Origin of the sequence: Dethiosulfovibrio peptidovorans (genome assembly GCA_002748665.1) — a bacterium.
Taxonomy (GTDB): Bacteria; Synergistota; Synergistia; order Synergistales; family Dethiosulfovibrionaceae; genus Dethiosulfovibrio; species Dethiosulfovibrio peptidovorans_A.
In genome coordinates, this window is the sequence record PDTB01000021.1 from 1 (window position 1) to 57,671 (window position 57,671).

Sequence of the window (57,671 nt, forward strand, 5' to 3'; positions counted from 1 at the left end):
TGCCATCATGATCACCATTCTGGCGCTGAATTTTCTGGGAGACGGCCTTCGGGACGCCCTGGATCCCAAACTGAAAAACTAGCGGACGGGGAGGATCGAGATGAACGACAATATACTTTTGGATATTCGCGACCTCACCGTTCACTATACGACAGAGGAGGGCATCGTTCGGGCAGTGGAGGGGCTTAACCTTCGACTGGAGCCCGGCGACTCCCTGGGGTTCGTGGGCGAAACTGGCGCAGGGAAGACGACCACGGCCCTATCTGTGATGGGTCTCATCCCCAGTCCTCCGGGGCGAATCGTCGGCGGCGAGATAGAATTTCAGGGCCGGAATCTGCTGGAAGCCTCCGAGGACGAGATGCGCTCTGTCCGGGGTGGAAAAATCTCCATGATCTTTCAGGATCCCATGACGTCGCTCAACCCCGTGATCACGGTTGACGAACAGATCGCCGAGATGATTCTGCTTCACAACGACGTGGACAAAAAGAAGGCTCTGGAGATGGCTGTCGACATGCTGGAGGTCGTGGGTATCCGGGCCGAGCGGGCTCACGAATACCCACATCAGTTTTCCGGCGGAATGAAGCAGCGGGTCGTCATTGCCATCGCACTGGCCTGCAATCCGGCGTTGCTCATCGCCGATGAGCCCACGACGGCTTTGGACGTCACGATTCAGGCTCAGGTTCTGGAGCTCATGAAAGACCTCAAGAGAAAATTCAACACGGCGCTTATCATGATCACTCACGACCTGGGGGTTGTGGCCGATATCTGCGAGAAGGTCGCCATCATGTACGCCGGCTCCGTGGTGGAATACGCTCACAAACGCCCCCTGTACACGACGCCCCTGCATCCGTATACAGTGGGTCTCTTCAACTCCATACCGGACGTTGACGACGACGAAGAATACCTCAAGGTCATACCGGGGCTCACGCCGGATCCCACGTCCCTGCCGTCGGGCTGTCCCTTTCATCCACGTTGCGAAAAAGTCATGGATCGATGCCGAAGCGAACGTCCCCGGTGGACGGAAGCCGAATCAGGGCACTTTGTGGCCTGTTTCCTGCATCAGAAAGACTAGGAGGATCCCGTCATGGCTGAAACCGGAACCAAACTCATCGAAGTGACGAACCTCAAAAAATACTTTAAAACCAAAAAAGGCATGCTCCACGCCGTCGACAACCTCAGCTTCTACATCGACAAGGGCGAAACCCTTGGCCTTGTGGGTGAATCCGGTTGTGGCAAATCCACAACCGGTCGGGTTCTCATCCGTCTGCTGGAGGCTACGGGAGGACAGGTGATCATGGATGGTCAGGATGTCCTCGCGGCGTCTCCCCGTGAGATGGCCGAATTGCGGACGAGAATGCAGATGGTCTTTCAGGATCCGTATTCGTGTCTTAACCCCAGAATGTCCGTCTCGGAACTGATTGCTGAGCCTCTGGAAGTGAACCATCGTTACACCGGCCGAAGCGAACGTCAGGCCCGGATCAGGGAACTTATGGATATCGTCGGCCTTGCCGTCAGACTCACCAACGCCTACCCTCACGAGCTGGACGGCGGGCGACGTCAGAGAGTTGGTATCGCCCGTGCTCTGGCATTGAATCCCGACTTCATCGTCCAGGACGAACCGGTATCGGCGTTGGACGTCTGCATTCAGGCTCAGATACTTAACCTCATGAAGCAACTGCAAAAAGACCTGGGGCTCACCTACCTGTTTATCTCCCACGACCTCTCGGTGGTCAAACACGTCTCCGACAGAATCGCCGTCATGTACCTGGGTGCCATGGTCGAACTTTCGGACTATCGGTCCATCTTTAAAGATCCGCTTCATCCGTACACTCAGGCGCTTCTCTCCGCGATCCCCATCGCAAAGGTTGACGTGGACCGGACACGAATCCTTCTGGAAGGCGATGTCCCCAGCCCCATAGAGCCGCCACCCGGCTGCCGATTTGCCGGTCGATGTCGCTTCAGGCAGGAGCGATGTTCAACTGAAACGCCTGTTCTCAACGAACTCGAGGCTGGCCGATGGGTTGCCTGCCACTACGCACGAAAACTCGAACCACACAGTGCATAAAAAGGCCCCCGAGCCTTACAAGCTCGGGGGCCTTTTTCGTTCGTATATGTGGCATGAAGTAAGGTAGCAGCCTACAGTATCTTTTGAACGTTTGTGTCAGCTGAAAGCAGAGAATAGACTTTCACGGGGGGTATGTTTGAGGCGACGAAGCCACAAACATTGATTTTGAGGGAGGCATACCACAGAATACAATTTGCAACAAATATTTAATAAATATTGCTGAATAAATATTGAAAGGGTGAATGAGAATCTCGATAATGTTAATAACTTAAAATTAGTTATGATTTTTAAAAATACAAGCAGTTTTCTCTTCCTCTCTGGATACTGAAAAAAGTTTCGAATCAACAACCTCGTGGATTGATTCAATTGAGGAAGCCAACGTAAAGCTTGAATTATCGATCATTCTCTTGATAGCGAATCGGTCGTGAGGCACTTATCGCGGCTGCTGGCCTTTACTGAGAGTTTCCTGTATACCCCAGATCGAGGGAGAAGCGGTGGGCGACGTCCCGTAAACAACGAACGACGGTATCGATTTTCTTCTGCTTTCCTGCACTTCGAAACGCCAAGAGAGCTACACTGACAGCCGCGACGGCTGCGCCATTATAGCCCCGTATAGGCACGGCGAAACAGAGAAGTCCATCGACGAATTCACCTCTGTCCACAGCGTAGCCACGCTCTCTGGTTTCCCTCAAATCAGCCAGGAGGGATTCCATATCGGAAATTGTGTTCTCCGTGTGTTGCACAAAAGGGTCTTGGGCCAGAAGATCGACGACGGCAGAATCATCCATACAGGCGAGCAAGGCCTTTCCCAGTCCGGTGCAGTAGGCGGGCATCTTTCTCCCTATGGTCAGGTCAATCTTGAAGGTGGAGACACTGTCGATCTTGTCTATGTAGACCACGTGCTTCCCGTCCATGATGGCCAGGTTAATGGCTTCCCCTGTCTTTTCCGAGAGTTCTCTCATAAAGGGCTGTGCCTGTTTCCGAAGCCCCAGCCGCTTGACCACGTTGTTCCCGATCTCAAACAGCTTAAAGCTGTTGGCATAGGTATGGCTTGATCTGTTCTGAGTGACGTATCCCAGGTGTTTCAGCGTGTAGACCAGACGATACGCTGTGCTGCGCTCCAGACGGAGAGCCCGGGCGATGTCGTTGATCGCCAACTCGCCTCTTCCGTCTAAAAGCTCCAAGATCGCTAAAGCTCGTTCAACAGACTGGACAGTACCGGAAACGTTCTTTCCCACACCAATCATCAGTCCTCTCATGGCATCAAAGCCCTGGATTGAGGCATCGACTAGTTTGCCTCTCTTATTCGGATGCATAGGTATAGACGATACTTGGAGCTCGTGTTGAATTCGACCGATCGATCCGATTCAAGGTCGTTCATAGCAGCGGCAGACGGTTGTCAATACAGACCAGCCAGATGGGGAAGAAGAGTAGACAGAGCCGGGATATAGGTGAGGATGAGAATATCCAGGATCATGATCAGTATGAAAGGCCAGATGGCCCGTGTAATCTCCTCCAAGGTAACCCCGGAGATACTGCACCCTACAAACAGGCAGACACCCAGGGGAGGAGTTACCATACCTACAGCTAGGTTCACCACCATGACGATGCCAAAATGAAGAGGATCCACGCCAATCTGTCCTAAGACGGGGAGGAGTACGGGAACAAGGATGATGATGGCTGCGACAGTCTCCATAAAGGTCCCGACGATCAGAAGAAGGACGTTGATCAAGGTGAAAATAATCACGGGGTTTGATGATACAGACAAAAGACTTTTGGCAACCGCAAGGGGAATTTCCTCAGCCGTTAATATCCAGCTGAAGACCGAGCAGGTTGATATGATGAACATGACAATGGAGGTCCCGACCACGGATGTGATGAGGATCTCCCGAATGACCACAAACTTCAAGGCTTTGTAGACCCAGGTTCCCACGACGAAGCCATAGACGACAGCTATGACGGCTGCCTCGGTAGGGGTGAAGATACCGCCGTAAATACCCCCCAGGATGATAATGGGCATGAGCAGGGCCGGCATGGCGTCCTTGAAGGCCTCCCGCCTCTCTTCTCTGGACATTTTCTCGTCGCCTCTATAGCCTTTTCGGCGTGAGATTTTCCAGGCGACGAACATAAGAGACAGTCCCACTAAAATGCCGGGGATAATACCACCCATGAAGAGAGCTCCGATAGAGACCCCAGTGAGGGTCCCGTACAGAATCATGGGTATACTGGGGGGGATCATCACGCCTAAGGTTCCGGCGCTGGCCTCCACAGCAGCGGCGAAGGGGCTAGCGTACCCCTTTCGGACCATCGCGGGGATGAGAAGCGATCCGATCGCGGCAACCGTCGGAACAGCGGCTCCAGAGATAGCTCCAAAAAACAGACTGGCAACGATGGCCACAAATGCCAACCCTCCGGAGAATTGACCGACGAAGGCGTTAGCGAGGTCGACGAGCCTTTTTGAGATCCCCCCGTACTCCATGAGAGATCCTGCAAGAAGAAAAAAGGGCACGGCCATAAGCGGGAAGGAGTCTGTGGCGGTGATCATCTTCTGGACGACCAGGACGGGCGGCACTGAGCCGGAGACGAGGACGGCCACCAAGGACGATAGACCGATAGCCACGGCGATGGGGACGTTGATCCCGAAGAGGATAACCAAAGATGAAAAAAGAACCGCCGCCGTCATAGGGTATCACCGCCTCGATCAAACAGTACACTTAACAGGTCGAAGGTGGTATAGATGGTCATCAAGATCGCTCCTCCGAAGAGAGCTGAGTACGGAATGGCCATGGATATTTCCATCGCGGGGGAACTCTGGTAGAAGACCATGCCTAGAATCTTAAAGCCGTAGACTGCCAGAAATCCGAAGAATAGCAGGGCCATGAAAAGAGCCACCATGGAGACCATACGCCGAGGGGTTGCCCCGAGCAGCTTGACCAGCGCCTCGACACCCACGTGTCCGTGCCTCCGAACGGCGATGCTGGCCCCAAGAAACGAGAGCCAGACCAGAATATATCTGGCTGCCTCCTCAGACCAGGGTAGGGACGACCTGATGACAAATCGAAAGAGAACCTGCAAAAAGACGATAACCACCATAGCGACCAAAAGAGCGCTGGCACACCCCTCAACAAATCGGTTGAGGGCTCGGACGACAATCTCAAAATACTTCATTGGGAGCCTCCAATAAACGGTAAACGAGGGCCGACGAGGAATCTATCAGTCCCTCGCCGGCCTCATCGGATGGGGTTACTCCGACAGGATCTGGTCTAAGAGCTTCCCGTCATCGCCGAGTTGCTCCCTGAACTGGTCGTAGACTACCTTAGTCTTCTTCAGGAAAGGCTCCTTATCGGGGTACGTAACGGTCATACCTAACTCCTTCAGTTTAGCCACCTGCTCGTCCTCCATCCTGGTGATCTCTGATCGCTCGAAAACAGCTGACTCCTGGGCGGCTTGCAGAAGGACATCCCGATATTCCTCGGGCATCTTGTCCCATACTCGCTTGCTGATCAGGAGCATGGATGGTGAAAACACGTGTCCGGTTAGAGCAAAATGACCTTGTACCTCGTATAGTTTGGATGTGTAGACGACAGGAACAGGGTTTTCCTGACCATCGACCACGCCCTGTTGAAGGGCGGTGAAAAGCTCCCCCCATGCCATGGGAGTGGGGTCGGCACCCAAGGCCTTCCATATGGCCATATGGACCTTGTTCTCCATCGTCCGAAGCTTCAGTCCCTCAGCATCCTCGGGGGTTTTGACGGCCCGTTTGGAGTTGGTGAGGTGGCGGAAGCCATTCTCGTACCAGGCCAGGCCTTTGATGCCTTTTTTCTCTAAAAGGCCCATCACGTACTGACCGATAGGACCGTCCAAGGTCTTGTATGCGTGATTTTTGTCTCGGAAGAGGAAGGGGAAATCGAAAAGCATGAACTTCTTCTCGAAACCACTCATCGGCCCTGTGGATGATACGACGAGGTCGACCGTCCCCAGCTGCATCCCCTCGAGTAGGTCCCGTTCGCCTGAACCCAGTTGGTTATTGGGAAAGATCCGAATTGAGACGGCTCCGTTTGTTTCCTTCTCAACCATTTCCTTGAACTTCTCAGCTCCCAGATGATACGGGTGAGTCATCGGTACGGAATGACCAAGCTTTAGAGAGAAGCTCTTATCAGCAGCGAGGGCAGAACAACAGAAGATAAGCGTAAGCGACAGAACGGCTAGAATGACAACTTGCAAGAAAGATTTTTTCATAATGTATAACCTCCTCGTTTTAATCGAATGGCACAATCAATTAGAACCATATCTCATCTCTTTGACTTTGATGAGGTTATAGAGAACTCGGTTCACCGGCGTGATGACGCCCAGCCCCTCACCCTCTCGAACGATGGCTCCGTTAATGACGTCGATCTCGGTTTTCCTGCTGTTACCCACGTCCTGAAGCATGGACGACAGGTTCGCTGAGGTTTTCCTGCACACCTCTTTCACGTGTTCTGCCGGGTCGGACGATATGAAACGCACCCCCTTGGCCTTTCCCACGTCTAAGGCCTCCGCAACGGCCTTCTCGAGCAGCTCTTCTGTTTCCTTATATTCCAAAAGAGCCCCGTTGGTCAGACCAGTCAAAGCCGTGAGGGCGTTGATGCCTACATTGACGACCAACTTGTCCCAAAGGACCCCTTGGATGTTAGAGGATAGCTGAGTAGCAAAGCCAGCCTGTTCAAGGCAGGAGGCCAATTCGTCCAGAGAATCTCGATTGCTTCCATTCAGGGTACCGATAATGGTATCGCCTTGACCGGCGTGTCGAATTCGCCCGGGGCCGAGAAGGGTAGCTCCGTGGGCAGTCGTTCCGGCAATAATCCGATCCTGACCAACCAATGAGCTTAAAACATCCACGTTCCCCAAGCCGTTTTGAAGTGTCAGGATCTTCGTCTTCTGCCCCATAAGACATCGGGCGCTTTCCATGGCTTCGGCAGTATACGAAGATTTTACGAAGACGAAAACGATGTCTGCCTCTCCAGCAAGAAGAGGGTCCGTGCAGGCTCTGATCCCGTCTATAACCCGATTGCCTCCGATACCTTCTATCTTCAGCCCGTTGTCGTTTATGGCTTCGACGTGATCCTTCCAGACATCGAGGAGAACCACATCGTATCCAGCCTCAGATAGCTTACCTCCGTACAGACATCCCATGGCGCCTGCACCAAGGATGACAAACTTCATCAAAAGCCCTCCTCTCGCCTGTTGCAGACGAACAGATCACAACTATCAAGTTTTTTACCCCTATCCTCTGTGCTTCCCAAGTGCTCTATTGTGGTTTTTCTCATTAGGCACCCCTTTTTTGCTCCGTCTCCAGCACTACGAAGAACGTATCAAGAGAATTCGAGCCTCCAGGCCTGCTTTCACATAGGAACTCCTCGCAGTTTAGCAGAGAATCTCACAATATGAACAAGGAGTCTCATGTAAAGTAATTATCACTATACACCCTTTAGAGAATCAACGCAATAGGACAAGGGGCCTTACTTTTTGCTGATCGGTTAATTTAAAAGCCTATCGTATTTCGGCGTCTCGTCGCCTCTGGAGGAATATGATATAAAAGATTTAAAGGGCACCTCTAAAAATGCCTACGCAGGATATTCAGGAGGAAGATCATGAGCGGAGAGCAGAATCGATTTGTCAGAAGAGGTGTTGTTGTGATGCTTCTGGCTGGTTTGGCCTGGGGAACAACTGGAACTATTCAGAGTCAGGCTCCGTCAGGAACAGTTCCCCTGGCCCTGGGGTGGGCCCGATTGGCCTTCGGTGGGGGATTTCTTCTCTTGACCCTCATCGTTCGTGGTAAGGCTCGCCTTGAATGCTGCCTTATTCCGTGGGCTATCCTTCCAGGTCTTGCCATGGCTGGATTTCACGTATTTTTCTTTCTCACCCTTGCTCGATGTGGTGTGGCGATGGGAACCATGCTGGGTATAGGATCCTCTTTGATTGCAGCCGGACTTTTTGGATGGATTATCGGGGAACGACCGTCAGGCCTTTGGTGGGGTGCCGTTTGTCTGGCTCTTGCAGGGCTCTTCTTTTTAGTCTCTCTAGGAGAGGGAATGAGTCTCGATTTTATGGGCCTTGCACTGGGTTTCGCCAGTGGAGGATTCTACGCTATGATAGGTGTTGAGTTAAAGGCTCTTGCCCGTCGAGGCCTTTCTGCGCTTGAGCGACCTGCTGTGGCCCTCATTTCTGGGGCGCTTTGTCTGCTTCCCGCAACGTTCTTCGTCGATCTCTCGTGGCTCGTAACCCCTAGAGGATTAGCGGTTGCCTTGGGCTTGGGTGGACTCTCAGCAGCTCTCCCTTACGGCCTGTTTTCCGTGGCTTTGGCCTACATCACTGTGGGACAGGCCTATACCCTGGGCCTTATGGAGCCGCTAACGGCAACCTGCTTAGGTATTTTTCTTCTGGGAGAGCGCCCTCCTCTCCCGGCTTACCTGGGTATGGTTTTGATACTTCTCTCCCTGGCGCTCTCTGGCTGGGATGCTGGGCGACGGGATGCGAAAGACAATTCCTCCATGAGACAAGTCCGACAAGCATGAGGCGCCATGCTAAGAGATTTTCTAACAAAAAGACCTCTGCTATATGCCAGAGATCTTTTTGTTACAGCAACTTAAAACAGGTAAGGCTGGAAGGCTTTGCCTCCTAAATTCCCTGCATTACAATCCCCAGAAGAGGCGGATGACCTTCTCTGAGGGTTTTTTAGTGCATTTAGCAACGGTGATGAAGGCCAATAGGGAAAGCAAGAGTGATGGCACGATAGGATGGAGTCCGAGAGGCCTCGAGATAAAATTGTTGAAGTACAGGTAGGTTCCGATACCGGTCACCATACTGGCTATCGCTCCCGGCGCGTTAGCCCCCTTCCAGTAGAGCCCGAGAATGGTGGGCCAGAGGAAGGTCGAAAGCTGTCCTGCCGTAGCGAAGAGGTTCAACCATACCATGAGCTCAGGTGGGTTAAAAGCCAAAGCTACGATGATCAACCCGACGATGCCACAGGTGCCCATGGTAATGATGCGAAGCGTTTTAAACTTACCCTTCAGATCTGGATTAATATAGTTCACCAACAAGTCGTTGATGATGGCAGCGACAACCACCAAAAGTTGCGAATCCACTGTGGACATCACTGCTGCCAAGGGACCAGCGAGGATAAGCCCGGCAATCACAGGATGGAATAGAGTGCTTATAAGCGTTGGGACGACCAGGTCTCCGGAGGCAATACCGGATACCTGAGTCATTCCGAAGGCACCGACGAGATGCATGCCCATCAACAGCAAAAGGGATGTTATGGTTCCGTAGACGATCCCCGAGTGGAGACTCTTCGAGTCCTTATAGCTCATTGCCCGCTGTGCGATTGCAGGTAGCCCTATGACAGCAAAACCGACGAGAACCCAGAAGCTTGAGACCCATGGGACTGTCATGAACCCTTCTTTCGCCCCATAAGGGGAGATCATGCCAGGGTTAATGGCTTTCATTTCCTGCACGATGTTGGGGATGCCTCCCCCTTTCACCACGATAGCGATGAAGAGGCTTATTGTGGATATAGTCATCACAACTCCCTGGAGGGTATCGTTGAAAACGACGCCACGAAAACCACCGATGGCCGTATGGACCACCATTGTCACCGCAAAAAAGATGAGTGCCGTTTTGTATTCGAGCCCTGTAGAGCCTTGGAGCAGTCGAGATGCGCCTATAAGTTGGGCGGCCATGGCAGCGGTGAGGAAGAAGATGATGGACATAGATACGATGATCAGGACTGCGTTACTTTCGTAGCGGGCACGCAGGAAATCACTGATGGAGTTAGCCCCTGTCTTTCGCGAGATAATAGCGAACTTTTTGCCTAGGGCCATCAAGGTGTAGTACCCGGTTGGGATTTGAGACATGGCCAGGAAAACCCAGGCGAGTCCGTGGGTATAGGCTGCTCCTGGGCCCCCTGTGAAGCTCCCAGCGCTCAGGTAAGTGGCGACGAGGGTCATAGCAAGAACGAAGCCTCCAGTGTTGCGTCCCCCGGTCATATACTCTTCCATGTACGCTGAGCCGCTCGCTCCCTTGCACAGGCTGGCCCTGTTCACGAGCTTGAGAGCGTAGACGCCGATGAGGTAGATGAGCCCGAAATAGCAAATGATTGGCAGAAGTGTGGCCCACTGTATCGTATTCATACCCGTTCCCCTCCGTCTCGTATGAAAGCTTCTGCCTCTCCCTCTGTCATGGGATCGAGGGGCATCTCCCGCATTTTCTTTTTGACGATATATATCGTCATCACGATAGCAAATACAGAGTTAGCGATGCAGCTGATGAAGAACCATGCTGGAAAACCCAGGATGTAGGAGTAGTTCTCCACAGGCCCGCCCCCGAGGCCATATCCCCCCACGATCCATATCACGAGGTTAACTATGCCGAGGATGACCCCATACAGGGCCTCTCTTTCACATATTTTATAGCGGGGATCTTCGATAAACCCGTACTCGTTTTTCTTAAGAACTTGGGGTTGTCTCTCTTCTGTCATGATCTCCCGATCCTCCCTTCAGACTAATAAAGCTTGTCGAGCTCTACCTCTTTGTTGAAGGAATATTCGTCAGTCGGAAATTCTCCACTTAATGCCTCTTTGTGGAACTGGTTCAGCCCATTTACCATGACCTCACGAACATTGGCGAAGAGTTTCACAAATTTCGGTTTGAAGTCGCCGTACATGCCCAAAAGATCTTGGGTTACTAGTACCTGGCAGTCTACGAAGGGACCGGCTCCGATGCCAAGAATGGGGACGCTCACGGCTTCGCTAATGGCTTTGCCCACTGTTTTTGGAACGCACTCCAAAACTATGGAAAAGGCTCCTGCCTGCTCAAGTTCTTGTGCATCTTTGATAAGCTGGCGAGCGCTCTCTGGCGTTCCTCCTTGGACCTTGAAACCGCCGAGCTGCGTGGCATTCTGGGGTGTGAGGCCAATGTGCCCCATAACCGGGATCCCGCCATTCACGATGGCCTCTACCAAGTCAGCGTATTTGGCTCCCCCCTCCAGCTTAACGCAGTCGCATCCAGTTTCTTTGATCATTCTCGTAGCATTGTGTATCCCCTGCTGGATGCTCTCGTTATAGGCCCCAAAGGGCATATCTCCGACGATGAACGTATCCGGTGCGCCTTTTACTACAGGACGGATATGGTGGATCATGTCTTCCATGGTCACAGATACGGTATCTTTGTATCCGAGCATGATCATACCGAGGGAGTCCCCTACGAGGATGACTTCTACCTCACTATCGTTAACTATTGATGCCGTGGTGTAGTCGTAGGCTGTTACGTAGGCGAACTTTCTGCCCTCCTCTTTGTACCTCTTAAAATCAAGGATCGACATTTTCTTCTTCATCTTTTTCTGGCTCCTTCCTTTTATCCTATGTCACGTTCTCTTAAAGAAACTTCAGATCCTCTTCCTGTTTATCGAAGTATCCTCGAGCCTTGCTGTTTCCTGCATTTCGTTGTCGCATAAAGAAGATGTTTTATGTCTTGGGAGTTCATCTGAATCCGTTATATCAGCCCCCTATCGATGTCGGAGCTTTCGATCATACTCCACGACACCATCGATGACGGTACAGTCCACCCGAAGTGTGTGAATGTCCATGGAGTTCACAGACAAAATGTCCCCCGAGAGAACGATCATATCCGCTAACTTTCCTACCTCAAGACTTCCTTTGATGTTCTCCTCAAAGGAAGAGTAAGCTCCGTTGTATGTGGCTATCCGAATAGCCTCCGTGACCGATATCCTCTGAGTTGCATCGCACTGGACGTTTTGGCTTCGATCATAACGGTTAACCGCCCCATCTATAGTGTGAATGCCCTTGGGCCCCGATGGCCCATCGCTTGACAGAGAACACATGATTCCTGCATCAAGCATGCTGCGCAAGGCAATCAGGCAGGAATTACGATCTCCATAGAACTTCATGTAGTTGGCACCGATCATTTGGATCATTCCTGCATTAACGGAGGGACAGATATTCATGGAGGCCATGCAGTCAATCAAATCCTGGTCTGCCAGGGTACAGTGCTCGATGCGGTGGCGCATATTTTTGAATTTTTCGGGGTTTTCCTGAAAGCAGTCTTTGTATCCTTCCACCATAAACTCCACTGCAAGGTCGCCGATAGCATGGGCAGTACACTGGCACTCTGCGTCAACGATTTGCTTGATATACTTTCGAACCTCATCTTGCTCCCAACCTCGCTCTCGTACCAACGAAGGGTCATGAGAATAGGGGGCGCGAGTCGCACAGGAAGGGCCTCCCGATCCTCCATCGATCATAAACTTGCAGGGGCCAACCCGGAAACGCTCGTCTCCAAGGCCTGACATGAAACCCAGAGCCAGCCAATGTCCGTTCTGCTCCAGGGAATACTCTTTGCCGAAAATGCTGTGGAGAGCCATATTGACCCGAATCTTGAAGATGTTGTCTCGACAAAGTTTGTGCATAATATGATACGACGTGGGGCCGCATTCTCCCATGTCACCAATAGACGTAATGCCTGCCTCTAAGGCTTGCTGATGGGATTTCATGGCTGCTCGAACCTGCTGTTCCTCCGTATACTCTACCATTCCCCACAGCTTAAAGTGGGTGTGACCGCGCACCATGCCGGTGAGCCGCGCGTTTATCACTTCAACTTCGTTCTCTGGGTACTTTGCAGCATCCTGTGGGGTATACACATTGAGGTAAGTCAGGGCCTGCGTATTGTACATACATATGTGTCCGCCGCCGTGCATGCAATGTACAGGGTTGTCCGGGGCAATGGCATCCAGCTCATCTATAGTGGGATGGCGCTGTTCGTCGGAGAAGAGCTCCGGTTCGTATCCCATCATGGAGATCCACTCGCCTTGCTTTTTTCGTGTGACGGCTTTCCGAAGATTGTTAAGCATTTCTTCCAGGGAGTCACAGTTTTTCTTGGTAGTGTCGATAATCCCGGAGTCGAGATCTGAGTCCAGAAGGCCATTCAGAATGGGGTGGAAGTGGGTATCGTTGATGCCTGGCATAAGGGTGCGTCCTTGAATATCCCAAACTGTTGTCTCCTTCGATAGATATGGGGTTATGCCTTGGGAACTCCCTACGTAAGCGATACGGTTTCCCTTAATACCGACTGCTTCGACAATCTCATCCCTTGCGTTTACAGTGATAACCCTACCGTTTACGAAAGCCATGTCAAGCTTATTGCTCAGCATGGGGTCCTCCTTCACAAGAGTGCCTCCTTTCTTTCCCTTTTATACTTTTGAAATGTCCCAACGCAGCCTTGATACGAACTATATTATGGCTAGCGTAATCTCATAATACGAACAAGGGTCTCATTTAAATCCATTAATAGCATACTCCCTTTAGTCAGCCAATGCAACATTATAGAGACACCTCTTGGCGTTGAACTGTCACCCCATAACTGAATCAGAGAAAAAGTCACCCCTCCGACAGGAGTTTCCTGGATACTACATGGGTATGAGACAGGAGCGAGTGACAGTGTCATACAGGGAAATCAAGCGGATCAAGGTCATGGAGCTGCTGGTCAACGGGGGGATGAGCAATCATGAGGCAGCGGAGTCCCTGAGCCTCTGTCGGAGGCGGATTATCAGCCTCAGGAAGAAGTACAAAGCTCACGGTGAAATGGCCCTCATTCACGGCAACAGGGGCAAACATCCCAGGCAGAGGAAGGGCTGTACTGCTCTTCACGCTTATATCGACGACGCTACGGGTATCGTCGTCGGTGCGTACTTGACTGAGAATGAGAGTACCGCAGGCTATGTGTCCGCATTGGCTCTGGGGAAGGAACGACGTTTGAGCACGTTTGGACAGGGGGTGAAGGGCCTCGGTACAGGCAAGATCTTCGCCCTCTCTCCTGAGGCAAAGGGACGTGTTGAATGTTTGTGGAATGTTCTGCAGGACAGACTGCCTGGAAAGCTAAGGCTCCCTGATGTTTCTGATATTGAGGGATTTCCTGTTTGCACGCAGAGAGATGCGCAAGTTAGTCCATCAATTTATGACGGGAGCCGATGCGTACAAATGCTGATCCCCTGAATGCTCTATACCAAAATGTTAAGGAGCGCTCATCATGCCCCGAGTATCCTTCTGTGAGGAATTGCCTGCCGAGTCAACGAACGAAGGCTCATGATTACTCCAAAACAGTTTTATTATCTTCTGATCGCTAAGAGGTTCTTGGGAACCTCTAGGAATCCCATATATAACATTTTGCCTGAATAACTCGGCTTTTGTCGTGATTTGGGTACAACAAATATCGCCCCTGACTTCATCATCAGGAGCGAGTATCGAGTAATGAATGGTATAGGCCAAGTTCCTCAGTTCTATGACGGTTGAGGTTCTGGCTTTCCCAATAGTTCGAATGATCAGGGTACCAGCCTTCATGACCTGAGCTCCGAATATGTGCTCCACCCGGCTTCGGACTTTGGACCTTGTTCTGTTGCCCTGTCTTTCCCACAATGTGATGGGTTCGCCTCTGTATCCTTTGCGTTGGGTCTTCGGTCTGTATCCTCGTTCCTCAAGCCAGGAGAGGCTCTCTCGACTTCGACAGGCTGAATCGGCATAGATGTCCTTACTGGTTTTGCTGGTATCTATGAGGGTCTCGAAATAACAACACCATGAAGGAGATGATGGTGTCAAACTACGGCCAATTGAGAGATCAGGCACGACATGTTCCCTATGATAGGAGCTCTCTTTGGGTAACCTTCAAAAAGGTTTCAAATTCAAGTGTTTTGTTAATATAGAATCTAGCAAGATACCCTCATCCTGGGGTGAAGGGCGATCATTGCGTAGCGTTGTTTTTTAATAATATCAAGCAATGCGCCGAAGAGTTAAGGCTTGTCTTGGGCAAACCTCTAGACAGAGTCCACATCCCCAGCATTGAGAAGAGTCAAAAACCATGAAATTTTTTCTCTTCATTGTATTTATATTAAAGACATTCATGTGGCATCGTCGCATACAGGCCCCGCAACGAATACAGACCTCCTCGTTCCATTCGACTCGATATGGTGTCCCGGGCCAGATACCCTTACTCATGAGTTTCGTTGAACTTCGCATTGGGTAGCAGCAGCAGCTGTCACAGTTACAGATGGCTTCCTCGCCGACAGTATGCATAAGCCCAGTTTTATGGGCAGATACCATGACTTCCTGTGCTTCGATGATAGAAATTTTTCGACCCCATCCTCGATGGATTGGGGAGTTGATTCGGTCGGGAGGGGAATATTGGATACATGTTTCTACTGGAAAATCACAGTTCATAGCAATAGAGCGACAGTTACAGGGTAACACATAGAGATTTTTTTCTGGCACTGTCTGTAAGAAGCGGAGTGCTTCATCGTGGGGTAGAACCATGTCATTGCCTAAAGAAGACGCTGGGATTGTCTTAATTCCATAATTTTTTCTAGCTCGATTCTCAAATTTAGCGACAATTCCATGAATACATCGTTTGCCATATTCATCGAGATACCATTGATCTAAGTTTTTTCGGATTGTTACTGGAAGCTTAGCCCATCGTTCATGTTCAAACTGAGCGAACAGGTCCAAGCGAGAGTAGAGATTTCCGGCGATATATCGGTTTTCTCCGTTTAATGAAACGATCCCTCGGTGATAGAATTCGTCAATGGAAAGGCGGGCCTCATGTTCGGATATCTCCATAATGGAGGCCAGTTCTGAAAGGGTCAGTGGTTTTCTTCCAGATAGATCCAGAATAAGGCGTCGTTCTAGTGGGGTTGTCATAGATTTCAGAGCCTGTTCTATTCCTTCTGGGGCACCGAAAGCTTTGGCAAATTGGCCGATATTTTCCATGGTTAGAACTCCAGTTGACCAGTAACCGTTTCGGCTGCTTTAAGAATCTTACCCTCTCGTACCATTGTGGCGATAGCTTCGATGAGGGGTTGCATAAATTGATCTTGATGAATCATAGGTACTTCCCGTCGAACTCGGTCATAAACGGATTGTGTCGCAGGAGAGGGAGAGAGTTCCTCGTAGAAGTCTTGAGCCTGACAGGCGTTTAGAATTTCAATGGCGAGAATATACTGAAATAGCGGAGTAGAACGATATAATTTCATAGCAGCATTCCCTCCCATGCTGGTGTAATCTTCTTGATTAGCGCAGGTGAATCCATTATCTATTGTAGCAGGGTGACTCATTAGTTTCATCTCTCCCAAAAGTCCGGCTGCAGCATATTGGGGGATCATGAGGCCGTTGTTAAGCCCTGGGTTGCTGTTCAAAAAGGCAGGCAGTTCGCTGACGTGGTGGTTAACCATCCGCTCAAGACGTCGTTCTGAAATTTTCGCTAGGCCTGTTATAGCGATAGCTGCGCAGTCTGCAGCGATCCCGACATAGGAGCCATCTGCATTACAGGCCATAATTGCTTCGGCTCCCTCGTTGCTTTCAAAAACAAGAGGGTTATCGACAGATGAGTTCAATTCAGTGATCAAGGTTGTGAGTCCGTCGATTAAAATCTTTTTTGTTGCTCCGTGAAGTTGTGGGATGCAACGCAGCGAAAGTGCGTCTTGGACTCTGTAGTCTTTGTACCTTTCTGCGATTTTGCTGTTTTTGAGCAAGGTTCTGATATTCTTTGCTGTGTGACCTTGATGGACATGAGGACGGACATCGTGGATTCGAGGATCCATAGCTTTTAGAGTGCCTTTTAAGACTTCCAGGGACATTGCTGCTGCAATATCCGCTGTTTGGGCCGCTATGAGAGAATCATAGAGGCCGAGACATGTAAGGGCGGTTACAGATGTAGTCCCCGAAACAATGGTTAGCCCTTCCTTGCTCCTAAGTGTTATCGGTTTAAGTCCAGCGGCCTCTAAAGCACGATCGGCAGGCATGACTTCCCCTTGGTATGTTACATAGGCCTCACCGATCATGGCAGCCCCAATGTGCCCTTCGTGACAGATATAGCCCACACTACCGTGGCTTGGAACGATGGGAGTTACTCCAGCATTGAGCATATCAGCCAGCATCTTGAGCGTCGGTAGGCTCATTCCTGCATGACCTGTACCAAAATGTTGAAGCATGACGAACATCATTGCTCGGACACACTCTTCCTTAAGGGGTTCCCCTACCGAGCAGGCGTGGGAGAGAACGTGATTCCTTTGGACAATTTTGCGATCTTCCGGAGATATGTAACGATTCCAATTTTCTCCAAGTCCGGTTGTGATACCGTAGATCGGTTTTTCTTCTTCTGAAAATCTATCGATATGGCGTCTGAACCGTTCGACCCTCTCGATATAAGGCTCGCTAAATGACACCTTTGCCTGATAGCGGGCGACAGCGACGACATCCTCTATGTTGATTGGAGGTCCTAGAAGAACGTTTTCGATTTTCGGAGCCTTTCTCCAATGGAGAGTGCTGAAATCATGCATAGCTTGCGCTCCTTACAATTTTAAAATGTGCGATGTGTTCCCCACCCATCTGCAGCGATAGGGATATATCGCTGCTTTTTCCCTTCTATAGCTTGCCCGTACAGAGCAACATAAAAAGGTCTGTATACGGATTCAGTTTTTTTGAGTGTGACTTGTGGCATGCCCCCAATGCGTCTTCTCAACACACGTAAAACGAGAGATTTACCTCGAGAAGTCATGTGCTCCAATGAGAATTGACTTGTTTGGATGTTCGCCTCCGGTAGCATGTGCTCCTCTATCGTATCGGGGAGTTCTTCAGCCCAAGCGGCTCCCCCCGTACTTCCATTAGCGAGAACACGACAATACTGGGTTTTTTGTCCCCTCTCTCCAAAAAAAGTACGAGAGATAAAATTAGGTGTATGAACGACCTCGAATGTGAGAATAAAATATTCGACGAAGTGGAGTCTGAGCTCATAAACTGACTGTCCCCGGAGGAAAAGGCGACCTAGAGGTCCCCCTTTCCTCCGGGCTTGTTGCATAGCGTCTTCTTTCTCAATGACGATGGGGAAAGAGTGCACCGTAACAGTGTCGGTCATGGTTAGCTATCGGTTCCTTTGCGACTGTGTCTCATAAAGGAGAGGATACTGCCGATGTACGTAAAAAAGATGACCGTGACTGTGATCATTATCACCGCAGGAATCAGCTTGCCAATGATAAAATTGTTGGATGTCTTGAGGGCATAGAAGATGCTTCCTACGATGGTTCCGTAGAGCAGTATCAGGAAACCATCTATACCGATCCATTCGATTTTTAAACCTTTGGGTTTTTCCTCTATGTGACTACTCATAATAAAACCTCCTCCAATAATTCAGATCGGCTTAGCTGTTTATAGTGTCTTTACTGTTTCCCGAAGCGATTGCCTATTGACCAGGCTAAGAAGGATGCGGGGAGCGAAAGTATGAGCGGCTCTATCGTGGTTATCTGTGGGAATGCTTTCAGAATACCAAATGCAGTTCCCCCGACAATCATACCCAAGAGACCGCCGAGCTCTGTTTTACGTCCCTTTCCAACCAACCCCCCCACGATGGGGATGAAAGCAGCCGACATCCAAATACTTCCTACGAATAGGAATGCATCGTACACGAGTTTAAACTTAAACGCTAATGAAAGGCCAATAATTCCGAGCATGACGACGGCGATTCTGGTGTAGGTAACGATCGTCTTTTGGGGTAGAGTGTCGATGCCTTTAAAGCGTGCGTAGATATCGTTAGCCAGTGTGGTTCCGCCCACCAGATAATAACTGTCCAAAGTGGAGATGATCGCTCCAACGAGGCCTACGATAAAGAGAGCCCGAATTCCAATGGGCAAGTTTTCAAGGATAATCTGAACATAGGCGACTTCTGGCTGAGCATCAGGGTGAAGTGCTCGTACGATAACTCCAGTGGTGCAGATGACGATATCAAAAGCGATCCAGATGCAAAAACAAGTGAGAAGAGCTCGACGGCCAATCCGGGGCGAGTTCGATGCAGAAAAGCGCTGGTAAAAGGTGGGATCTGCGTAAGGGCTGAAACAAAAGATGAGCAACATGACGGCTTTCCAAAAGCCCATTCCTCCGGTAGGGTCTGCCAATTTTGCATTTTCACCTAATGCTTGGCGCAGACCTACCCAGCCACCAATGTTTTCGAAAAGGGAGGGAAAGCACATGGTAACGCCGACGACCATACAGAAAAACATGATCATGTCTGTGACAGCGACCCCCATCAATCCTCCTAATACTGTCAACAAGACTACGATTATTACCATGATTGTTCCTGCTAGGACGTTGCTTACATCCCAAGCAGCTTGTCCTATATAGCCAACAGCTGTGATCTCACCGATCTGGGCACAGACAAAGAACATCATGATAGCACCGATAATGGCGACTTTTTTCCCATAGAGGCTCTCAAGAAGGTCAGGAACGGTTATGTCTGTCCGAATTTGAATTCTCGGTCCGACCCAGAGGGCTAAAGGCATCCGAACCAAGTGAGCGCCGATGGACCATATGGTCCATGTAGATATGCCATAGACCGCTGCGTATCCTACGGTACCTACGACTCCAATGCCTCCGTACCATGAAGCGGCCAAAGTCCCTACAACCAATGACCACGGGAGACTTCTGTTCGCTAGATAGTAGCTTTCCATATCTTTAGCTGTTTTAGAAAAATAGTATCCGATTCCTAAAACAACAACGACAAAGAACAGAATGATCGCATTATCAACAAATCCAAGCATAGTTTTCCCTCCTTACCTTAACCCTCAAAAAGCTTGCGATACAGGCCCTCAGGGACAATACTATTTTCTCTCCATGCTGAGATGGAATATCATGCTTATATGTAAAATATCATATAGTAAGCTGATATTCCAAGGCTCAAAAAGACTTACTTTTTTAAATATAGCCAAAGAGTCTATTTAGGTTGTTTTTCTTGCAAAAAATTTTTAATTCTCATATGATGTTTGATGATAAGACAAACTGCTATAATACGATTATGGTTTGCTGGGGTAAAAGGAGAGGATCTGTTGAGAAAGAACGGAGTACTCCTGAGGGAGAAAGTCTACAATTATTTACGGGAAGAGCTTGCCGCTGGCAATTTGGAGCCAGGATGTTACATCAATGTAGGGCAACTGGCTGAGTCGTTGCGCATTAGTAAAACGCCCTTGAGGGATGCCTTGATCCTTTTAGAGGCTGACGGTGTTGTTACCATATATCCTCGAAAAGGATTTATGGTCAATCCTGTCTCGGTGGAAATGATTCGCCACATTTATCAGATTGGTTCTGGGCTTGAATCAGCTTTGCTTATGTCTGTTTTCGATTACATCGCTCCCATTCACCTCAACAGGATGAGAGAGATTGTTCAAAAAGCGCAGAGTGATTTTACTGCAGATGATTTTTCTAATGCACATCGACTCAACAAAGCATTCCACGGTGTCTTTCACTCTCTTTCGGATAATGCTATGTTGGTTCGTCAGCTCAATGGGCTTTATAGTCGGCTTTATAATTTCCCAGCGAGAGATTTTAGTTCAGCTGAAGTGAAGAAAGATGAATGGGATTATTGGAATGAGCATGAGACTATAATCGACCTTATAGGGCATGGCTCTAAAAAAGAAGTGGCTGATTTTATAAGAGATGTTCATTGGACTTTGAAGGAAAGGTATACAGAAACTTTGCATGTTCTGTTGCCAAGCAAAGGCGATTTTTAAAACCTGAACTGTGAAACGCCGTCTCCTTGCCATTCAAGAGACGGCGTTTTTGTTGGGCTATATGAGAAGTTTTGGTTATTTCAAGATTAGCCGAATTCGTACGATAGTTGGTATCGGTTGGATACGTATCAGTTTTTTGCGTCCAGCTTAAGGTTCTTCGTTAGAAATTCTTCCATGGCTCGGTAGAAGTCAAAGCGGTTTTCCTGGTTGTGGAATCCGTGGCCCTCGTTGTCTTTGACCATATACTGAACCTCAATGCCTCGCTTGTTCATCGCTTCTACCATCTGGTCCGATTCAGCTTTGTTCACCCGAGGGTCGTTAGCTCCCTGAGCTATGAAAAGAGGGGCTTTAATGGCGTCGGCATGGAAGACGGGCGATACTTCCCGAAGAAGTTCCTTGTCTTTTTCGGGATCTCCGATAGTCTGATACATCTCGGCTCGGGCCAGCTCCCAGTAGGGCGGTATGGAGTCCATCAGGGTGAAGAGGTTGGAGACTCCCACGTAGTCGATTCCGCAGGTGTAGAGGTCCGGTGTCCTGATCAAGCCCATGAGAGTGGCGTAGCCCCCGTAAGAGCCGCCATAAATGGCGATCCGTTTTGGATCGGCGATACCTTGATCGATGAGCCAGTGGACGCCAGCTGTGATGTCATCTTGTTGCTTTCGCCCCCATTGTTTAAAGCCGGCCATCCAGAATTTTTTACCGTAGCCTGTAGAAATTCTATAGTTTACCTGAAGGACTGCAATGCCGCGGTTGGCAAGGAACTGGACGTCTGATCGATATCCCCAGTAGTCTCGAGCCTCCGGTCCGCCGTGGGGGAGGACCACCACCGGCAGGTTCTTGGCCTCAAGGCCCAGAGGAACGGTCAGGTATCCGTTTATAGTAAGGCCATCGTCGGTGGTGTATTGGATAGGTTTCATGGAGGCCATATATTGCTCATCGATCCAAGGGTACAGGTCGGCAACCAAGGTGTATTTTCCCGGGTGGTCCAGATCGTAGTAGTAGAGTCTGCCGGGCATGCGGTCGCTGGCTATGGAGACGATCATTTTTTGCTCGTCCTTGCTCATGCTCGAGATACCCACGGAGTAGTCGGGAAACTGAGTCTTAAACTGGTCGAAGAGCTCTTTGGTCTCGTCGTCGAAGAAATGACGGTGACGTTTATCTGTATAGTATGTCACCGCCAGGAGCTTTTTGCGGGCTCGGGACCAGGCGATGCCCGCGAGGTCCACGTCGTGCCTCTCGTAAAGAGGGGCACTCAAAGTTTTTGTCTCGGGGTCAAAGACGTAGAGGGCCGTCGTGTCTCGGTCCAGGTCGGACATGACGTAGAGCTTTGCGTTGTCGGCGGTGAAGCCTACGGGAGCAACTGTATCAGTGAAATCGGTGGAGAAAATGGGCTTGAAGGGGGACTGTTGGTCCTCCCGATAGAGGATGGTTCGTTTCAGCCCTTCCATGGCGTAGGCAATTCTGATCTCTCCGTTGTGGTCCGTCATCCATCCGGCCACACTGCCGGGGTTCTCGGCGACCATGTCCATGACTCCTGTCGTGACGTCCACCTTGTAGACGTCGAAGATCTCGGGATTCCGACGGTTCATCTCGATCAGGACGTGAGTCTCGTCGTCTTCGAGGTCATCCAAGAGACCAGCCTTGACCTGATCAAAGGGCGTCAGGTCACGGACACCGTCTCCTTCAATGGAGACAGCGTACAGGTGATAGTTCTCGTCGCCGCCCTTGTCCTGCAGGTAGACCAGGGTTTCGTCACTGACCCACGTGTATGCCCGGATGTCTCTCTCGGTGGAAGCTGTGATTCGTTTGGGTTCTCCACCGATGGGAGCCACAAATATATTAAGGCGATTCTGCCATGGCTGGAGAAGGGCATAGTGACTGCCATCGGGAGAAAGGTGGTAGGAAGTCTGAGTGGGGAGGCGAAAGAAGTCCTCAAGGGGAAGTCTTGGTGCTTGGCCTTGTGCCCACAGGGGGGAGGCCCAGAGAAACGATGTAGCTGAGGCAAGAGCTATAGCGAGTGTCCCTTTCAATGTGGTATCCTCCTTAGTATAGATATAAACTCATTATAAGGTGTATTGTTGTCTGGATACCCGGTGAAATTGCCGATTTTTTTATCGAGTCTATTCTGTGCATCGTGAGTTTTAAGCACGATGTCGGGGGAGGTTTTTCTGAATGTATTCGTTTGAAAAGGGACAGCGCCCTCTCAATCCGTACGTTGCAGGTGTTTTGACCGGGCTTCTGGGGGTGGCCTCCGTTGCCCTCAGCGGAAAATTTTTCGGTGCCTCCACATCCTTTGCCCGCATCGGGGCTGCCGTTACGGGGTGGCTGTCACCCGATCACGCTCAAGCCCTTATGTATTTTAGGAAGTACTCTTTTGTCGTTGATTGGCAGCTCCTTTTTCTCGGAGGAATTTTGATCGGAGCTCTGCTCTCGTCGACATTGAATGGGACGTTTTTCATTGAGGGAATTCCTGATCTTTGGCGAGAGCGTTTTGGCGGTCGCCCTTTTGTTCGGCTTCTCGTGGCCTTCTTCGGTGGTGTGCTGGTGGCTTTTGGTGCCAGAATGGCAGGGGGGTGTCCCTCCGGTCACGGGCTCAGCGGTATCATGCAGCTCTCCCTCAGCGGGGTTGTGGCGCTTGGGGCTTTTGCCCTTGGCGGTGTCGTCACGGCCCGGATCCTCTACGGCAGGAGCTGATAGTCATGTTCCAGTCTTTGATGGGAGTGGGAACTGGTTTTCTTTTCGGTATTCTGATGCATCGTTCCGAGGTCTTGCGGTACGATCGCCAGCTTGGAGCTCTCCTTCTGGAAGACATGACGATTATAAAGTTTCTTCTCTCAGCTATTATGACAGGGATGATCGGAATCCAAATTCTGAACTACTTCGGCTGGGTAACCCTGTCGGTCAAGCCCACTGTGATGGGAACGAACCTGGTTGGTGGTGTTATCTTTGGTATTGGTTGGGCCCTTTTAGGGTACTGTCCTGCCACGGCCGTGGGGGCTCTGGGTGAGGGGCGTTTTGATGCCTTGGCTGGTCTGATCGGCATGGTCTGTGGAGCAATGCTGTTCGCCGAGTTTTACCCCTTTATCAGGATTTCGGCTCTTTCATGGGGGGCTCTGGGGCCTGTTACTCTGCCGGGATTGAGCGGTACGTCACCCTGGCCCTGGGTTGTTGGTTTCGGAGCGCTGTCACTCCTGCTTATGTACCTTTTCGAGCGTTATGATCTGTGATACTGTGAAGTGCTCCTGTCCGTTTTTTCCGAAAAGGACAAATGGTACAATGGAGGGAAAGATGATAGGCTGGACTATAAATTCATTCTGCTACGTGGAAATGGAATATAAGGAGGAGAGTTCTCAGTGAAAAATAACGAGCGGGAGGAACACAGAGAGGATCGGGAAAATCTCCGGTCAGGGGTGAAGGACGGTATGCCATCCAGCGGAGACTTCCGAGAGGAAGTCTGGGAGGACCAGGATGAAGTTCGGGAAGGCGTCAGGAAAACCGATGTATCGGAGGAGGAAGGGGGAGCCTTGTCGTTTTTGACCAATTGGTTCAGCGGCTTAAAATGGCTCAGCGGCGATGACGAACAATTCTCTGAGGATGAGCGGGAAGCAGACGAATCAAAGGAGAGCATGATGCCTGATTTCAAAAAAAACTGGAAAAAATATGCTATTGCAGCTCTTGTGCTGCTCGTCTTTTTTAACGTCATCTGGACTTTGATGGACAAGCGGATAGGCTCTACCTCCGGTAGTCTTGCTCAGCAAGAAAAGGTGATCGCATCCCTAAAGAAGGAAGTTGCTGAGTTAAAGTCCTCCCTAGCGGCCTCCGTCGATGTTGCCCTGAAAGAGGCGAATCAGACGGTTCAGAGCTCTCTGAAGGGATTTGATAAGGATCTTGCTGGGCTGAAAGATACGGTCAGCAGCGATAGGCTTGTTTTGGCTCGTCACGAGGAGTATCTTCGTCGGTCCGTGGCGGATCGAAAGTCCGAGCTTCGGACATACGCTCGATCTTTGCGTTCCTGTGAACAGCTTCTGACCGAGGGAGGCTCTTTGCCTTTGCCTGCTGTTCGTCGATCCAAGCTTGTCCAGAAGGATGAGAAAGCTCAAGGGCCGATCAAGAGCACGCTTCAGCTTACACAGGATAGCCTGTCTATCACCAAAGAAACTCTGGCCATCACCAGAGATGCGCTTGACAAGGCTCGAGCTGATATCGTCAAGAGGGAAAAGGATAACGCTGCCTTAGTATCTCAGCTTGAGAGTGCCAAACGTGATCTCCTGGCAGCGAAGGATAAAGCCGCTCAGGCCGAGCGGAGCTTCAAGGAGCAGGCTGTAACGCTGTCCACAGTCAAGGCCGATCTGGCTGTGAGCCAAAAAGGGCTCTCGGACCTGAAACTCAACGCATCCAAAGCGAAAGATATTCTGAACGAGCAGAAAAAAAGTGCCGAGCGGGCTCTGGCTATCAAGGATGCCGATATCAAAAAGCTCAAGGCTGTCATCGCCAGTCGAGACCAGGAGCTTAAGGGGCTGGAAGCGGCTTCTGCCAAACTTCGCTCTTTAGCCGAAGAGTCTAAAGGACAATTGGTCTCTCTCAAGGAAGAGTTGACGGCACTGAAGGCTGATGTCGTGAAGAAGGCCAAGGAGCTTTCTGAGAAGAGTGCTCTCCTGGAGAGCGCTCGCAAGGTCGCCGACCAAATGACTCAGGCCAGTGCCGCTGCCAAAGAAGCGCTTGCAAAAGCTACGGCGGAGAAGGACAAGCTTCTCTCTCAGGCCCAGTCGAAAGTTGACGGTTTTGTGGCTCAATTGAAAGACGCCGAGCTCTTTTCCAGTAAAGCTCAGGAAGAAATTGAGGCCCTGAAACAGCAGCTTCAGGCAAAAACCGCACAGCTGACGGAGGCTCTTCAAAGCATCTCGGCTCACGAGGAGCGTCAGCGGGCTCTGGAGGAGAAGATATCTGTCTTGGAAAAAAGCTCTGTCTCTCCTGAGAATGAAGAAGTAGAGGCTCCGCAGGAAGCCCAGCAGAGTCAGGTAGACAGTGACGTTATCAAAAAGATTATCCAATCCCAGCTTGCAGAGACATCCTCAGAAGATCACGTTCAGTCAGAAGACATTTCCAACTAGAAGATTGAGAAGGGCTTTATGAAGCCTTCTTCAGGTTGCTGCTAGATCCGCCCCCGAGGTTTTTTTTTAGATAAACCTTGGGGGCGGATTGTATGTTGATCATGAACAATCGGCGTCCAGGTTTAGATTTAAAAACCGTTAAATGGCAACTGTTGCGGCGCTCACATCTTTAGGGCATTGTCTTCCACAGCTCAAAATTCATATAAATGGGGCGTTAAATGTGGGTTGCAAGCCTGAAGAAATAGTCGAGATAATAATACAAATGTCCGTATATGCGGGATTCCCAACTGCTTTAAACGCTATGTTTGCAGTAAAAGAAATCTTTCAGGAAAGGGGTATTATAAAAACATAACCTTTTATTTCACCGGTCTCGCTCCAGTTATCGATGAGCTCACCATTAGCGTAGTACTAGAATCTATTGCTTATTATGTCTCATGTCCACTGAGTTTTTTTGAATAACTCCAATGAAGGGTGAACGGAGCGACCTTGTCGGTGGATCAGAACGTGAGAGTCAACGGCCTTTATAAGCCTTCCATGGTAACATCCATGGGTCGTGACAGCACGGTAATTCTGGACGGGGTTACCGTCTGCGCAGGTTCTGGTGATTTTGGCGGCGGGGTTTTCTTAGATTTTTTAGTTTTTATTCGGGCCTGGTGATATGTTTGACAGATAGTCGTTCGAACTTGTAAGATAATTGAGGCAGCTACGTAAAGCCAAATTTTTTGGGGAGGTCGATGCGAATGAGCAGAAAAACCATATGGGGAATTGTCATAGCCGGTATGTTGATCGTGGCTATGGTGGGAACGGCTTTGGCCGTTGATTTTGTAACCATCGTTACAGGGTCTACCGGTGGAACATACTACCCCGTGGGAACTATCATCGCCAACAGCATGAACAAAGCACTCATGGCTAAGGGGGTCAAGGCTTCTGCCCAGAGCTCCGGTGGCACCGTTGAAAACCTGAAAATGCTCAAAAACGGTGAGGCTGAGATGGCCATCGCCATGTCAAACCTCACGGGCTTTGCCTATAAGGGTATCAAGAAATATGAGGGGAATGCGATTCCCAGCCTTCGGTATGTCATGGGTTTGTGGCCTGACGTCACCCAGATCGTCATTCGCAAAGAGGCCGACATCAACACCTGGGGAGACCTCAAGGGCAAGCGGATGGCCGTGGGACCGCCGGCATCGGGAACCGAGTTCACCAGCCGTTTGGTTCTTCAGGCAGTAGCGGGGCTGACTTTTGACGACATCACGCCCGAATACATTGGGTACAGCGAGGCAGCGCAGGCTCTCCAGAACGGTCGTCTTGATGCCTTCAACGCTGAGACGGGATATCCGGTCTCGGCCGTCTCCGAACTTTATGCCGGTCGGACGTCGGTTGGTATGCTGGAGTTCTCCGATGACGAGGTTAAGGCTCTTCAGACTGAGGCTCCGTACTACGCTCGGGTCGTGATCCCGGCTGACGTCTATCCCAAGCAAACGAAACCACTGAAACTGGTGGGCGTCAAATCGGCTCTTATCGTCAGCGACAAGGTGTCCGAGGAGATCGTCTACGAGACTCTCAAGGTTATCTACGGTGATCGAAAGGCCATGGGGCAGGCCCATGCCGCTTTTTCGAAGGTGGACTATGAGCATCCTCTTGCTGGTTTGTACGGTGCACCGCTCCATCCCGGAGCCGTTCGTTTCTTCCGGGAGAAGGGATTCAAGATCCCCGAGGGGCTTCTTCCGCCTGGAACCAAGTAGGCTATACGATATACTCATACACCATGCGGTGCCGGCCCAGGCCAGCACCGCATTTTAGATTCTGGAGGGAGTGGTGTCTGTGTTTTCGAATATTCTGAAGATACTTGCCCCTGGGGAGCATGTTCCCAACAGGGAGTTCTCTGGAGTTGTCCATACCTTTGCCGTAACCCTGGCTGTAGGGATATCCCTGCTTCATTGCTGGATGAACAGTATCGGCTTGATGATAACCATCAAGATGAACGCTATTCATCTGGCCACCATGATGGCCCTGATCTACCTCTATGTCCCGGCCTCGGCTGGAGCCCGCCGTGACCGCCCGAGCAACGTGGATTGGCTCTGTACCGCCTTGGCTTTGGCAGGAGGTCTCTACGTGGTACTCTGTTATGATCGGCTTCTTGCCACCAACCTGGAGGTTACCCAATGGGATCTGATCATCTCGGTGATGACCATGCTGCTCCTGGTTGAAGCCTCCAGACGGGCCGTGGGCCTTCCCCTTACGTGTCTGTGTGTCTTCTTTTTGGTCTATACCAAATATGGTCCTTGTTTCCCAGGGCTCTTTGCCCACAGGGGATTTGACTGGGCCCGAGTCATCACCAGGATGGCTCTTACAGACCAGGGAATATACGGGGTCACCTTGATGGTCTCGTCCTCCTACGTCTTTATGTTTATTCTCTTTGGGTCCTTTTTGGCGGCTACGAAGACCAGCGAGTTCTTCAACGATTTTGCTCTGGCCCTTGCCGGTCGGTATCGAGGGGGGCCCGCCAAGGTAGCGGTCGTGGCCTCGGCTCTTATGGGAAGTATCTCGGGCAGCTCTCAGGCTAACGTAGCTACCACTGGGGCCTTCACCATCCCCCTGATGAAAAAGGTCGGGTATAAACCCTTCTTCGCCGGAGCTGTGGAAGCTGCGGCCAGTACAGGCGGTATCCTTATGCCTCCCATCATGGGAGCCTCGGCCTTTATCATGAGTACCTTTCTGGGTATCCCCTATGTGAAGATCATGCTGGCCGGTGTTGTCCCTGCTCTGCTGTACTATGGGGCCATTATGACCATGGTGGATCTTCGAGCCAAGAGTAACGGTCTGGAAGGCCTGGAAAAAGAGGATATCCCCTCCCTCAAGGCCACTCTTATGGACAAGGGGCATATGGTGATCCCATTGGTCCTGATCGTCTATTTCCTGGTGACGGGGTATACGCCCCTCTTTTCAGCTTTTCTGGGGCTTATCGCTATAGTCGTTCTCTCTTCCTGTCGGGCATCGACCAGGATGGGCATAAAGGACTTTATCGGAGCCCTGGACGGCGGGGCCCGAAGTGCGGCTCCGGTAGGCATCGCATGCGGAATCGTGGGGTTCATCGTGGGGGCTGTGGGCATGACCGGAGTCGGACAGGTCATCGCTATGAACATCATCATGTTCGCAGGTGGTAAGCTCTGGGCTGCCCTTATTTTATGCATGCTGGCGGCCATCGTTTTGGGTATGGGGCTTCCAGCGTCGGCCTGCTATATCATCACGGCTACTATTGCCGCTCCGGCTCTTCAGCAAATGGGAGTTCCTCCCTTGGCGGCACACTTTTTTGCCTTTTATTACGGCACCATGTCTGCAGTCGTTCCACCAGTCGCTCTCACGAGCTACACGGCGGCCGGTTTGGCCCACGCCAAACCCATGAAGGTAGCCGTGGTGGGGTTTGGTTTGGCTATGTCGGGTCTTCTCCTACCCTACCTGTTTGTCTACAACCCCGTGCTTTTGTTCATCGACTTCACTTGGGCTCGCTTCTTGCCTACTTTGCTGTGTGCCGTTGTCGGTGTTTTCGCTCTGTCCGCCGGGCTTATAGGCATGTTACGAGGCCAGATGCCCTTGTGGGAACGGGGACTGTTCGCCATCAACGGTATTGCCCTGGTGAACCCTCTTCGAACGGTTCGTCTGATTAGTCTGGCCGTGTTCACCCTGCTCTTCCTCCAGCATTGGATTCGTCATAGACGGGGACTGTAGCCTATATATGTGTGTTTAAGACGTTTCTGTTGGAATCTTCGTTTTTTAGAGGGATGTTGAGCTCATGGATGGAGTGCGGTATACTGATGTAGCAAAGGGCATGCGTGACGAGAGGATTTTCCCGGTAGATACGATCTGTGTTATCGGGAACGCAAAGAGCGGCAGTGATAACCCCATCACTCATACCTACGCTCATTTTTTTATTACATTTGTAGTCAAAATTGACTCCGGTGAGATCGTTGATCTTGAGGCCTCTTTTACCCTGCCTTTGACCAACAGATTCGTTCGAGGTCTGTTTCTGGGCAGATCATTGGCAGTGGTCGACGAAGACCTGCTGTGTTCGATTCGTTGTCGTTATTTGGGGTCTTCTCAAAAAGCGATCGCTGTGGCCTATAAAGATGCGGTCAAAAAATTTTGTAAAGCTCAGAGGAAGAGCTCAACAACTGAATAGGCTGCTTTGTCCATCGGCCTGATCAGTGGCCCTGAACAGCGGGGATGGCAAAATCCAGCAGATATGGTCTCCTTGTCGGGAGGTCTGTATCTGCTGTTTTGTATTTGAGGGGAGGCGATGGAGACGTGAGAATCACAGCTGTGCGAACGGGGATTCTTTCTGTGCCGTTGAAGAAACCTTTCAAAACGGCGGTCCGGTCGGTCGATGCGGTGAACGATGTCATCGTGGCGGTTGAAACCGACGGTGAGTTTATTGGCTACGGGGAGGCGCCGCCTACAGGCGTCATCACCGGGGACACGACAGGGGCTATCCTTGGGGCTGTTCAGGATCATCTGTGTCATGCTCTTGTGGGGAGAGATGCTGAAGATCTGGACGGTAATGTCAAGGCAGTGGAGGGGGCTTTGGTCGGTAATACAAGTGCTAAAGCAGCTCTGGATATAGCCCTTCACGATCTTTGGGCCCAATCTTTGGGGGCTCCTCTGTATCGACTGTTCGGAGGTGTCTCAACAGCTATTGAGACCGACATGACCATCAGTGTCAACGAGCCTGATGAAATGGTTCAGGATGCTCTTGACGCTGTTCAGCAGGGGTATAGGGTGCTCAAGATCAAGGTTGGCAAGAACTCGGCAAAGGATTTTGAGCGACTTAAAGCGATTCGAGATGCCGTGGGCTATGAGGTGACCATAAGGATTGACGCCAACCAGGGCTGGAAACCCGACGAGGCCGTTCGCATTCTGGATCAGTTGGAGAATGCCGGAATAGCGCTCGAGCTGGTAGAACAGCCGGTTCACAGCAAAGATCTGGATGGCATGGCCTATGTAACGGCACGAACGAGCGTTCCCGTGGTGGCCGACGAGAGCATCTGGTATGCTGCCGATGCGATGGAGATCTTCCGTCGGAAAGCGGCCGATATCGTGAACATCAAGCTCATGAAGTGCGGTGGACTGGCGGAGGCCCGGAGGATCGTGGCGCTCTCACAGGTCTGGGGTGCCCAGGTGATGGTCGGTAGCATGTTGGAGGGAAAGGTGAGCGTTACGGCAGCCGCCCATCTCGCAGCAGCATACGGTGTCGTGACAAAAATTGACCTGGATGGCCCGCTGCTCTGTTCCTCCGATCCGGTGGATGGAGGCGCTGAATTTATCGGTCCTGGGATTCGTCTCAACAGGGATGCTGGTTTGGGCGTTCGGTCTTTAGAGGGAGTTCGGTGGTTTTAGGCCATTACCGTCGAATACGGATATAAGGAGGGTGTAAGCATGATTACTGATGGCTTTTCGTATCTTGCGTTTATCGCTTTCTTTGCAGGTCTCGTCGTTTTGACCGAGCGTCATTATCGTGGAAAGTTTTTTGAGTACGTTCCTGCTGTGGTGGTAATCTATTTCATATGCATGCTTTTTTCCACGTTTGGTTTCTGGAGCAAGACCGATAGCGTCAACGCCATCTACAAAGGAGTTAAGGGAAACCTGTTGTCCGCCATGATTTTCCTTTTGTTGCTTCGGTGTGACCTCAGGAAAATTATGAAGTTAGGTTCTAAAATGCTCCTTGGTTTCTTCGCTGCGGCCTTCAGCATCGCGTTTGGATTCGTCGTTATGTTCCTGATCTTCAAAAGCAACCTCTCTCCAGACAGCTGGAAGGCCTTTGCTGCACTGTGCGGCAGCTGGATGGGCGGAACGGGCAATATGGTGGCCATCCAGGGGGCTTTGAACATCGCCGATGCGGACATGGGATACACCCTGCTCATCGACTCGATCGACTATTCGATCTGGGTCATGATCCTTTTGGGAATGGTGCCGTTTGCCATGAAATTCAATCGGTGGACGAAATCCGACACCAGCGTTATCGATAGAGTTGGGGCCGAGCTTTCGGAGCACTATGAATCCATGAGGAAAGAGACGACTTTCAGCGACATGCTCTTTCTTTTGGGGGCTGCTTTGGCTGTATCCGCTCTCTGTCAGTCGGCAGCGGGCTTTTTGCCCCGGACGGCGTTTATGTCCGGCACGACTTGGACCGTTCTTCTCGCTACGGTGGCGGGTGTTCTCTGCGCGATGACTCCTATGTCCAAGCTTCCCGGTGCCTCTCAGATGGCGAACGTCATCCTCTATCTCATCGTCGGGCTGATTGCCTCCCGTGCCAACTTTGCCGAGCTTACCGAGGCCCCGATGTATATTCTGGCTGGCTTCGTTATCCTGGCGGTTCATGCCGTAACTTTGGCAATCATCGCCAAAATATGCAAGCTTGATCTGTTCACCTGCGGTGTTGCCAGCCTTGCGAACATCGGCGGGGTGGCGTCTGCCCCGATCCTGGCGGCAGCGTACAGTGAGGCCCTGGTTCCCATCGGTGTCCTTATGGCTATGATGGGGTACATCATCGGTACCGGCGGCGGACTCCTTGTAGGTAAAATCCTATCGATCCTGTAGGAGGTGCTGTGATGCGTATGTTTCTTCAAGCAACTCTGATCGTTGCCTTGTCGTTGTTGCTGTTCTCTCCCGTTGTCGAAGCTGCTCCTGTGAACGATCTGGTTGGAACCATACAGGACCTTACGGACTTCCCTCAGGATGTATCGGCCTATCTTCCCAAGTCAGGGGCCGACGTTCCCTATCTGACGACCAGGCAACAGGAAGAATTGTTCAAAAGCTATCTCAAAGAGTTCTTCTCCCCCTGGGATTCTGACGATGACGGTGAGCTCTCAAAAGGATGGAGCCTTTCAATAACGAAAAAGGACAGGTGGGGAGAGAACCTCCTACCTATCACCCAAAAGATAAAGGACGGATTGGTTCAAGATGTCTCCATGGAAAGCTTCCCTGCCATGGACAAGAAGGCTATTGTCGTGTTCAATACCTCGGCGCGTTTCCTGCCGACGATGCGTCCTTTCTTTGCGAATCCTGAAGAGGCCGGCGAAGGCTACCCGTTTGATTATCTCCAGAACACGGCTCTTTGGGTTGGCGTTCCCGTCAGAGCTCGACATGTTAACGGTAAAGGTGATTGGCTGCTCTGCCGTACCGGCACTATCCCCGGTTGGGTGCCTGCCAGAGACGTCGCTTTTGTGGACGATGCGTTTATAAAGAAGTACCGTACTGGGCGCTATATGGCAGTCGTCGAAGACGATGTGTCGATTTGCGACGAAAAGTCCTCTTTCCTTGTGAGGACTCATATAGGTGCGGTTCTTCCGATATGTGAAGAGCGAGAGGAGACCTTCGTCGTCTACGTTCCTTTGCGTACAGTTGATGGAACTGTCGCTCTCTGCAAAGGGATCGTCCGTAAAGGTGATGGAGCCGAAATGCCCGTGCCCTTCAGCGCAGAGGGCGTAGCTCGTTTGGCTTCGAAGTTGATGGGAAAAACCTACGGATGGGGCGGTATGTACGAGAACAGAGACTGTTCTGCCACAGTACGAGATCTGGTGAGTCCCTTCGGCCTTTGGCTTCCCCGGGATTCTGGGCCTCAGTCGAAAAGCAACACCTATATTGACGTGGAGAAGGAGCCGTGGAAGCGCAAGCTTGAGCTTATAGCGGAGAAGGGGCTCCCGTTCAGAACGATTATCGGGTTGAGAGGACACGTAGGCTTGTACCTGGGGTTATGGAAAGGCCGTCCGGCTCTCCTTCACAACACCTGGGGTGTTCGTCTTCTGACGTCCGATCCCGATGTCACCGGTCGGGCTATCTTGGGGCGTACCGTGATAACCTCGCTTCGGCCCGGCATAGAGAGGAAGGATGTCGCTAAAGAGGGACTTTTACCCAAGGTCAGGACGATAACTTTTCTTCCCGGGTTTGATGGGACGGAGAAAAAGTAATTAAGCTCAGTGAGCTTGAGTTCCGTCTCGATAAGGATGCTGGTTGGGGTTCAGGCTTTAGCAGGGCTGTGGTGGCTCTAGGCCGTTACCGTTGAATACGGACATAAGGAGAAGATAAGGGTACAGCAAAAATATGGGTTTTTTGCTGTGGCTTTACTTGTGAAGGATGTTTGAAGGAATGCGTTGGCTGCGTTTATGAGAATAGGAGGTATTCAAGATGGGAAGTGGAAGCCTTTTAGGTCTTATACCGTTGTTGGTCTATATCATTCTTTGTTTTACCAAGTTTGGTCAAATTTTTGCCGTTATAGTAGGAATGTTAGTGGCTGCGGCTATAGGGCACCATGGTATTATGGATATAGCTTCTGCGGTTAGGGGTGGTTTGGGGTCATTTTTAGGTTATATAGGCATGATCATTCTGCTTGGAGCTGGTTTAGGGCAGGTGTTGAAGCGAACTGGTGTTGTCAGGTATCTTGTTTTTATGGTGACCGAAAGGTGGAACGTCAACTCCCAAAACAAGGCCTTTCTTGTGGTTATGTTCTGTTCTGTTATTATCGTGAGTCTTCTCGGAACCATGGCAGGTGGCAATGCTATACTTGCTCCTATCCTTATTCCGATTGCTGCCGCAGTTGGTGTTACCCCGAATACTATGGCGGTCCTTCTTCATGGGGCGGGAGCTTCTGGACTCTTCCTTGGACCTTTTACCCCGCCAATGGTGGCTTTGATGGAATTTACGGGTTTATCGTATCCTCAGGTTTTGCTGCACGCAGGCTTGCCTGTTTCTGTAATAATGTGGCTGGTAACGTTCTTTTGGGCACGAAGAGTTCAGAAAAATTCTGTAGGGAAGAACCATTATTCTGAGGAGGATATCGCCAAAGAAAGTGCCCATTGGAAGCCCGATTCTTCCGTTCGCAGAGCTACTCTGGTTTTTCTCATCACTATGTTCGTTATGGTTGGCTACGGTATAGTTATGGAGGGTGGATCGACTTTTGTCGTTGCCATAATGCTCGTAACTGCGGCATTGACTGGAATAGCTGCAAAACTCGGGCCAGTAGAGATTATAGATTCTATCTGTAATGGAGCTAAAAACTTTATATGGCTTTTCTTTTTCTTTGTTTTGCTAGATCCCTTTATAAACTTTATTTCGGAAACAGGTGCTTTCCAAGCTCTTGCCGGAATACTGGAACCTATGGTTCAGGATGGTGGTGTGGTGGGTTTCATTGCTTTCTCTACCATGGTCGGTATATTTGGCGTTCCAGGGGCTGCTGTTGCTCAGGCTGAGGTCCTTAATAAAATGTTCTTGCCTTTGGTGCAAAGCCTGAATATTCCTATGACCCTTTGGGTTGCCGTCCTCCTCATAGGCTCTCAGATGACGTCTTTTGCCATCCCCGAAGGAGATATGCAGGGGCAGATGGGGTTGGCCAGATCCAATGATCTGAAATCGGTTCTCTGTAACGGATGGCTAATTGTCCTTTGCACCATCATGTATGTTATAGCAAGAGCTATTATAATGGTGATGTAATTGGATATTTTTGATAATTTAACCTCCTTGGTCTCTTCTTTTGAGGCCTTTGGTGCTACTGCTGGGCTTGTGGTATCTGTTCATGGATCGAATTTCAGATGGAGCCATAATGATTCTCGTGTATTTCCCTCTGCAAGTCTAATAAAATTAGCGGTCTTGTGGTCTCTTTTTAAGGGGAGCGATAGAGGTCTTTGGTCTCTTGAGGATGAGATCGATATACTCGGAGATCAGATTGTTGAAGGGGGGCTTTTACACCGAAGGGCTCCAGGTGGGAGTCTTCGCCTTGATGATATAGCTCTTCTCATGATAGCGGTAAGCGATAACACTGCCGCAAATCTTTTGATAGACCATATTGGATTGGAGAGAATAAATGAGGATATAGGTTTATTAGGGTTAAAAGAGACAGTCATAGGCCGTAAGATGATGGATTTTGAATCAAAAAAGATAGGCAAGGATAATTATACATCCCCTAGAGATATGGAAAAACTAATAAGGTCCTTGACCTTAGAAGACATGTTCCCTTTGCGAGAAAGAGCCTTAGATATGCTGTCTTGTCAAAAGCTTAATTCCAAACTTGCAGGAGAGATTCCCGTATCAGATGTGGATGAGCTGGAAGGATTTTTAGCTCATAAGACCGGAGAGCTTCCTGGTTCGGAACACGATTGTGGTGTGTTTTTTCATAAAGAGAACAATCCAATCATAGTTACAGTGCTTACTGAGGGGTTGGCTAATCCTTGCCTTGGAATTGAGCTCTGTCGTGATGTCGGAAGGGTGGTTTATAATACTTTTAAGTCCTAAGTTGTGATCGTCAATAACAAAGAGAGCCCCATGAAGAAGCTCTCTTTGTTGTTAGATATTTGATTTAAGTATTTCAGTATAGGTCTTTTTTGTCAAAGTTATTGTTGTGCTATCAGGACGAAGATATCCGAGGAATAACTCAGTACAGACGGCTCCCCGGGGGGACCGGTCGCTCTGTTGACAGGAGGACCACCTTGCCCTGATCGTCGTTGGCTCCGAGAACCAGAACCTCCGACTTGAACCCGGCGATGCGTTTGGGAGGAAAATTTACGACGCAGACCACCAAGCGCCCCAGAAGGTCCTCCTGGCTGTACAGATCCGTACATTGAGCGCTGCTCTGCCGGACTCCGAGTTCCTGCCCCATGTCGATCCATAACTTGTAGGCGGGATGTCTGGCCTTCTCGTTAACCTCGACCCGGAGGATCTTGCCAATGCGCATGTCGATATTTTCGAAGTCGTCCTGTGATATGGTCATAAGGGGTCTCCTTTTTGTCTTAGCGTTATTTCATGTTGGACATGTCCTATTCGTGACCTGTACAACATAGTTTATTCTTAAAGTTTCTCTCTGACAACTGTCGTCATGGTATGGGGCGTTTATGCCGTTCATTAGAGGGTACCTCTAAAAAACCTACATCCGAGTCTCCCAGCCTTAGGTCGTTCCGCCGTAGCCCTGTCTCGCTCAAACGTATTTTGACCTGCCTGCTCCGTACCGTCGCCTCGAAAGGCTCTTCCTGTGCCCTCTCGGCTTTGGGCGACAGGATGTCGCCCCAGTCGATACTTCACGATGGCAGGTCAAAAATACGAACCTCAAATGGGCTCCGTCGAAACGACCTGAGGCGGGTTTCTGAGTTTTTAGAGATCCCCTAGTATTGATACACCCCTGCATGTAAATATAACGTTGAATTGAAAGGAGAGGTGTTCCCATGAAAGATAAGGGGCGAACGTTCACCGGTGCCTTGGGTGGAGCCAACTACGAACGATGGGCTGCTCTGTTTGGTATGGGACAGTCTTTCTATCGTCGGGCCCTGGGTACCGTGGTTCTGGAGCCCGGGATGAAGGCCGTAGATCTGGGGTGTGGCCCCGGTGCCTTGAGTTTTGCCTTAGCCGAGCGATCGTCTCCGAGCGGGCAGATCGTTGGGGTGGATTTATCGGAAGATCAGCTGAATCGAGCCAGGGAAGGCTGTTCCCACTATGGCTGTGACCTGTCTTTTTCCCGATGTTCTATGGATGAGCTCCCTATGAAGAGCTGTTCGATCGATCTGGTCATGACCTCCATGGCCCTTCATGTGACGCCGCCCTCGGTTCGGAGGTCGACCATCGCTGAAGTCGCCCGGGTCCTGAAGCCGGGAGGACGATTTCTTCTGATCGACTGGAGTCGCCCCAAGTTCGGTCTCCAGGGTATCATTTGGTACCCTTTTTGTCGGTGGGGCGAAAGGAACCGTGATAACTGGAACAACGTTTACCCTGAGATCTGCAGGAGACAGGGATTGGTCTTGACGAGTGATCGATACGTCAACTCCATCGTACGTCGCCAGATGTTTCGTAAGAAATCCTGACAACATTAGGGCGTAAGCCCTGACATTGATTAAGAAGCTCGGGAGACGTTTTTGCCAACTGAGCTGCCAGTGCCCCTTCAGATCAGGGCAGGAGGGGCACTGGCAGTGTATGCCTGTCAGAAGTTGACGTGAGGCAGAGCCGTCTCGCTCTCCTCTGCCTCGAAATACTCGGCTTTGGTGTAGCCGGCGGGTTTTGCTATGAGCAGCGCAGGGAAGCTGGCGATTGCGATGTTGAAATTTCGGGCGGTGCCGTTGTAGTACCGGCGTGCCATCTGAATCTCGTCTTCTATTGTCGAGAGCGTCTCCTGAAGCTGCAAAAAGTTGGTGTTGGCCTTCAACTCCGGGTAATTCTCCGCTACGGCGAAAAGGCTCTTCAGCGCTCCGCTCAGCATGTTCTCCGACTGGGCCCGTTGGGCCACGGTCTGAGCCTGGCCTATTGCGGCTCTGGCCTGGGTAATCTGTTGGAACGTCTCCTTCTCGTGAGACGCATACCCCTGAACTGTGGAGACCAGATTGGGGATCAGGTCGAAGCGACGCTTGAGCTGAACGTCTATGCCGCTCCAGCCTTCCTGCCGGAGATTGTCCATTTTGACCAGTTTGTTATAGGTGCTAATAGCCCATAAGATGACCACCGCTACGACTCCAAGAAGTACGTACAAAACACGCATCGTCTATTCCTCCTGATAATATCCGTATTGTAATCTCATATTCCTCTGTTCGAAGCCCTCTGTCAAGGTCTGCTAAACGAGATTATCGATGCTCACAGGTACTGAGGAAAGCCACCTCGGGCCAGTGATTCTCGACATATTTCAGGTCCCAGGCGTTAGCTGCCAGGTAGACTAGCTGGTCGGCACTGTCCCTGGCGAGGTTGGCCTGATGTTTTTTCTCGAACTCCTCCAGCTTATGAGGATCGTTGCAGCGGATCCAGCGAGCCACCGAGTAGGGAGAGCTCTCGTATCCGGCTTCCACCGAGTATTCATCCTTCAAACGGGCCACGGCTACGTCAAACTGGAGAACGCCCACGGCCCCGAGAATGAAGATATTCTCCTGAATAGGTCGGAAGACTTGGATAGCTCCCTCTTCAGAGAGTTGAAGGAGCCCCTTCTGGAGTTGCTTCGACTTCATGGGCGACTCCAGGCGAACTCTGCGGAAGTGCTCTGGAGCGAAACTGGGTATGCCTGTGAACTGAAGAGGCTCCTTGTCGGTGAAGGTGTCGCCGATCTTGATCGTTCCGTGGTTGTGGATTCCCACGATGTCACCGGGCCATGCCTCTTCCACGAGAGCCCGGTCCTGAGCCATGAATATGGTTGGATTGGACATGGCCACGTCTTTACCAATTCTATGGTGCCGGACCTTCATACCCCGGTAGAATCGACCGGAGCAGACCCGCATGAAGGCCAGACGATCCCGGTGAGCCAGGTCCATGTTCGCCTGAATCTTGAAGACAAAGCCTGAGAAAGCGTCCTCAAAAGGGGATACATCCCGGGTAGTGGTGCTCCGTGGGCCTGGGCAGGGGGCGATCTCCACGAAGCTTTCCAGCATCTCCCGGACGCCGAAGTTGTTCACGGCGCTGCCAAAAAACACCGGTGTCTGGCTTCCATTGAGATAGTCGTCCAGGTCGAAGGGGTTAGCCGCTCCTTCCAGGAGAGCCACGTCGTCCCGGAGGTCTTGGGCCTGAGATCCCAGAAGCCTGTCCAGACGGGAGTCCGACAGATCCGAGATGACCGCCACCAGATCCTGATCCCTTAGGGACTCAAAACCGGGACGAAAGAGGGTCAATGCCTTTTTGATCAGATCGTAGGTACCCTTAAACCCCTTCCCCATGCCGATGGGCCACGTCATAGGGGCACACTCGATCTGGAGGGTCTCCTCGATGTCAGCCATGATATCAAGAGGGGAGAGCCCCTCTCGGTCCAGCTTGTTCACGAAGGTGATGATGGGGGTGTTTCTCATGCGGCAGACCTCCATCAGACGCCTCGTCTGTTCCTCCACGCCTTTGACGCTGTCGATAACCATGACGGCACTGTCCACGGCGGTAAGAACCCGATAGGTGTCCTCGGAGAAATCCTGGTGTCCCGGGGTGTCCAGGAGGTTGATTTCGTAGCCTTTGTACTCGAATTTCATCACCGAGCTGGTCACTGAGATCCCACGCTCCCGTTCGATGGCCATCCAGTCGCTGGTGGCGTGTCGGGCGGACTTTCGGGCCTTGACGGCTCCGGCCATGGTGATGGCCCCTCCGAAGAGGAGAAGTTTTTCCGTGAGGGTGGTCTTCCCAGCGTCGGGGTGGCTGATGATGCCAAAGGTGCGGCGCCGTTCGATCTCCTTTTGGAGCTGAGGGGGCTGTATGTCGGTCATGGTGATGCCTCCTGCCGTGAGATGGGCGAATGTCGGTCTCAATGCAAAAAAACATTATACATTATCGAGCTGGGATCGGCTTTTCCTGAGATACCTTGAGGACGGTACATGTCTCTCAGATGCTGCCTGTTGAGCAGTTCATTCGCGTTGGTCTATTGCGCATTCGTTTGCTTGAGCATCTCTTGAAGGCACCTCTAAAAAACTGCATCCGAGCCTCCCAGCCTCAGGTCGTTCCGCCAGACCCCTGTCTCGCCCAAACGTCTTTTTGACCTGCCTGCTTCGTACCGTTGCCTCGAAGGGCATCTTTCACCACGTTGCTATGGTCCCGTCCGCTCGGGGCTCGGTGGCTCCGACCAGGCTGCCAGCATCCGTTCTCAGTATAATCTGCCCTCTGCCGAAGGAGTCAGGCTCCAGGAGCACGGTAATTTCGTGTCCCATCCGGGAAAGGGTCTTGGCGATATCGGAGGGAAAGGATTGCTCCACCGAGATCTTCAGCCCACCGGTCCACTGCCATCTGGGAGCATCCAGGGCTTCCTGGAGGTTCATTCCCCTATCCACCAGGTTGGTTATCACCTGGAGATGTCCCTGAGGTTGCATGTAGCCTCCCATAACGCCGAAAGGTCCCAGCGGCTTGCCCTTTTTGTCGGTGAGAAAGCCGGGGATTATGGTGTGATAGGGCCTCTTTCCCGGTGCGAGCTCGTTAGGATGGTCCGATTCCATGGAGAAGCCCAGTCCTCTGTTATTCAGGGCAATTCCCGTTCCAGGGACGACCACGCCGGATCCGAAACCGGTGTAGTTGCTCTGTATCATGGAAACCATGTTTCCGAAACCGTCGGCCGTAGCCAGGTACACTGTGCCTCCCGAGTAGGGATCGCCGGGCTTGGGACGAAGTGCGCTATCCCTCACGAGTTTACGTCGTTCTGAGAGGTAGCCTTCGGAGAGGAGCTCATCTATCGGTATTTCGGCTCTCTCGGGGTCGCATATATAACGGTGTCCATCGGCAAAGGCCAGCTTCATGGCCTCTATGGAGCGGTGGAGCGCATCGGGCGAGTTCGGATCGGCAGAGTCCATACCTTTCAATATTCCAAGGGCCATCAGTGCGACTATGCCCTGACCGTTCGGCGGCAATTCCCATACGGTGATGTCTCGATAATCCATGGAGAGGGGATCCACCCACTGGGGAGAGTACTCCTCAAGGTCATCGGCGGTAATCAGACCTCCGGTTTTGGTGGCAAATGCGATAATCCGCTCCGCCAGCTCTCCCCGATAAAAGTCCTCCCCCTCGGAACGAGCTATGAGCTCTAAGGATCTGCCGTGGTGTATCAGGCGGATTATTTCTCCAGGATCGGGGGTTCCCCCGTCGAAAACGAAGGTGTCTTTCCACGAGGACAGAGCAGGATCATGGGAGGTCCCATATTTCGCCAGGGCTGTCCCCCAGCTTTTAGATACCGTAGGAGGTACTGCCACCCCCTCCTTTGCTAGGGCCACAGCCGGGGCCAGAATCTCCAGGAAGGACAGACGTCCCATCCTTTGGGACATGGTGCTCCAGGTTGCCACCGCGCCGGGAACGCATACAGGAAGCCAGCCCATAGAGGGCAGTCGAGAAAGTCCCTTCTTGTTTAGCATGTGCCTCGTCAGAGCCTTGGGAGAAGGGCCGCTGCCGTTGATGCCGTAAAGCTTTCCGTCTTTGCATATTATGGCGAAGGCGTCGCTTCCGAGACCGTTGCTAGTTGGCTCCACCACCGTCAAGGCTGCTGCCGTCGCTATCGCTGCGTCCACTGCGTTTCCGCCTTTTTTAAGTATCTCCAGACCGGCTTGGGCAGCCTGAGGGTGGGAGGTGGCCACCATTCCACGGGAACCGTAGACCAGAGCCCGTCTGGACGGATATCTGTAACGTTGGGGATCGAACGCTTTCATCATATTTTTCGCCTCCTTGTTACAGTCTCTAATCTTATCTGTCATTATACGATAGAGCTCAAATGTAGAAAATCGTAGGGGTTTGTTCTGAGATGGTGCAAAGAAGTGATGGGCATGAGCAAATGATGTCTTTCGTCGGTGACGTTGAAAAAACTGACAGCCTTTATATCCGTTACCGGCCTTTTCCTGCCTGGCCTGAACGTGTAGATTGTGTATGCCTCTGGCGGATGAACAGGGCGTCTGGTACAGGCCGGTTTATCTTGGAACGGCCCCAGCAGCAGGGCGTTTTCTTTCTCTCAATCAGAGAGAACCCTGCCCAGTTCAGATCGTCCAGAAGCAAAGAGAGCAGAACTGCGACGTTGGTGAGATTTGCCAGGGGGCAGGCTCTTCACAGATCAAATCGATAAGTTTCGCATTTACGCAGTTGTAAAGCTGTGCTGCCATTGCTGTTTTTATCTTCAGGATTTTTTGGACGTGAACAAACACCCCTTTTTACTGTGTTAAGCTAGTTGGAGTTCAACAGACAGATCCTACAGAATCGGCGGTCATAATATGGACATTATAACTCTGCTACTGTTCATAACAGCTCTTACAATCTGTATAACCCTGAACATTCCCATTCTGCTGGCCCTTTCGACAGGATACTGTATATTTTTCGTCCACGCACAGCTCAGAGGCTATTCTACGGGAGCTATCCTCAAAATGTCTCTCGAAGGCATCTATACAGTCAGGAAAGTCGTTGTGATCCTTCTCCTGATAGGGGTGCTTACGGCCCTGTGGCGAGCTTCCGGTACCATCCCGGCTATAGTCAGCTACTCGTCCAGAATGGTTAAGCCCTCTCTTATGGTGTTGATGACCTTTCTGCTTAACTGCCTGGTCTCCTTTCTGACAGGAACGGCTTTCGGAACCGCTGCCACTATGGGGGGCGTATGCATGACAATGTCCTCCTCCATGGGAATGAACCCGGTAATAACCGGAGGTGCCGTATTATCCGGAGTCTACTTCGGCGACCGCTGTTCCCCCGTCTCCATGAGTGCGTCACTGGTGGCGGGACTGACCTCGACGGACATATACAAAAACATCGGGGCCATGATGAGATCGTCGTTGGTCCCCTTTGGCATGACTTGTCTGATCTACACGGCAGTGGGGCTACTTATGCCCCATCAGGCTGCGATGGACGAAACCGTACAGGTTCTTTTCGGGAGAAGCTTCAACCTCGGATGGGTGGTACTGCTGCCGGCGGCGGTCATCTTACTGATGGCTTCGCTGAAGATCGACGTCAAATACACCATGGTGCTCAGCATTCTATGCGCCTCGATCATATGTGTCATGTATCAAAACCTGGATCTGACGTCGATGCCGGAGCTGATAATCTACGGCTACAGGGCTACGGATAGCAGACTATCGGCTCTGATGGACGGTGGGGGGATTCTATCAATGGTGAAGGTGACGGCGATAATCTTCATTTCCTCCTCCTACGCCGGCATTTTCGAGAAAACCGGTTTACTGAACTCGCTGAAAAAGAAGGTGGACGGCCTGGCCGGCAGGATCTCGCCCTTCGGCGCCATACTCGTTACCTCAATAGTTTCCGGTGCCATAGCCTGCAATCAGACCCTTACCATAATGCTCACCCATCATATATGCCGAGGGCTGAAAGTGAGGGAAAGCCGGCTGGCCTTAAGTCTCGAGGATACAGCCGTGGTGACGTCCCCCCTGATCCCATGGTCCATAGCGGGAGCGGTCCCTTTGGTCTCCATATCTGCCCCGACGGAAAGCGTCCTAGCGGCCTGCTATTTGTATCTGATACCGCTTTGGGGGCTGGTCGGTAGGGTGACGTTCGTAAAAAAAGGTGATGGCCTGGGAACTTGATCTGTCCGTTATTTTGCCGTACGTTATTGTTGTAGGAGGTGAGATAGATGGGTGCCGTTGCAAGTGAAGGGCTTGAGGCTAGGTTGACTTCGAGACAGGACAAACTGATACGATGTGCTGCCGAGATAATGGGGACTCCTGTATCGAGGTTTCTCATAGAAGCAGCACAGGAAAAGGCTGATAAAGTGATCCGTGAAAACATGATTTTAGATCTATCTATCGAGGCAGAACAGAAAATACTCCATGCGATAGAAACTCCTCCTACACCAAACGAAGCCCTAAAGGCACTTTTCAAAAGGCATGAAGGAATTCCTCTGTAGAGTCGTCCCTTTCAACAAAGAGGTGGACAGAACCGTCTTTTTCATGTGGTGTGGAAGAACTGGACAGATACATAAAAAAACAGGTCTCTCAGGACGTAAGGCGGAATATCACGAAATGCCATATGGCGGTAAACTCCGATAACGATCTTATCGGATACTACACCCTGAGTGCTTTTAGCATCCCGTTAAGATCCCTACCGGAGGATCCTGCCAAAAGATATTCTTATTCCCTGTTACCGGCTGTATGGCTTGGCCGTCTTGCGGTGGATCAATTCATGCAAGGCAAGGGGTTAGGTGTTTTTTTGCTTCGAAATGTGTTGCTAAGAATCCTGAGCCTGGATATCGGGGTTTTTGCCGTCTTCGTGGAATCAAAGGACGAGACCGAAAAGCGTTTTTATGGCAAATACGGGTTTGAGTTCATTTCACAGAACGATCTTCATCTTTTTCTTCCGGTGGGTACCTTTAAATCCTGCCTTACCTAATGACCTCAAGGCTGGAAAAAACAGACGAGAGGCCCTCTCCGATATCCCTAGAGAGGGCCTCGTAGTTTTCTCGTGACTCATCGCCTGAAGGGAGGCGCTATGCTAGTGTTACAATATCTTAGAAACACACATCAAGATATGAATCACTTCGTCTATAATACATTTAGAGGACATATGGGCACCTTTAAAACCCTCCAACCCCCTCTGGAGATTTGAGACACAAAAAAGCACCAGATAAGCTTTGGGTGAAAGCGAGAGTGGAAGTGGTCAAAAAAGAGCCACAAAAGTCCTGCTGAGCTGTTGTTTTTGCTCTTTTCAGTAAGTGCTTGACGGTATCTTTATACGGGACATAATGCCCCTGATGTCATCATTCGGAGCGAGTATCGAGTGATGGTACAGGCCAGTTTTCTCAGGCCGATTGTGGTGGAGGCTCGCGCTTTCCCGATGCTTCGAACTATCAGGTGGCATCGATGTCTTTTTGGTATCTTTTATGTTCGGCCCCGTCCTCAGGTACTCCTCCGTCTTTGATCCTGTTGTTTTCATCCCTACGTGTTTCTCTGAACAGGGCTTTTGGGACATGGGCTTTGACGATAGTGGTATCTACTATCTGATCTTTTTTGCATCGAATCTGCTTTTTCGGATGTGCTTGTCTGACGCGCTGTAGCATCAGCCGATATGGAGTCTTTTTTAGAAGTGTCCTTAAAAAGTGAACGATCCACTGGATGCGATAGAGAAACTGTGGATTGGTCCACATTCGAAAAACTACTGAGAGATTTGCTCTATAGGGCTTAGCTAGAGAAGTATTTATTTTTAATTTAATCTATCTTGTCGTTTTTTATGATATTTAGGTTTTTATTTTGGTAATCCAAAAAACGGAGGCTTAGAGGTCCCCTTAGGGTATATAAACAGAGCAGAGGGGGTGACTATCAAATCTAAACTGGATAGATATTGATTATTTTACATTGTCGGGAGTTGGTAAGAGCTAATAAGGGGGGCTTTGTATGAACGGTTTACTTGCTATAACGGTTATTCTTGTCGCATTTGCTATTGGTGATTATGTATCTTTCAAAACCAAGGCACTGTTTTCAATGCTATTTGTAACATCGGTTATATTTCTTATAGCCTTCTGGATGGGCCTGCCTGCAACAATTTTTAGTGACTCAGGTCTATTAACTATTGGAATAATTACAATGGCGCCTTTGCTAGTAAATATGGGGACGCTTATGAATTTTAAAGAATTGGTGGCGCAGTGGAAAACGGTTTTAACGGCAACTGCAGGGGTTACTGGCATAGGAATATTTGTATATTTCATCGGAAGCCTTATTTTTGGCAGACAAATGGCAGCAGCGGCAGCTCCTCCAATTTCCGGCGGGGTTGTTGCTGCACTATTAGTCAGTGAAGCTGCCAGGGCCCAAGCACTCGATGCCATAGCTGTATTTGCTACGATGCTTCTTGTAATACAGACGTTCTTTGGTACACCGATTGCATCGTATTGTCTAAAAAAGGAGGCAATAAAAGTCTTAGCTTCTAAAGAGACATATCGGGTTTCAGAAAAAGAAATAGAAGAAACTGCTACTACAGAGCCTATAAAACGGCTTATTCCAGAAACCAGAAGAGAACTTCAAACTGCTTCGATAATGTTGGCAAAACTGTCTATCGTTGCATTTTTATCTGCTAAAGTGGCAGCTTTGACAAATGGCACTGTAAATACGCTGATTATATGCCTTATATTCGGTATAATTGCAAGAGAAATAGGTTTTCTTGAAAAAGACACGATGAATATAGGAAAATCTTTTGGTTTTGTAATGATAGCTTTGTTGGCGGTCGTGTTTAATAATTTGTCCAGTGCTACTCCTCAGATGCTTTTATCTTTGATATGGCCCATAATTGGATCTTTGGTTTTGGGGGTTTTGGGATTAAGTATTTTTTCAATGATTGTGGGGAAGATAGTAGGCTACAGCAAAGAAATGTCGATAGCTATAGGAGCTTCAGCACTTTTTGGTTTTCCAGGTACATATATAATTCCTAATGAAGTTGCTGATGCGGTAGCTAAAAACGAAGAGGAGCGAAAGGTTGTATTGGAGGCAATCTTGCCTAAAATGATTATTGCAGGCTTTGTTACGGTTTCAATAGCTTCGGTCGTTCTTGGGGGTATCATGTCAAAAATGATATAAGGAGCTTGGTTTTAAGTGGATATTTGCCTTATTGTTTATAGTTTAAAATGGAGGGTTCGTAATGAATATTAAAGAATTAGCTCATAAATACGAGAAATATATTATAGACATGAGAAGAGAGTTTCATATGTATCCTGAGTTGAGTTGGCATGAAGAAAGAACTTCTCGGAGAGTAAAAGAAGAGCTGGATAATATGGGTATCCCGTTTGTATCCATTGCTAAAACAGGGGTGTTAGCAACTATAAGAGGCAAGCAAGAAGGAAAGATTATCGCGCTAAGAGCTGATATGGATGCACTTGAGATAACTGAGCGTAACGATGTGCCTTACAAATCTCAGAATGAAGATGTTATGCACGCATGTGGACATGATTCGCATACAGCGATGCTTTTAGGAGCAGCTAGGGTTTTAAGTGAAATTAAAGATAAATTCAATGGATCAGTCAGGCTATTATTCCAGCCTGCTGAAGAAACTGCCAATGGAGCAAGAAAAATGATTGAAGAAGGTGCTATGGATGATGTAGATGAAGTTTTTGGTTTGCATGTTATGGCCTTTCTTCCAACAGGTACTATAGCTATAGGAGCAGGTCCACGTATGGCATCGGCAGACATGTTCAAAATTATTGTGGATGGTAAGGGTGGACATGGTTCTATGCCACATCTGGGAGTGGATGCGATAGTAGCTGCTTCAGCTATTGTGATGAATTTACAATCTATTGCAAGCAGAGAGGTATCTCCAATGGATTCAATTGTTGTGAGTGTGGGGTCGTTTAAATCTGGCACAAGGTTTAATATCATTGCTGATGAGGCCTTATTAGAGGGGACTACGAGATGTTTTAATCCTGAAGTCAGAAACAGTCTGCCCACTATAATGGAAAGGGTTGTTAAATCTACGGCTAGCAGCTACAGGGCCGAAGCCAAGCTTGAATATATTTGGGGGACACCTGCAACGATTAATAATGAAGCATCTACAGAAATGGCCCGAAAATCTATAGGAAAAATCCTGTCGGAAGATGTCATTATTGATTTTCCCAAAATGACAGGAGCAGAGGATTTTGCAGAGTATCTGGCTAAAGCTCCTGGCACTTTCGCTTTGCTGGGCACGGCCAATAAACAAAAAGACACCTGTTATTCAAATCATCATGCAAAGTTCAATATAGATGAAGATGTGTTGGAGAACGGAACTGCTCTTCATGTTCAGTATGCACTGGATTTTCTCAACAAGTAGAATTAATACAAGAACGCAAAGAGGTCATAAGTGGCAACCTAGTTGCTTAGCGGCTACATCTTTATTGTGTGAGATATTTAATATTTCTGTTTGACATACACCTTTTCTAGCAGAGACCTGTCGTCCTTGTGCTCTGGATATTCTTTGGTATCAGAGAAATCAATAAGCTACACGTTGTCGATATATTGGTTAAATGATAAATTTCTGGTGGAGGTTAGCCGTAAAAGTTACGGCTTTGGAGCTTCGATATTGGTGTACGGGGCTCTGTGTCTTGGATTGTACAAGCTACATGGAAAAGATGAAGAACCTCGTTCAGGACATCATGTGGCTTGCATTAAGCGATCCGTCTTAACAGGTATTTCGACACTCACGGGGGGCGTACCTGCTGATCGAGATCTTTTTATGAAAAATTTGTTAGTAATCAAAAACTCGGCGCTTCGTTCTCGTCTGTCTTTAGGGTCTCGAGAGTTCGTCCTCGAGGTTGAAGAGCTCTCTGACGTAAGGATGTCTGTTCGTTTTCCGGAGATTCGAGGTGATGAGGATATCGCAGAGGAGCCCGTCTTTCATGACAGCGATCCTGTGACACACGTTTTTAAGGACGCCCATGACTGAACAGCCTTACTCCCAGTTGGATATGTCAGTTCTTTCCACCTATAATAGTGCATGGAATAAAAAGACTTGAAACCCTCTGATTTGAGCAGATTTCGAGGGGTATTTGTGTATATCTTATGCTAACCCTCTGGGAGGCTACAGGTTTTTGTTAAAAATAATTATTTTCTAAATCTAAAAAGATTGTATAAATTTATAGAAGGGGAGCAAATTTATTACCCATGTCTTTATCTAGAGCGTTGTATTAATTGAAATATTTTTTCATCGGGGTCTGATAATGATCGCTGTCAAGGACATTTTACGGCTTCCTGTATTTAATCATTCTGAGGTAATAGCAGGTAACGAAGGACTTGACCGTCTTGTTCGTTATGTCGATGTAGCTGAAGTTCCTGATGTCTCATCATGGATTGCTTCTGATAGCATATTTTTTATGACAACTGCATATGCCTTTCGTGAGAACGTGAAAGCTCTCAAAAAATTTCTTCAAACGCTTGTTGAATACAAAGCAGCCGGTCTTGGAATTAAGTTTGGCCGATTTTTACATGTTTTTCCTGAAGAACTTTGCAACTATGCAGAGCAGCATGCTTTTCCTCTCATACAGCTCCCTTTGGAGCTTCACTATTCGGATGCCATTCGTTCTCTTACACGAGCCATTCTTGAGGATGAATGCAGTAATTCACTTCTTGCAAGGAGGGAAAATGCTCTTGTGCAGCTTTGTTACGGTAACTCTGAAGAGCAGGCACTTTTGCGTTTTGAAGCAAGCGGCGTCTCCCGTTTTTCCAAGATAAATTTTGTTGTGCTTGAGGCAAAAGCATCAGTAAGAGAGAGTCTTGCCGTTGTATTGGAAGGTCTGGCAGAGAAAGAAGGCGTACTTCTTTGTGTAACGAGGAATACACCTCAAGTCCTTTTTCTTATGAACAGCCGTGCTGCATCTGTCATAGAGACTTTTCGAGAAAAGACCTCATTAATTGCACATGCATACATTGTTTTTATTGAACAAAGTCCCTTGCATGAGATGGCCTTCTTTTTTGACGAGGCCATACAAACCTTGCGAATACTCCAGCTTTTTCACTATCCAGGAGGAGTTTATACACCTTCGGATGTTCGCCTTTTTATGCCAGTGCTCTCAAGAAAAGAAGGTGAGCAAGATGTTTTAAAAGAATCATATCTTCTTCTGCAACCTCTTATAGAATATGATGCGGAACATGGGACCTCCTTCCTTGAGACCCTTTGGATATTTATGCTTTGCGATAAAAACCATGCAAAGACAGCTGAAACTCTTTACCTTCACCGCAATTCATTGCGGTATCGCCTTTCAAAAATAGAAAGTCTTTTACCAGAAGGGAGCCTTAGTGGTGTTCTCTTTCATAGGCTCTTTTTGGCCCTCTCTGTTTATTTCAACTCTCGTTCATAAAGCACAACAAATCGTCCCCTTTTTGTTCTATAGGCCCTTGTCTCTTTTTTGAAAAATTTGCTATTCTTCTAATAGAACAGTCTATTACTTCCAGCTTCCAGCGGCGAATATATCTCTCTGATCGGCTGAAAGAACATGTTTTATGCTGGTTGAGGGAACGGGGTTTTTGTGCGATCGATCTTTATAAGTTAATTTTTAGAGCTAGTGTTTTAAATAATATTTTTAAAAAATGTGTTTGGCTCTATGTTCCCTTATGGAGTGTAACGGATTCAGTGGCCTTGTGTTTTGTGTCAAGATAACCTCAAACATAATTATTTGCTCATAACATTAATGAAGGGAGTAAGATTATTATGGCTGAGAAAGAAGAACTGATTTTGAACCCAATTCCCCCTGAGGGGCGCACGGGCTGGAAGGCCCCACTTTTCAATATCCTGGGATGTAATGTTGCGATATCAGAGCTGATGGTTGGTGGAGCCTTGATAGCCGGTTTGTCGTTGAAAAGCCTTATTGGGGTCTCAGTTGCAGGTAATGTGTTATTGGTGTTGATTCTATTTTTTCAGGGGTACATTGGCTGCCGTGAGGGACTGAACACATATGTCTTAGCTCAAAGTGCTTTCGGGTGCAAGGGCGGCAGGATGATTATCGCTCTTATTTTGGGGATCACCAGTTTTGGGTGGTTTGGGATTCAGGCTGGGGTGGCAGGGCTCTCTGTACAGAAGGTCTTCCCCTCTATAAATCTAACTCTCACAGTGGTTGTCCTGGGTTTGCTTATGATGACTTTTGCGGCTATGGGCTTTAAGACGATGGCCGTCTTTAACTATGTTGCCGTCCCCCCTCTAATTATCTTGATGATATGGGGGGTAGGACGTATTGTGGCTGGTGGAAACTTGGAGGCGTTGTGGCAGTACACCCCGTCTAATCCTATCTCTTTTACAGAGGGGATTAACAGTGTTGTGGGGCTTATCATTGTGGGGGCGATTATTTCCCCGGATTATCTGCGTTATACACGGGGGGCGAAAGATATCCTCTACATCGGTTTCTGGGGGGTTGCTGTTATCTCAATTTTTCAGCAAGTAGCAGCGGGGCTTATCGCAATGAACGCTCCATCCTGGAATATCACGGAGGTTTTGGCGACTCAGGGCTTTCCCATGATTGCTTTCCTTATTCTTCTTTTGGCTGCATGGTCTACTAATCTCTCCAATGCCTATTCTGGAGGTTTGGCGCTTAAGACTTTGCTTCCAAACGTCAGTCGAATGACTTTAACTATCATTGCTGGTCTTATTGGAACGGCGATTGCCGCATCAGGAATTATTTTTAAATTTATTGATTTTTTAAGTTTTCTCAGTATGCTGGTTCCCGGTATAGCAGGTGTTATGTGGGCAGATTATTATATTATCAATAAAAGTCGCCTTGCTTTGAGAGAGGGGATTCACTTTATAGCTATTGTAGCTTGGTTGCTTGGAGCTCTGGTGTCTTGGTATTCTTCTCGTATACCCCTAGGTCTTCCTCCAATCAACAGCATTGTCGCAGCAGCTTTTTCCTATCTTGTTCTTCACTTGATTTTTGGAGTAGCTCGAACGAGCAAGAGCTAGAGGGGAGGGGAGATTATGGACAGGAAAATAAAAATAGGTCTTGTGCAATTTGAAGGAAGGCTTGGGGAGGTTCAAGAGAACGTGTTTCATGCCCGGAAACTAATTGCTGAAGGGAAGTTAAAAGGGGCTGATATCCTTTGTTTTCCCGAGCTTTTTGCCACAGGGTATAATCTATCGGTTCTTGGGGAAAAAACCATTTCTCTAGGAAACGAATATTATGATTTTATTGTGTCTGAGATGTCAGAGTCAGCGCATGAAAACCAGATCCATCTTATTGTCCCGATAGGGCGTAAAACGTCTGCTTCCGGGATATTGGCTAATTCTGCTTTGATTTTTGATAACAAAGGCAAGCTGGCTGGCTATTTTGACAAGACTCATTTATGGGCTCTGGAGGCCATGTATTATAAAGAAGGCAATAGTTACCCTGTTTTTGAACTGAACTTTTCAGGAGGGCCTGTCAAGGTAGGGCTTATGATCTGCTATGATGCTGGTTTTCCAGAAGCCTGTCGTAGCTTGAGCTTAAACGGAGCAGAACTTGTATTTTGTCCCTCGGCTTGGCGGATTCAGGATATGGATATGTGGGACTTGAATGTCGCCCAGAGAGCATTGGAAAACCTTTTGTTTGTGGCAGGGGTGAACCGTTTCGGACATGAGGAAGACTTGTATCTCTTTGGAAAGAGTAAGGTCTGTAACCCTAGAGGGACGGTGATTGCAGAGCTTCCCATGGATAGAGAAGCTGTTGAGGTGGTAGAGATTGACTTGGGGGATATTGAGCGTTTTAGGACGGAAATTCCTTATCTGAGAGATCGAAAACCTTATATTTATGAGTCTATAACTAATTTTAGTTGAATCAATAAATTATGTAGTTTAAAAATATAAAAGGGAGACTCTGTCGTGTCTATGAAATATGTCATGGAAGCCTACGAATTGCTGGATAGTCCTACGGTCTCAGGTAAGGATGTAGGAGTGGCCCTGATTGAGGTTGGGGTATCTCCTGAAAACATTGAGGTAAAAAAAGTTCAGACTTCTAGGGGGAACACGGATTTTGTGAAAGTCTGGTTTTTTGGAACGAGGGGGAAGAAAAACGGCGGTAGTGCTCCGACTCTGGGTGTTGTTGGTCGCCTCGGTGGGATCGGGGCCCGTCCCGAGGAGATTGGCTTGGTTTCGGACGCCGATGGTGCCATCTCTGCTGTAGCTTTTGCTATGAAGCTGGGACACATGATAAAAATAGGCGACAGGTTGAAGGGGGATGTGTTCGTATCTACTCATATCTGTCCCAATGCTCTGATCCGACCACATGCTCCAGTTCCTTTTATGGATTCGCCAATCAGCATGACGATTGCCAACACTGAGGAGATGGCGAAAGAGCTTGATGCCGTGATATCCATCGATACGACCCGCGGCAATCGGATTATCAACTATTGTGGTTTTGCTCTCTCTCCTACGGTGAAGGAGGGGTATATTTTAAGAGTGAGCGAGGACCTGCTGAGCCTCATGAGCTACGTTACGGGGAAGGCACCGGTTGTTTTTGCCCTCACGACTCAGGACATCACGCCTTACGGGAATGGCTTGCATCACCTGAATAGTATTCTTCAGCCTTGTACTGCAACGAGTGCACCAGTAGTAGGCGTTGCTTTGACGACAGAGATTTCCGTTCCTGGATGCAGTACGGGGGTTTCATCGGTTGTAGATATCGAATCGGTTGTCCGTTTTGTTTTAGAAGTCGCTAAAGCATTCGGGAGGGGAGATGCAAGCTTTTACGATCCGAAGGAATTCGATCACATACAGAAGCTCTATGGGAGTATGAAGTTCCTTCAAACAATGGGAAAGATGTCAGCTCTCTGACTGTCGCGTGATGAAAACGTCTTATCGCTCGTGATTCAACTTGCTTTGAAGAACGGTCTTTTCCCTCTCAAGGGGAACCGATCAACAAGCCGTCTTTTGTGGTCAGAACACTCGACGCTTCGTTCTCGTCTGTCTTTAGGGTCTCGAGAGTTCGTCCTCGAGGTCGAAGAGCTCTCTGACGTAAGGATGGCTGTTCGTTTTCCGGAGATTCGAGGTGGTGAGGATATCGCAGAGGAGCCCGTCTTTCATGACAGCGATCCTGTGACACACGTTTTTAAGGACGCCCAGGTCGTGGGAGATCATGAGGATCGAGATACCTTTTCGGATGTGGATGTCCAGGAGGAGCTCCAGTATGTGGTTTCGTGTCCCCACATCCAGAGCCGATACGGCCTCGTCGCAGATGAGGAGCTTGGGCTGCACCGATATGGCTCGGGCGATGGCGACACGCTGACATTGACCGGTACTGAGCTCGGGGGGTCTGCGGTCATGGAGCTCGGCTGGTATGCCCGCCTCGATCAGGAACCGCTGGGCAGCGGGGGCTATGGCCGACCTTTGGCACAGTTTGAGGTATCCCAGAGGCTCTCCTGCCAGATCTGTCGCTTTTCTTCTGGGGTTCAGACACCCCCGGCCGTCCTGGAAGACGAGTTGTATTGCTCGTTTCAGTTCTCGCCTGTCCTTGGCTCGTTTCCCCTGTATCTCCATTCCGTCCAAGAGGATGGACCCCGACTCGCATCTCTCAAGGCCGACGATGCACCGTGCCAGGGTGGATTTTCCGCATCCGCTTTCTCCCAGAATTCCCACAATCTCTCCGGTCTGAACTGACAGGGAAAATCCTTTCAGAGCTGGCTTTTTTTGCCCCGGGTATGTCTTCTCGAGTTTTTCGATCCGAAGCAGGGGGGGCTCATCGCCACCTGGAGGCCGTGTGGTGACATGGGGAAAGATGGCTCCCTTGCCGAGGAGTTCTTTGGTGTAGGGCGACCGTGCTGAGGCTAGGATGTCGTCCAGTCGGCCTCTGTCCTGGACCTCTCCATCGTCCAGAACCAGAAGGCTGTCCGCTGCCAAGCGGGCTGCCCGGATGTCGTGAGTTATGAAAAGGATGGCACTTCCCAGTTTTTTTCTTGTTTTCTCAAGGAGGCGAAGGACCTCCATCTGACTTACGATGTCCAGCGCCGAGGTTACCTCGTCGGCGATGAGCACCCTGGGTCTCAGACAGAGGGACAGAGCGATGCATACCCGTTGAGCCATTCCTCCAGAGAGCTCAAAAGAGTGGGCTCTCAGAACCTTCTCCGTGTTCGTGAAGTTCATGTGAGCCAGATATTGCTGTGCCACGTCGTCCGTCTCTGACTCAGAACAGATTCCGTGGAACAGAAGGGTTTCCTTGAAATGGGACCGAACGGTTTTCATGGGATTCAGAGCTTGCTGAGCATCCTGGAAGATGTGACCAATTGCTGTCCCTCGGATTTTCAGCCAGGGGGCTGCTTTACCCGATAAGTCCAGGGTTTTGCCCCCGATATGAAGGAGACCTCGGACCTGTGCCGATGGCGGTAACAGACCGGTGATGGCTTTGAGCACGGTGGATTTTCCCGATCCGCTCTGGCCTATAATGGACAGACATTCCCCTCTGTTCAGAGAGAAAGACAGATCCTGGACAGCTGGAGTCATCGAACCTCCGTATCGGACATGCAGGTTTTTCAGCCTCATCACGGGGTCTTGCACATGTGAGATCTCAGCTTTCATGGACGTTGCCTCCCATCTTGTGATCGATTTTCGGGAAGCACGGGGATCTCGAAGGGGTCAAATCGGTCCCGCATCCCCTCGCCTATGAGGTTAAGGGCCAATACGGTGAGAAAGATACAGAGGGTCGGACCGAGGAGCATGTGAGGAGCCCTGAAAAAATAGGCCTTGCTGTCAGCGAGCATGCTCCCCCACTCGGGTGCCGGAGGTTTGGAGCCAAGGCCGAAAAAGGACAGGGCCGAGATGGAAATTATCAGGCTGCCCAGCTCGAATGTCCCGAGAACTACGGCCTGGCCTACGACACGGGGAAAAATTTCCCGACGGATGATTGTCATGGTAGATGCTCCAAGAATTTTTGCAGCGGACACGTCGACGTCGTTTTTCGAGTTAAGGGCGATGCTTCTGGCCAGCCTGGCAAAGGGAACCCACCATACCGAAACGATGGTGAGGAGAAGATGAAAAAATCCGGTCCCAAATAGGGCCGTCACGATGATCGCCAGTACGATGAACGGAAAGGCCATGAGGGTGTCGACGAGTCGCATAAGAATCGTCTCCACAATACCTCCGTACATTCCGGCGATCATTCCTACTGAGCAGCCGATGGCCATGGCTACCAGAAGAGCGGATATTGAGGCCGTCAGAGTAGCACGGCCACCGTGAAGTAAGCGGGACAGGATGTCCCGTCCGAAGGCGTCTGTTCCCAAAAGATGGGCCGTCGACGGTGGCTTGAGCCTGTTCATCGGTTCCTGCTCCACGGGATCGTAGGGGGACAGAGTGCCTGCCAAAGTCACCGCCAAAAGGACGATGGCGAAAAGGACCAGCCCCGCTTTCAGAGTGTAGGGCATTGCCGTCCAGGATCTCATCGTTCGGAGCTCTCCTTTTGTGCGTTGTTCAATCGGGGATCGGCGGCAAAACAGATCACATCCACACCGTAGTTAACGGTAATCACCATGACGAGCATGACCAAGCCATATCCCTGGATCACGGGGTAGTCGTGAAGCATGATGCTGTCCAATGCGTATTTACCAACCCCCGGCCAGGAAAAGATGTTCTCCACGATCACCGCCCCCCCAAGCTGGCTGGTGAGGGACATGGCGGTCATGGTGATAAGGGGGAGAAGGGTGTTCCTGAAGGCGTTGCGGACAATCTGGCTCCGTCCCATCCCTCGAGCGATGGTGGAGGCGATATACGTTTTCCCGAACTCCTGAAGCATGTTGGCCCGCATGACTCGGATCAAGGGCGGCGACGAGATCGTTCCCAGGGTGATCGCCGGAAGCCACAATCTCGTCCATCCAGCGGAGTTGCTGATCTCGTAGATCTGTCGGATTACCCCAAAGTAGTAGAGGAGGAAAAGCCCCAGAGCGAATGCCGGAATGGCTGCCAGGACGACGCAGAGAATTCGGATTGCCTGGTCCGTCGGTTGTCCTCGATGAGTGGCTGAGGCCGTTCCCAGGGAGACACCCAGTAAGACCTGGAGAGCCAGAGCGGGAAGAGAGAGGAGCAGTGTGGCCGGGATACGGTCCAGAAGTTCATCGCTCACCGGCCGCTTTGTAAAGATGGAGGTCCCCAGATCAAGTTGTGAGACCCGTTTCAGCCAGACCCAGTACTGAATCGGCAGCGGTGAGTTAAGGTGAAGCTCCTCTCTCATCTCTTCATAGCGTTTTTCGTACAGAGTTGTATCGGTCATGGGCACTTCAGGGTCTCCCAGGAGGAGTTTTACCGGGTCGCCTGGAGCGAGGTGGATCAGGAAGAAGAGGAGAAAGCTCGAAAAAAAGAGCGTGAGACAAAATTCGACGGTTTTTTTCGCCAGAATACCTATCTGCATGGAGCTTCTCCTCTCGTTTGATTCATGAGTATTTTCTGCGTTTCGGAAACGATTTTTTAATTATTCAAAATAAAGGTTGGCATTGATCCCATTTTCAAATTGGCGGAAGTGTTTCACGTACCCCTTGAGATTTCGTCGAGTTGCTGTGGTCTCAATTCTGCTGCATACGTAAATGGCAGGACATTGCTTCGCTACATGAGCATTGATCTCGACGGCGAGCTCTCGACGCTGCTTTTCACTGGAGGCTACCCGAAGTTTTTCGAGCAACGAGTTCGTTCTCATATCGTTATATTTTCCGTAATTGGCTCCTCCGGTAGGGGCGAACTGTCCACATAGAAGAGAATACTCATCGCCAAAGCTCTGCCAGGCCTCGATGAAAGCGTCCCATTCTCCGGTATCCCGAGCAGCCTGAATAAGACTGTAATCTCCATGTTGCACCCGAGCTTTGACGCCAAGCTTTGTCCATTGATGCTGTATTGCCTCTCCCAGAGTCTTATCCTGTCCCCAGGTCATGAGTGTGATGGAAAGATCCTGACCGTCTTTATGCCGGAATCCATCTTTGCCCATTTTCCATCCTGCTTCATCCAGGAGCTTACCGGATTTTTGGGGGTCAAAGTGTGTATAGACATCGCTTTTATGATCTCGGTACCTTGGATTTGAACTGAGCCATGTAGTCAGTGGAAGACCAAGTCCTTCTGTTCCTAAAAGC

General features: G+C 49.9%; 54 protein-coding genes and 2 pseudogenes (1 of these 56 running past the window's edge). 31 read left to right on the forward strand and 25 right to left on the reverse strand.

The genetic code is table 11. The features are described from left to right. The 3 genes from CSA35_05510 to CSA35_05520 form a co-directional block, all read left to right on the forward strand. Nucleotides 1–82 (forward strand): ABC transporter permease (locus CSA35_05510; GenBank protein PIE54403.1); only part of this gene is annotated, 82 nt, incomplete at its 5' end. 18 nt (nt 83–100) lie between these two features. Continuing rightward, on the forward strand, nt 101–1,072 hold the full coding sequence (locus CSA35_05515) for a dipeptide/oligopeptide/nickel ABC transporter ATP-binding protein (GenBank protein PIE54404.1): 972 nt from the start codon (nt 101–103) through the stop codon (nt 1,070–1,072). A gap of 12 nt (nt 1,073–1,084) precedes the next feature. Beyond that, nucleotides 1,085–2,065: a peptide ABC transporter ATP-binding protein gene (locus CSA35_05520; GenBank protein PIE54405.1), complete on the forward strand. Its 981-nt coding sequence runs from the start codon at nt 1,085–1,087 to the stop codon at nt 2,063–2,065. A gap of 452 nt (nt 2,066–2,517) precedes the next feature. On the opposite strand, the gene CSA35_05525 is transcribed toward CSA35_05520, so the two are convergent. The 5 genes from CSA35_05525 to CSA35_05545 all read right to left on the reverse strand — a co-directional run bounded on the left by CSA35_05525 (nt 2,518) and on the right by CSA35_05545 (nt 7,267). Continuing rightward, the gene (locus tag CSA35_05525; GenBank protein PIE54406.1) at nt 2,518–3,312 is read right to left on the reverse strand and encodes an IclR family transcriptional regulator; all 795 of its coding nucleotides are present in this window, start codon (nt 3,310–3,312) and stop codon (nt 2,518–2,520) included. Nucleotides 3,313–3,464: 152 nt separating this feature from the next. Beyond that, a complete protein-coding gene (locus tag CSA35_05530; protein ID PIE54407.1) occupies nt 3,465–4,748 on the reverse strand; it encodes a C4-dicarboxylate ABC transporter permease in 1,284 nt (427 codons plus the stop codon). Continuing rightward, nucleotides 4,745–5,233 carry a C4-dicarboxylate ABC transporter substrate-binding protein gene (locus CSA35_05535; GenBank protein ID PIE54408.1) on the reverse strand — a complete coding sequence of 163 codons (489 nt, stop codon included), beginning with the start codon at nt 5,231–5,233 and terminating at the stop codon, nt 4,745–4,747. The genes CSA35_05530 and CSA35_05535 overlap by 4 nt, the downstream gene beginning before the upstream one ends. A 75-nt stretch (nt 5,234–5,308) precedes the next feature. Further along, nucleotides 5,309–6,304: a C4-dicarboxylate ABC transporter substrate-binding protein gene (locus CSA35_05540; protein ID PIE54409.1), complete on the reverse strand. Its 996-nt coding sequence runs from the start codon at nt 6,302–6,304 to the stop codon at nt 5,309–5,311. A 36-nt stretch (nt 6,305–6,340) separates the two neighbouring features. Then, complete coding sequence (locus CSA35_05545) at nt 6,341–7,267, reverse strand: 2-dehydropantoate 2-reductase (GenBank protein ID PIE54410.1); 927 nt, start codon at nt 7,265–7,267, stop codon at nt 6,341–6,343. 428 nt (nt 7,268–7,695) lie between these two features. Here CSA35_05545 and CSA35_05550 point away from each other — a divergent pair, with 428 nt between their 5' ends. After that, nucleotides 7,696–8,619, forward strand: coding sequence for an EamA family transporter (locus CSA35_05550; protein ID PIE54411.1), 924 nt, complete (start codon nt 7,696–7,698; stop codon nt 8,617–8,619). 117 nt (nt 8,620–8,736) lie between these two features. Here CSA35_05550 and CSA35_05555 read toward each other — a convergent pair whose 3' ends face one another. The 4 genes from CSA35_05555 to CSA35_05570 all read right to left on the reverse strand — a co-directional run bounded on the left by CSA35_05555 (nt 8,737) and on the right by CSA35_05570 (nt 13,282). Continuing rightward, nucleotides 8,737–10,233: a sodium/panthothenate symporter gene (locus CSA35_05555; GenBank protein ID PIE54412.1), complete on the reverse strand. Its 1,497-nt coding sequence runs from the start codon at nt 10,231–10,233 to the stop codon at nt 8,737–8,739. Next, a complete protein-coding gene (locus CSA35_05560) occupies nt 10,230–10,580 on the reverse strand; it encodes a sodium:pantothenate symporter (protein PIE54413.1) in 351 nt (116 codons plus the stop codon). Before CSA35_05560 ends, CSA35_05555 begins: the two co-directional genes overlap by 4 nt. Nucleotides 10,581–10,603: 23 nt before the next feature. Beyond that, on the reverse strand, nt 10,604–11,434 hold the full coding sequence (gene panB, locus CSA35_05565) for a 3-methyl-2-oxobutanoate hydroxymethyltransferase (GenBank protein PIE54414.1): 831 nt from the start codon (nt 11,432–11,434) through the stop codon (nt 10,604–10,606). A 171-nt stretch (nt 11,435–11,605) separates the two neighbouring features. Next, nucleotides 11,606–13,282 (reverse strand): hypothetical protein, encoded by a 1,677-nt coding sequence (locus tag CSA35_05570; GenBank protein ID PIE54415.1) that lies wholly within the window; start codon nt 13,280–13,282, stop codon nt 11,606–11,608. Nucleotides 13,283–13,553: 271 nt separating this feature from the next. On the opposite strand from CSA35_05570, the gene CSA35_05575 reads away from it, so the two are divergent. Further along, nucleotides 13,554–14,108 (forward strand): hypothetical protein, encoded by a 555-nt coding sequence (locus CSA35_05575; protein ID PIE54416.1) that lies wholly within the window; start codon nt 13,554–13,556, stop codon nt 14,106–14,108. A 200-nt stretch (nt 14,109–14,308) separates the two neighbouring features. On the opposite strand, the pseudogene CSA35_05580 reads toward CSA35_05575, so the two are convergent. The 6 genes and pseudogenes from CSA35_05580 to CSA35_05605 form a co-directional block, all read right to left on the reverse strand. Further along, nucleotides 14,309–14,675 (reverse strand): annotated as a pseudogene (locus tag CSA35_05580) (IS5/IS1182 family transposase). Between the two features lie 204 nt (nt 14,676–14,879). Continuing rightward, on the reverse strand, nt 14,880–15,872 hold the full coding sequence (locus CSA35_05585; GenBank protein PIE54417.1) for a hypothetical protein: 993 nt from the start codon (nt 15,870–15,872) through the stop codon (nt 14,880–14,882). A gap of 2 nt (nt 15,873–15,874) precedes the next feature. Then, nucleotides 15,875–17,440 (reverse strand): histidine ammonia-lyase, encoded by a 1,566-nt coding sequence (locus CSA35_05590; protein ID PIE54418.1) that lies wholly within the window; start codon nt 17,438–17,440, stop codon nt 15,875–15,877. A 20-nt stretch (nt 17,441–17,460) separates the two neighbouring features. Next, nucleotides 17,461–18,015, reverse strand: coding sequence for a hypothetical protein (locus tag CSA35_05595; protein ID PIE54419.1), 555 nt, complete (start codon nt 18,013–18,015; stop codon nt 17,461–17,463). A 2-nt stretch (nt 18,016–18,017) separates the two neighbouring features. Continuing rightward, complete coding sequence (locus tag CSA35_05600; GenBank protein PIE54420.1) at nt 18,018–18,266, reverse strand: hypothetical protein; 249 nt, start codon at nt 18,264–18,266, stop codon at nt 18,018–18,020. 50 nt (nt 18,267–18,316) lie between these two features. Beyond that, a complete protein-coding gene (locus tag CSA35_05605; protein ID PIE54421.1) occupies nt 18,317–19,690 on the reverse strand; it encodes a sodium:solute symporter in 1,374 nt (457 codons plus the stop codon). Nucleotides 19,691–19,915: 225 nt separating this feature from the next. Between CSA35_05605 and CSA35_05610 the strand changes: the two genes are divergently transcribed. After that, on the forward strand, nt 19,916–20,656 hold the full coding sequence (locus tag CSA35_05610; GenBank protein ID PIE54422.1) for a GntR family transcriptional regulator: 741 nt from the start codon (nt 19,916–19,918) through the stop codon (nt 20,654–20,656). 128 nt (nt 20,657–20,784) lie between these two features. On the opposite strand, the gene CSA35_05615 is transcribed toward CSA35_05610, so the two are convergent. Then, nucleotides 20,785–22,686, reverse strand: a complete 1,902-nt coding sequence (locus CSA35_05615; protein PIE54423.1) for a S9 family peptidase — start codon at nt 22,684–22,686, stop codon at nt 20,785–20,787. A 142-nt stretch (nt 22,687–22,828) separates the two neighbouring features. On the opposite strand from CSA35_05615, the gene CSA35_05620 reads away from it, so the two are divergent. The 13 genes from CSA35_05620 to CSA35_05680 all read left to right on the forward strand — a co-directional run bounded on the left by CSA35_05620 (nt 22,829) and on the right by CSA35_05680 (nt 36,045). Continuing rightward, entirely contained in the window at nt 22,829–23,350 is a 522-nt protein-coding gene (locus CSA35_05620) for a YeeE/YedE family protein (protein ID PIE54424.1), read from the forward strand. Between the two features lie 5 nt (nt 23,351–23,355). Continuing rightward, nucleotides 23,356–23,883: a YeeE/YedE family protein gene (locus CSA35_05625; GenBank protein ID PIE54425.1), complete on the forward strand. Its 528-nt coding sequence runs from the start codon at nt 23,356–23,358 to the stop codon at nt 23,881–23,883. 126 nt (nt 23,884–24,009) lie between these two features. Continuing rightward, nucleotides 24,010–25,767 (forward strand): hypothetical protein, encoded by a 1,758-nt coding sequence (locus CSA35_05630; protein PIE54426.1) that lies wholly within the window; start codon nt 24,010–24,012, stop codon nt 25,765–25,767. A 142-nt stretch (nt 25,768–25,909) separates the two neighbouring features. Continuing rightward, nucleotides 25,910–26,119, forward strand: coding sequence for a hypothetical protein (locus CSA35_05635; GenBank protein ID PIE54427.1), 210 nt, complete (start codon nt 25,910–25,912; stop codon nt 26,117–26,119). A 119-nt stretch (nt 26,120–26,238) separates the two neighbouring features. Then, nucleotides 26,239–26,424 (forward strand): hypothetical protein, encoded by a 186-nt coding sequence (locus tag CSA35_05640; GenBank protein ID PIE54428.1) that lies wholly within the window; start codon nt 26,239–26,241, stop codon nt 26,422–26,424. A gap of 83 nt (nt 26,425–26,507) precedes the next feature. Next, on the forward strand, nt 26,508–27,509 hold the full coding sequence (locus tag CSA35_05645) for a C4-dicarboxylate ABC transporter substrate-binding protein (protein PIE54429.1): 1,002 nt from the start codon (nt 26,508–26,510) through the stop codon (nt 27,507–27,509). Nucleotides 27,510–27,588: 79 nt separating this feature from the next. Then, nucleotides 27,589–29,493, forward strand: a complete 1,905-nt coding sequence (locus CSA35_05650; protein PIE54430.1) for a C4-dicarboxylate ABC transporter permease — start codon at nt 27,589–27,591, stop codon at nt 29,491–29,493. Between the two features lie 100 nt (nt 29,494–29,593). Continuing rightward, a complete protein-coding gene (locus CSA35_05655) occupies nt 29,594–29,944 on the forward strand; it encodes a hypothetical protein (GenBank protein ID PIE54533.1) in 351 nt (116 codons plus the stop codon). Nucleotides 29,945–30,069: 125 nt separating this feature from the next. Continuing rightward, nucleotides 30,070–31,158: a dipeptide epimerase gene (locus tag CSA35_05660; protein PIE54431.1), complete on the forward strand. Its 1,089-nt coding sequence runs from the start codon at nt 30,070–30,072 to the stop codon at nt 31,156–31,158. Nucleotides 31,159–31,197: 39 nt separating this feature from the next. Then, nucleotides 31,198–32,358: a hypothetical protein gene (locus CSA35_05665; protein PIE54432.1), complete on the forward strand. Its 1,161-nt coding sequence runs from the start codon at nt 31,198–31,200 to the stop codon at nt 32,356–32,358. Nucleotides 32,359–32,369: 11 nt separating this feature from the next. Next, entirely contained in the window at nt 32,370–33,728 is a 1,359-nt protein-coding gene (locus CSA35_05670; protein ID PIE54433.1) for a hydrolase Nlp/P60, read from the forward strand. 217 nt (nt 33,729–33,945) lie between these two features. Next, nucleotides 33,946–35,247, forward strand: a complete 1,302-nt coding sequence (locus tag CSA35_05675; GenBank protein ID PIE54434.1) for a permease — start codon at nt 33,946–33,948, stop codon at nt 35,245–35,247. Continuing rightward, complete coding sequence (locus CSA35_05680; GenBank protein ID PIE54435.1) at nt 35,248–36,045, forward strand: serine hydrolase; 798 nt, start codon at nt 35,248–35,250, stop codon at nt 36,043–36,045. Nucleotides 36,046–36,184: 139 nt separating this feature from the next. Here the strand turns inward: CSA35_05680 and CSA35_05685 are convergent, their stop codons facing one another. Next, complete coding sequence (locus tag CSA35_05685) at nt 36,185–36,520, reverse strand: tRNA-binding protein (GenBank protein PIE54436.1); 336 nt, start codon at nt 36,518–36,520, stop codon at nt 36,185–36,187. Nucleotides 36,521–36,968: 448 nt separating this feature from the next. Here CSA35_05685 and CSA35_05690 point away from each other — a divergent pair, with 448 nt between their 5' ends. Continuing rightward, on the forward strand, nt 36,969–37,601 hold the full coding sequence (locus CSA35_05690; protein PIE54437.1) for a methyltransferase type 11: 633 nt from the start codon (nt 36,969–36,971) through the stop codon (nt 37,599–37,601). 116 nt (nt 37,602–37,717) lie between these two features. Here the strand turns inward: CSA35_05690 and CSA35_05695 are convergent, their stop codons facing one another. From CSA35_05695 to CSA35_05705, 3 genes are all read right to left on the reverse strand, one after another. Beyond that, a complete protein-coding gene (locus tag CSA35_05695) occupies nt 37,718–38,269 on the reverse strand; it encodes a hypothetical protein (GenBank protein ID PIE54438.1) in 552 nt (183 codons plus the stop codon). 82 nt (nt 38,270–38,351) lie between these two features. Continuing rightward, nucleotides 38,352–39,956, reverse strand: a complete 1,605-nt coding sequence (locus tag CSA35_05700) for a peptide chain release factor 3 (protein PIE54439.1) — start codon at nt 39,954–39,956, stop codon at nt 38,352–38,354. 306 nt (nt 39,957–40,262) lie between these two features. Next, nucleotides 40,263–41,873: a gamma-glutamyltransferase gene (locus CSA35_05705; protein ID PIE54534.1), complete on the reverse strand. Its 1,611-nt coding sequence runs from the start codon at nt 41,871–41,873 to the stop codon at nt 40,263–40,265. Between the two features lie 92 nt (nt 41,874–41,965). Here CSA35_05705 and CSA35_05710 point away from each other — a divergent pair, with 92 nt between their 5' ends. The 4 genes from CSA35_05710 to CSA35_05725 all read left to right on the forward strand — a co-directional run bounded on the left by CSA35_05710 (nt 41,966) and on the right by CSA35_05725 (nt 44,544). Next, nucleotides 41,966–42,280 carry a hypothetical protein gene (locus tag CSA35_05710; protein PIE54440.1) on the forward strand — a complete coding sequence of 105 codons (315 nt, stop codon included), beginning with the start codon at nt 41,966–41,968 and terminating at the stop codon, nt 42,278–42,280. 145 nt (nt 42,281–42,425) lie between these two features. Beyond that, nucleotides 42,426–43,742 carry a sodium:proton antiporter gene (locus tag CSA35_05715; protein ID PIE54441.1) on the forward strand — a complete coding sequence of 439 codons (1,317 nt, stop codon included), beginning with the start codon at nt 42,426–42,428 and terminating at the stop codon, nt 43,740–43,742. A 47-nt stretch (nt 43,743–43,789) separates the two neighbouring features. Next, the gene (locus tag CSA35_05720) at nt 43,790–44,062 is read left to right on the forward strand and encodes a hypothetical protein (GenBank protein PIE54442.1); all 273 of its coding nucleotides are present in this window, start codon (nt 43,790–43,792) and stop codon (nt 44,060–44,062) included. 50 nt (nt 44,063–44,112) lie between these two features. Next, the gene (locus CSA35_05725) at nt 44,113–44,544 is read left to right on the forward strand and encodes a GNAT family N-acetyltransferase (protein PIE54443.1); all 432 of its coding nucleotides are present in this window, start codon (nt 44,113–44,115) and stop codon (nt 44,542–44,544) included. A gap of 338 nt (nt 44,545–44,882) precedes the next feature. On the opposite strand, the pseudogene CSA35_05730 reads toward CSA35_05725, so the two are convergent. Beyond that, nucleotides 44,883–45,008 (reverse strand): annotated as a pseudogene (locus tag CSA35_05730) (IS5/IS1182 family transposase). Between the two features lie 537 nt (nt 45,009–45,545). On the opposite strand from CSA35_05730, the gene CSA35_05735 reads away from it, so the two are divergent. From CSA35_05735 to CSA35_05765, 7 genes are all read left to right on the forward strand, one after another. After that, nucleotides 45,546–46,718 (forward strand): hypothetical protein, encoded by a 1,173-nt coding sequence (locus CSA35_05735; protein PIE54444.1) that lies wholly within the window; start codon nt 45,546–45,548, stop codon nt 46,716–46,718. A gap of 61 nt (nt 46,719–46,779) precedes the next feature. Further along, the gene (locus CSA35_05740) at nt 46,780–47,943 is read left to right on the forward strand and encodes a peptidase M20 (protein PIE54445.1); all 1,164 of its coding nucleotides are present in this window, start codon (nt 46,780–46,782) and stop codon (nt 47,941–47,943) included. Between the two features lie 252 nt (nt 47,944–48,195). Continuing rightward, nucleotides 48,196–48,555 carry a hypothetical protein gene (locus CSA35_05745; GenBank protein ID PIE54446.1) on the forward strand — a complete coding sequence of 120 codons (360 nt, stop codon included), beginning with the start codon at nt 48,196–48,198 and terminating at the stop codon, nt 48,553–48,555. Nucleotides 48,556–48,829: 274 nt separating this feature from the next. Further along, a complete protein-coding gene (locus CSA35_05750) occupies nt 48,830–49,966 on the forward strand; it encodes a hypothetical protein (protein ID PIE54447.1) in 1,137 nt (378 codons plus the stop codon). Nucleotides 49,967–50,316: 350 nt separating this feature from the next. Next, nucleotides 50,317–51,558: a cytosine permease gene (locus CSA35_05755; GenBank protein ID PIE54448.1), complete on the forward strand. Its 1,242-nt coding sequence runs from the start codon at nt 50,317–50,319 to the stop codon at nt 51,556–51,558. 15 nt (nt 51,559–51,573) lie between these two features. Next, the gene (locus tag CSA35_05760; protein PIE54449.1) at nt 51,574–52,407 is read left to right on the forward strand and encodes a carbon-nitrogen hydrolase; all 834 of its coding nucleotides are present in this window, start codon (nt 51,574–51,576) and stop codon (nt 52,405–52,407) included. A gap of 45 nt (nt 52,408–52,452) precedes the next feature. Then, complete coding sequence (locus tag CSA35_05765) at nt 52,453–53,403, forward strand: hypothetical protein (GenBank protein PIE54450.1); 951 nt, start codon at nt 52,453–52,455, stop codon at nt 53,401–53,403. Nucleotides 53,404–53,538: 135 nt separating this feature from the next. Here the strand turns inward: CSA35_05765 and CSA35_05770 are convergent, their stop codons facing one another. The 4 genes in view from CSA35_05770 to CSA35_05785 are tightly spaced (at most 60 nt apart) and all read right to left on the reverse strand, a layout consistent with a single transcriptional unit that may run on beyond the window. Further along, nucleotides 53,539–55,140, reverse strand: a complete 1,602-nt coding sequence (locus tag CSA35_05770; GenBank protein ID PIE54451.1) for a glutathione ABC transporter ATP-binding protein — start codon at nt 55,138–55,140, stop codon at nt 53,539–53,541. Next, entirely contained in the window at nt 55,137–56,000 is an 864-nt protein-coding gene (locus tag CSA35_05775) for a peptide ABC transporter permease (GenBank protein PIE54452.1), read from the reverse strand. Before CSA35_05775 ends, CSA35_05770 begins: the two co-directional genes overlap by 4 nt. Beyond that, nucleotides 55,997–56,962 (reverse strand): sodium:proton antiporter, encoded by a 966-nt coding sequence (locus CSA35_05780; protein PIE54453.1) that lies wholly within the window; start codon nt 56,960–56,962, stop codon nt 55,997–55,999. The genes CSA35_05775 and CSA35_05780 overlap by 4 nt, the downstream gene beginning before the upstream one ends. A 60-nt stretch (nt 56,963–57,022) precedes the next feature. Further along, on the reverse strand, nt 57,023–57,671 hold the 3' end of the coding sequence (locus CSA35_05785; GenBank protein PIE54454.1) for an ABC transporter substrate-binding protein. The gene runs 878 nt beyond the window's last position; the window shows 649 of its 1,527 coding nt (coding positions 879–1,527); its start codon lies beyond the right edge, outside the window; it ends in the stop codon at nt 57,023–57,025.

Coding starts and splice junctions, on each gene's coding strand:
- CSA35_05700 (PIE54439.1), bottom strand. CDS start 39,956: ATGACCGACATACAGCCCCCTCAGCTCCAAAAGGAGATCGAACGGCGC.
- CSA35_05585 (PIE54417.1), bottom strand. CDS start 15,872: ATGGAAAATATCGGCCAATTTGCCAAAGCTTTCGGTGCCCCAGAAGGA.
- CSA35_05605 (PIE54421.1), bottom strand. CDS start 19,690: ATGCTTGGATTTGTTGATAATGCGATCATTCTGTTCTTTGTCGTTGTT.
- CSA35_05595 (PIE54419.1), bottom strand. CDS start 18,015: ATGACCGACACTGTTACGGTGCACTCTTTCCCCATCGTCATTGAGAAA.
- CSA35_05720 (PIE54442.1), top strand. CDS start 43,790: ATGGGTGCCGTTGCAAGTGAAGGGCTTGAGGCTAGGTTGACTTCGAGA.
- CSA35_05515 (PIE54404.1), top strand. CDS start 101: ATGAACGACAATATACTTTTGGATATTCGCGACCTCACCGTTCACTAT.
- CSA35_05740 (PIE54445.1), top strand. CDS start 46,780: ATGAATATTAAAGAATTAGCTCATAAATACGAGAAATATATTATAGAC.
- CSA35_05685 (PIE54436.1), bottom strand. CDS start 36,520: ATGACCATATCACAGGACGACTTCGAAAATATCGACATGCGCATTGGC.
- CSA35_05555 (PIE54412.1), bottom strand. CDS start 10,233: ATGAATACGATACAGTGGGCCACACTTCTGCCAATCATTTGCTATTTC.
- CSA35_05695 (PIE54438.1), bottom strand. CDS start 38,269: ATGCGTGTTTTGTACGTACTTCTTGGAGTCGTAGCGGTGGTCATCTTA.
- CSA35_05525 (PIE54406.1), bottom strand. CDS start 3,312: ATGATTGGTGTGGGAAAGAACGTTTCCGGTACTGTCCAGTCTGTTGAA.
- CSA35_05620 (PIE54424.1), top strand. CDS start 22,829: ATGTATTCGTTTGAAAAGGGACAGCGCCCTCTCAATCCGTACGTTGCA.
- CSA35_05545 (PIE54410.1), bottom strand. CDS start 7,267: ATGAAGTTTGTCATCCTTGGTGCAGGCGCCATGGGATGTCTGTACGGA.
- CSA35_05675 (PIE54434.1), top strand. CDS start 33,946: ATGGGAAGTGGAAGCCTTTTAGGTCTTATACCGTTGTTGGTCTATATC.
- CSA35_05520 (PIE54405.1), top strand. CDS start 1,085: ATGGCTGAAACCGGAACCAAACTCATCGAAGTGACGAACCTCAAAAAA.
- CSA35_05665 (PIE54432.1), top strand. CDS start 31,198: ATGATTACTGATGGCTTTTCGTATCTTGCGTTTATCGCTTTCTTTGCA.
- CSA35_05625 (PIE54425.1), top strand. CDS start 23,356: ATGTTCCAGTCTTTGATGGGAGTGGGAACTGGTTTTCTTTTCGGTATT.
- CSA35_05770 (PIE54451.1), bottom strand. CDS start 55,140: ATGAAAGCTGAGATCTCACATGTGCAAGACCCCGTGATGAGGCTGAAA.
- CSA35_05775 (PIE54452.1), bottom strand. CDS start 56,000: ATGAGATCCTGGACGGCAATGCCCTACACTCTGAAAGCGGGGCTGGTC.
- panB (PIE54414.1), bottom strand. CDS start 11,434: ATGAAGAAGAAAATGTCGATCCTTGATTTTAAGAGGTACAAAGAGGAG.
- CSA35_05535 (PIE54408.1), bottom strand. CDS start 5,233: ATGAAGTATTTTGAGATTGTCGTCCGAGCCCTCAACCGATTTGTTGAG.
- CSA35_05635 (PIE54427.1), top strand. CDS start 25,910: ATGGCAACTGTTGCGGCGCTCACATCTTTAGGGCATTGTCTTCCACAG.
- CSA35_05540 (PIE54409.1), bottom strand. CDS start 6,304: ATGAAAAAATCTTTCTTGCAAGTTGTCATTCTAGCCGTTCTGTCGCTT.
- CSA35_05655 (PIE54533.1), top strand. CDS start 29,594: ATGCGTGACGAGAGGATTTTCCCGGTAGATACGATCTGTGTTATCGGG.
- CSA35_05530 (PIE54407.1), bottom strand. CDS start 4,748: ATGACGGCGGCGGTTCTTTTTTCATCTTTGGTTATCCTCTTCGGGATC.
- CSA35_05560 (PIE54413.1), bottom strand. CDS start 10,580: ATGACAGAAGAGAGACAACCCCAAGTTCTTAAGAAAAACGAGTACGGG.
- CSA35_05590 (PIE54418.1), bottom strand. CDS start 17,440: ATGCATGATTTCAGCACTCTCCATTGGAGAAAGGCTCCGAAAATCGAA.
- CSA35_05705 (PIE54534.1), bottom strand. CDS start 41,873: ATGAAAGCGTTCGATCCCCAACGTTACAGATATCCGTCCAGACGGGCT.
- CSA35_05550 (PIE54411.1), top strand. CDS start 7,696: ATGAGCGGAGAGCAGAATCGATTTGTCAGAAGAGGTGTTGTTGTGATG.
- CSA35_05750 (PIE54447.1), top strand. CDS start 48,830: ATGATCGCTGTCAAGGACATTTTACGGCTTCCTGTATTTAATCATTCT.
- CSA35_05755 (PIE54448.1), top strand. CDS start 50,317: ATGGCTGAGAAAGAAGAACTGATTTTGAACCCAATTCCCCCTGAGGGG.
- CSA35_05710 (PIE54440.1), top strand. CDS start 41,966: ATGGTGCAAAGAAGTGATGGGCATGAGCAAATGATGTCTTTCGTCGGT.
- CSA35_05780 (PIE54453.1), bottom strand. CDS start 56,962: ATGCAGATAGGTATTCTGGCGAAAAAAACCGTCGAATTTTGTCTCACG.
- CSA35_05645 (PIE54429.1), top strand. CDS start 26,508: ATGAGCAGAAAAACCATATGGGGAATTGTCATAGCCGGTATGTTGATC.
- CSA35_05735 (PIE54444.1), top strand. CDS start 45,546: ATGAACGGTTTACTTGCTATAACGGTTATTCTTGTCGCATTTGCTATT.
- CSA35_05610 (PIE54422.1), top strand. CDS start 19,916: ATGATAAGACAAACTGCTATAATACGATTATGGTTTGCTGGGGTAAAA.
- CSA35_05690 (PIE54437.1), top strand. CDS start 36,969: ATGAAAGATAAGGGGCGAACGTTCACCGGTGCCTTGGGTGGAGCCAAC.
- CSA35_05715 (PIE54441.1), top strand. CDS start 42,426: ATGGACATTATAACTCTGCTACTGTTCATAACAGCTCTTACAATCTGT.
- CSA35_05600 (PIE54420.1), bottom strand. CDS start 18,266: ATGAGTAGTCACATAGAGGAAAAACCCAAAGGTTTAAAAATCGAATGG.
- CSA35_05760 (PIE54449.1), top strand. CDS start 51,574: ATGGACAGGAAAATAAAAATAGGTCTTGTGCAATTTGAAGGAAGGCTT.
- CSA35_05670 (PIE54433.1), top strand. CDS start 32,370: ATGCGTATGTTTCTTCAAGCAACTCTGATCGTTGCCTTGTCGTTGTTG.